Raw genomic sequence first — 57,671 nt, forward strand, 5'->3', positions numbered from 1 at the left:
TTTACGATGAATTAGTAGAGAATATACAGTTTCACTCGTAATGTATAAAATTTGTCGAAATGACCATGACACGTTATGACAAACATTCTACCGCATAGCGGTTAAAGTTAAACGTAAAGAGAGAGGTTATTAGACAGATTGAGAAGATAAGGCTAACATCAAACATTGGTGTTAGCCCCATTTTCTTCTTACGCTAACCTTAGCTCTCAATGAAGGGGGTCAAATTGTGCTAAGAGATTTATTCGTGAAAAAGAAAAAGTACGCTGCAATACCTTCAGAACAAGTACGAAAAGATGTACCAGATGGCGTTATGACAAAATGTCCGAAATGTAAAAAAATCATGTATACGAAAGAGCTTCTTAAAAATTTAAAAGTATGCGTGAATTGTGGATATCATCATCCGATGAATGCATGGGAACGCCTTGATAGTATATTGGACGAAGGTTCATTTCGTGAGTATGACAAAGAGATGGTTTCACTAAATCCACTTGAGTTTCCGGGATATGAAGAGAAACTAGAAAACGATCGTAAGAAGACTAAATTGAATGAAGCGGTTGTAACTGGTGAAGGAACAATTGATGACATGCTTGTTGTTGTTGCAGTAATGGATTCTCGTTTTCGAATGGGCAGCATGGGCTCTGTTGTAGGAGAGAAAATTGCCCGTGCGGTTGAAAAGGCATACGACTTACAAGTTCCATTTATTATCTTTACTGCTTCGGGTGGTGCTCGTATGCAAGAAGGGATATTAAGTTTAATGCAAATGGCAAAAACAAGCGTAGCTTTGAAAAAGCATAGTAATGCAGGAGGGTTATTTATTTCTGTTATGACTCACCCAACGACGGGCGGGGTTTCAGCGAGTTTCGCTTCACTTGGTGATTACAATCTTGCAGAGCCAGGTGCACTTATCGGATTTGCTGGTAGACGCGTAATTGAACAAACAGTGCGTGAGAAACTACCGGAAGATTTCCAAACGGCAGAATTTTTACTAGAGCACGGTCAATTAGATGCGGTGGTGCATCGTGATGATATGAGAGAATCACTCCGTAAGATTTTAGAAGTTCATCAAGGGGGGGAAATGGCTGTATGGCAGAGCTAGAATTTGAAAAACCAGTTGTTGAGCTAAGAAATAAGATTCGTGAACTGAAAGACTATACGAAAAACAGCCAGATGGACTTCAGTGAGGAGATTCGTATTTTGGAAGACAAGCTAGAAAAACTAGAGGAAGATATATACGGCAATATGAAAGTATGGGACCGTGTTCAAATTGCTCGTCATGCAGAACGACCGACAACGCTCGATTATATTGAGCACTTATTTACTAATTTTTTTGAATGTCATGGAGATCGCCTATTTGGCGACGATGCAGCGATTGTCGGCGGCATTGCGAAATATAAGGGGATGCCCGTAACTGTAATTGGGCACCAACGCGGAAAAGATACGAAAGAAAATATTCGTCGTAATTTTGGGATGCCTCATCCAGAAGGATATCGAAAAGCACTGCGTCTAATGAAACAAGCGGAAAAGTTTAATCGTCCCATTATTTGTTTCATCGATACGAAGGGAGCTTATCCTGGTAAAGCAGCTGAAGAACGTGGACAAAGTGAGGCAATTGCCCGTAATTTATTTGAAATGGCGGGTTTAACTGTACCTGTTATTTGTATCGTTATCGGTGAAGGTGGTAGCGGTGGTGCGTTAGGTCTTGGAGTAGGAGATTACATTCATATGCTGGAAAATTCCACTTATTCTGTTATTACACCAGAGGGTGCGGCGGCGATTCTTTGGAAAGATGCTGGTAAAGCAAAAGAAGCTGCAGAAGCGATGAAAATTACAGCATTAGATTTGAAAGAATTAGGTGTAATTGACGAAATTATTCCAGAGGCAAAAGGCGGAGCACATCGTAATGTTTTGAAACAATCAGAAAATATAGATTTAATGCTTAAGAAAACTTTTGAACAATTAAGCGGAATTTCGAAAGATGAATTAATCGAAAAACGTTATGAAAAATATATGAAAATTGGGCAAGTTTCGTTTTCAAACGCTTCCATTGGGATAAAATAAGAAAAGCGTGCGTTCCTCTTCGCGAATGCACGTTTTTATTATGAAAAGACACATCTTCTCCATTGTGTTTTTGTATTTTTTCGTGTTATTTTATTATAAGGCAAATAATCTTTATGAGGTGAGTACAAATGAAACGTATTGGTGTATTAACAAGTGGTGGAGATTCACCTGGTATGAATGCTGCCATTCGTGCAGTTGTTCGTAAAGCGATTTTCCATGATATTGAAGTATATGGTATTTACCATGGATACGCTGGTTTAATTTCTGGTCATATTGAAAAATTAGAACTTGGTTCTGTTGGCGATATTATCCACCGTGGTGGTACAAAATTATATACAGCAAGATGTCCTGAGTTTAAAGACCCAGAAGTACGACTAAAAGGAATCGAGCAATTAAAGAAACATGGTATTGAAGGACTTGTCGTTATTGGTGGAGATGGTTCGTACCAAGGCGCAAAAAAATTAACTGAGCAAGGATTCCCATGTGTAGGTGTACCAGGTACAATCGACAATGATATCCCTGGAACAGACTTCACAATTGGTTTTGATACAGCTTTAAACACTGTTATTGATGCAATTGATAAAATCCGTGATACAGCTACATCTCATGAACGTACATATGTTATCGAAGTAATGGGACGTCACGCTGGAGATATCGCATTATGGGCTGGTTTAGCTGATGGTGCAGAAACTATCTTAATTCCAGAAGAAAAGTATGACATGGAAGATGTTATCGCTCGTCTGAAACGCGGTAGTGAACGTGGTAAAAAGCACAGTATTATCGTTGTAGCTGAAGGTGTTGGAAGTGCAATTGACATCGGTAAGCACATTGAAGAAGCAACAAGCTTTGATACTCGTGTAACTGTATTAGGTCACGTACAACGTGGTGGATCACCAAGTGCACAAGACCGTGTATTAGCTAGTCGTCTTGGCGCAAGAGCAGTTGAATTATTAATTGCTGGTAATGGCGGACGTTGTGTTGGTATTCAAAATAATAAACTTGTTGATCATGACATTATCGAAGCGTTAGCTCAAAAGCATACAATCGATAAAGATATGTATCAATTATCTAAAGAATTATCTATCTAATCGGCTTAATGCCTTGTATTTGGGAACGGTTTCATAATTTTCGGAGGTGCAATATGCGTAAAACTAAAATTGTATGTACTATAGGTCCTGCTAGTGAAAGTATTGAGAAATTAGAGCAATTAATGGAAGCGGGTATGAACGTTGCTCGTTTAAACTTCTCTCATGGTAGCCATGAAGAGCATGGAGCTCGTATTAAAAATATTCGTGAAGCTTCAAAGAAAACTGGTAAAACAGTTGGTATCTTACTTGATACAAAAGGTCCAGAAATCCGTACACATGACTTCGTAGACGGACAAGCTGAGCTTGTAACAGGTGCAGAAGTAATTCTTTCTACTGAACAAGTATTAGGAACTGCAGAGAAGTTCTCTGTATCTTATGCTGGCCTTTATGATGATGTTGATCCAGGCTCTCGTATTCTAATCGATGACGGTCTTATCGAACTAGAAGTAATCGAGAAAGCTGACGGAAACATCCGTACAAAAGTATTAAACAGCGGAACTGTAAAAAATAAAAAAGGTGTTAACGTACCAAACGTAAGCATTAAGCTTCCAGGTATCACTGAAAAAGACGTGCAAGATATCGTTTTCGGTATCGAGCAAAAAGTTGATTTTATCGCAGCATCTTTCGTACGTAAAGCATCTGATGTATTAGAAATTCGTGAATTATTAGAAGGGCATAACGCTCAATACATCCAAATCGTACCAAAAATCGAAAACCAAGAAGGTATCGACAACATCGATTCAATCTTAGAAGTTTCTGACGGTTTAATGGTTGCTCGTGGTGATATGGGTGTAGAAATTCCACCAGAAGAAGTACCATTAGTACAAAAACGTCTAATCAAAAAATGTAACGTATTAGGCAAACCAGTTATTACTGCAACACAAATGTTAGATTCTATGCAACGTAACCCACGTCCAACTCGTGCGGAAGCAAGTGACGTAGCAAACGCAATCTTCGATGGAACAGATGCAATCATGCTTTCAGGTGAAACTGCTGCGGGTCAATACCCTGTAGAAGCTGTAACAATGATGGCTAACATTGCGGTACGTGTTGAAAAATCATTACAATATGAAGATATGTTCAAAAAACGTATTAAAGAGTTCACACCAACAATTACAGATGCAATTAGCCAATCTGTTGCGCACACAGCACTTGCTCTTGATGTAGCTGCAATCGTAGCTCCAACAGAAAGTGGACATACTGCGAAAATGATCTCTAAATACCGTCCGAAATCTCCAATCGTAGCTGTAACATCTGACGAGCAAGTAGGACGTCGTCTTGCACTTGTTTGGGGTGTTCAAGCATTTATGTCTGAGAAACGTGCAGCTTCTACTGACGAAATGTTAGATACAGCAATTCAAACAGGTATGGATGCGGGTCTAATCGGACTTGGAGATACTGTAGTAATCACTGCTGGTGTTCCAGTTGCTGAAACTGGTACAACAAACTTAATGAAAATCCACGTTGTTGGTGAAAAAGTTGCTAAAGGGCAAGGAATCGGTCGTAAATCTGCAAAAGGTAAAGTAGTTGTAGCGAAAACAGCTGCTGAAGCTGTAGCGAACGTAAACAAAGGTGATATCCTTGTTACAACAAGCACAGATAAAGATATGATTCCTGCAATTGAAAAAGCTGCTGCTCTAGTTGTAGAAGAAGGCGGTCTAACAAGCCATGCAGCTGTTGTAGGTGTATCAATCGGTATTCCTGTTATCGTTGGTGTAAACGGCGTAACAACAACTTTAAAAAATGGCCAAGAAGTAACAGTTGATGCAGCACGCGGAATTGTTTATAATGGACATGCGGAAGTGCTATAAGAAGTAATACGGAGAGAAGGATCGGAGTCCTTCTCTTTTTTTTTACACAAAAAAGATAGAGATAGCTTTAAATACCTGAAATCGCTTTGAAAAACGTTTATTATAATGTTTAGTGGGAGAGGGTTATTTGTCCTTTGTGAAGCTTGTATGAGCGTTTTAAGGAGCTTATAAAGGGTTTTGTAAGGGTGATACTTTCAAACCTTTTAAATGAAATATGAAGGAGTGTGAGCTATGAAGTGGTTACTGTTCTTACTTATTTTAGTGCCGGCGATTGAGATTACGGTGTTAATAGGGTCGAGTCATGTAATAGGTTTATGGTCTACGTTCGCTATGATTGTATTTACGGGTATTGTGGGTGTATATTTGGCGAAACGACAAGGGTTTAAAGTACTTAGAGAGATTCAATTTAGGCTAAATAGAGGAGAAATGCCGGGTGATGCGGTTCTAGATGGTATTTTTATATTCGTAGGAGGTATTCTTTTAGTACTGCCTGGATATGTGACGGATATAATAGGTTTTATCTTTGTTGTTCCTATAACGAGGGCTTTATTGAAGCCGGCTGTTATGAAGTGGATTGATTGGAAATTTAGAAAGAGAACTACTATTATTGTTCAGAAATAACGCGTAGATTATAGCGATCTACGCGTTATTTTTTTTATTTGCCACTTATAGTCAATTGTTAGCTTCCTGATCGGGTTGGATTTTTGTTAGTTATTAAACGATAGGATGCAGAGGGTTCTTGTGAATGAAAAGTGTTACGTTAGGATGATGTTTTTTGCTTGTAGTAAGATTCGACTAGTGAGCAGAAGTTAGACAGGAAAAGAAAAATTACTGATTAAAGGGTTCATCTGCCTTGCTTTGTATATTTATTCATTTACATAAAAAGCAATAAATGTAAGTAATAATTATAAAGTATATAGAATAAAAATGTATTTTCGTCCTAAAATATGCGTTTTTATGCAAAAAAATAAGAGGATTATCCTTTTTTAGGAAATTCTCTTATAGATGTAGGTAGTACAAAAAAGTACAGTGAATAATCAGTGGGAAATTCCCACTGATTACAGTTGATTTTTTATTGTGTATGAATTAGGAAATATTATTTTGATGGTGAACCCTTAATGAATTTCCATAAGTCGTGGAATACATGAGCTTTGTGTAATGTATTAAGTAGTACTAATATGACTGGACCGATGATTAATCCTAAAAAACCAAAGAGCTTAAAGCCGACAAATAGAGCGATGAGTGTCGCTAATGGATCTAGTCCAATATTAGATGAAAGTACTTTTGGCTCCATGATTTGTCTTTGGACAATCACGACGATGTATAGGATGAGAAGACCGATGGCGAATGCAGTATCGCCTGTGAAAAATACGTATATAACCCAAGGAACGAAGACGGCTCCAGTTCCTAAATACGGGAGTAAATCTACAACCCCTGTAATAATCGCGATAGTAATTGCGTATGGCACGCGTAATATTAAAAGGCCGATTAGTACAATGATAGTTGTCATAGATACGAGTGTAAGTTGCGCTTTAACAAAACCAAACAAAGCTTTTCTTAAATCGACAAAAATAGTTTTTCCGTATCCATGCAAACGATTAGGTAGAAGTTTTCTTACTTTATGAGCAAGACGGTGCCAATCGTAACTAATGAAGAAGGTGGCTAATAAGACGAAGACAAGGACAGTTAAAGTTGTTGGTAATGCACTAATGAAATTTGTTAACCCACTTATAATGGCGGTTAAAAGTTCTTTCATTTGTGTCGTTGCTTCGGTGCCTAAGTTTTGAATGTTTTGTGTAATAGTGTATCGCTGTGGTTCTCCGAGATGATTAAATTTAGAGATTAAATCATCATAGAGAGGCATAATATGATTAAGTGCAAATTGTTGGACGAATGCAACGATATCTGGAAACTTAACTGTAACAATTTGTAGTAAGTACGTTGTGGCAGATATTGCTTCAGTTACAAGGTATGTAACAAGTCCAACGATAGCTCCGAATACGAGAATTAAGCTAACGAGTACCGCTAATGCGCGAGGGAATTGTAGTTTTTGATTAAGGAAATTGACGACAGGATTAATCAAATAAGCGAATGCAAAAGCGATAATAAAAGGGTAGATAAGGCCTGACATGTACAGCAATGCATAGAACCCAACTACCGTTGCTACAATGACAAACATGAGTCGTAATATCATATATAGTAAGTTTCGGTTCAAAGATGTATACCTCCCATTCCAATTTGGATTATCCTAATTCGTTCAACTTATAACTAGTGAGATTCACTGATCAAAGTTTCACTTTACCCCGCTATTTGCGGGCAGTAAATCTCCTACCCGAAGTGCAGCTGGATCAAAGGAGTTAGATGGAGATAAACTGCCCGTAAATGCCCGATTGGTTCAACTAATAATCAGTGGAAAGTGCCCCACTGATCAAAGTTTCACTTTATGTTATAGTGGAATGATGGATTTTTCCTGCTTTTTCAATATATGAGTGACCGGAAAAGCTTGGTGTTGATGCTTCTACTATATGGTAAAAACTTCATTTTCTCTTCTTTTTATTTTACCTGTTTCTTAATAGAAAAGAAAGGAGAGACGACCGTTTTTAAAAATGTATACATGCTTAAATTTTTGATGGTTAGAGTTTCAGTTTGTCATTTTAAAATATGAAAAAAATGAAGTGGTTATTGTTGCATATACATCGATATAGCATGTATAACGATAGGTTTAAAGGTATTTTTGTTTGGAAGCGAGTTCATTATTTTCAGAAAGGAAGTGCAAACATGATTAGTCAGTCAACGTTATTTTTATTCATACTACTTATTATAGGACTTATTGCTAAAAACCAATCGCTTACTGTAGCTATTGGAGTGTTATTCTTATTGAAATTTACGTTTTTAGGAGATAAAGTCTTTCCTTATCTACAAACGAAAGGGATTAACCTTGGTGTAACAGTCATTACAATAGCAGTGCTCGTACCGATTGCGACAGGGGAAATAGGCTTTAAACAACTCGGAGAAGCAGCGAAATCGTATTATGCATGGATTGCTTTAGCCTCAGGTGTGGCGGTCGCTTTGTTAGCGAAAGGCGGCGTACAATTATTGACGACGGACCCACATATTACAACCGCACTTGTTTTTGGGACAATTATAGCTGTAGCTTTATTTAATGGAGTCGCTGTAGGTCCATTAATTGGGGCTGGAATTGCCTATGCAGTTATGAGTATTATACAGATGTTTAAATAAGGAATTTTATAGTAATATAAAATTTTTGAATTCTTTCTGTTCACAAAAGTCAGATAATTGTTTATAATAGGATTAGAAACTTTGAAAAGTTACATAACAGCAGAGACTTTACACCAGATAAAATAAAAACAACATAAAACAATTTTATAATGATATTGTTTTATGTTGTTTTTATCATAAACTCTTCGGAATTCATTTTCCTCACTAACTTGTTGTTCTGAGCGTGAGGATTCGGGGAGACATTCACGCTCATGCTTTCCATGTAAGCAATGGACAATAAGAGGGGAACATCGCAATAAATTTGCATGAACGTGCATTTTGCTTGCCTAAAGAGTGAACGAGCGTTCATAATTTATAAGGGGAGCAAATAGATATAAGGAGCAAGGTTGGGAGAATTTTCAGGAAAAGGAGAGAATGTCATGACTGTTATTCGAGGTTTAGAAGGGGTAGTAGCAACAACATCATCTGTGAGCTCTATTATTGATGATACATTAACTTATGTTGGGTATAATATTGATGATTTAGCTGAGAATGCTACGTTCGAAGAAGTAGTGTACTTATTATGGCACCGCAAGCTTCCTAACGAAAAAGAACTAGCGGAATTTAGTGGAACAGTATCTGAATACTATAAGGTACCAGGTGAGGTTTTAACATATTTGAAACAAGTAGATTTAAAAATCGCGCACCCGATGTCGGTTTTACGAACTGCGATTTCCATGCTATCATTATATGATGAGAGCGCTGAAATAATGGATGGAAAGTCTAATTATTTGAAAGCGGTTAAATTACAGGCTCAAGTCGGAACTTTAATTGCGGCTTATGCAAGAATTCGCAAAGGTTTAGATGTTGTTGAGCCAAGAAAAGATCTATCATTAGCTGCAAACTTCTTGTACATGTTAAATGATCGTGAGCCAAATGAAGTTGAAATTGAGGCTTTTGATAAGGCACTTGTACTTCATGCTGATCATGAGTTAAACGCTTCTACATTTACTGCACGTGTTTGCGTAGCTACACTTTCAGATGTGTATTCTGGTATTACAGCAGCAATCGGTGCATTAAAAGGTCCTCTTCACGGCGGGGCAAATGAAAATGTAATGAAGATGTTAACTGAAATTGGCGAAGAAGAAAATGTAGAATCATATATTCATAATGCTCTTCAAAATAAAGTGAAAATTATGGGATTTGGTCATCGCGTATATGAGCATGGTGATCCACGCGCGAAACACTTACGCGAAATGTCTAAGAGATTATGCGTGCTTTTAGGAGAAGACAAATGGTATAATATGTCTATCAAAATTGAAGACATTGTAACAAAAGAAAAAGGTCTTCCACCAAATGTTGATTTCTATTCAGCTTCTGTATACCATTGTTTAGGAATTGACCATGACTTATTTACACCTATCTTTGCAATTAGCCGTATGTCAGGCTGGTTAGCTCATATTCTAGAACAATATGAAAACAACCGTTTAATCCGTCCGCGTGCTGATTATGATGGACCGACACATCAAGTGTACGTTCCGCTAGCGCAACGATAAGCGAAAAACACTATTTTGATAGTGAAAATACGCTTTCAAAAGTCTGATTTTTTTGGGAAGATGTAATGATTAGAATATTTAAATTTGACTAACGGTTTGAACTGAGGGGTTATTCCCTCAGTTTCATACATATGAAATTTCAAACATGGGGGTTATCACATTGACGACAGGTGAAAAAATTACTGTAACTAATGGTGTTATGAATGTACCAAACAATCCGATTATTCCATTTATCGAAGGAGATGGAATTGGTCCTGATATTTGGGCTGCAGCATCTCGCGTAATAGAAGCAGCAGTTGAAAAAGCTTATGATGGTGAGAAGAAAATCGTTTGGAAAGAAGTGCTTGCAGGGGAAAAAGCATTCAACCAAACAGGCGAGTGGTTACCAGAAGAGACTTTAAATTTAATTCGTGAATATTTAATCGCAATTAAAGGTCCACTTACAACTCCAGTTGGTGGTGGTATTCGTTCTCTAAACGTTGCGCTTCGTCAAGAATTAGATTTATATGTATGTCTACGTCCAGTTCGTTACTTTGAAGGTGTTCCTTCACCTGTAAAACGTCCGGAAGATACTGATATGGTTATTTTCCGTGAAAATACAGAAGACATTTACGCTGGAATTGAATATGCACAAGGTTCTCCAGAAGCAGAAAAAGTTCTTGCTTTCTTAAAAGAAGCAATGGGTGTTAATAAAATCCGCTTCCCAGAAACATCAGGGATTGGTATTAAACCAATTTCAGAGGAAGGGACAAAGCGTCTTGTTCGCGCTGCAATTCAATATGCAATTAACGAAAAACGCTCTTCTGTTACATTAGTTCATAAAGGAAACATTATGAAATTTACAGAAGGTGCTTTCAAAAACTGGGGTTACGAAGTAGCTGAACAAGAATTCGGCGACAAAGTATTTACTTGGGCTGAATATGATCGCATTGTTGAAAAAGATGGAAAAGATGCAGCGAATAAAGCGATGGCAGACGCAGAAGTGGCTGGGAAAATCATCGTAAAAGATTCTATTGCAGACATCTTCTTACAACAAATTTTAACTCGTCCACGTGAGTTTGATGTTGTTGCAACAATGAACTTAAACGGAGACTACATCTCTGATGCACTTGCTGCACAAGTAGGTGGAATTGGTATTGCACCTGGTGCAAACATTAACTATGTGACTGGACATGCTATCTTTGAAGCTACACATGGTACAGCTCCAAAATATGCAGGTTTAGATAAAGTAAACCCATCTTCAGTTCTTCTTTCTGGTGTATTATTATTAGAGCACTTAGGATGGAACGAAGCTGCGAATTTAGTAACTGATTCAGTTGAGAAAACAATTGAATCAAAAGTAGTAACTTATGATTTCGCACGCTTAATGGAAGGTGCAACAGAAGTGAAATGTTCTGAGTTCGCTAATGAACTTATTAAAAACATGGATGTAGCGATAATCAAAAACGCATAATTAAAGCGGGGGGTAAATTATGACAATCAAACGCAAGAAAGTTTCAGTCATCGGTGCAGGATTTACAGGAGCAACAACAGCATTCTTATTAGCACAAAAAGAACTTGCAGATGTTGTTTTAGTGGACATTCCACAGCTGGAAAATCCAACAAAAGGGAAAGCGTTAGATATGTTAGAAGCGAGCCCAGTACAAGGTTTTGATGCTAACATTATTGGTACATCTGATTACGCAGATACTGCTGATTCTGACGTTGTCGTTATTACAGCAGGTATTGCGCGTAAGCCTGGTATGAGCCGTGATGACTTAGTAGCAACAAACTCTAAAATTATGAAAAGTATTACGCGCGACATTGCAAAACATTCACCAAATGCGATTATTCTTGTATTAACAAATCCAGTTGATGCAATGACATATTCTGTATTTAAAGAAGCAGGATTCCCGAAAGAGCGTGTTATCGGTCAATCGGGTGTATTAGATACAGCTCGTTTCCGTACATTTATTTCACAAGAGTTAAACCTTTCTGTGAAAGACATTACAGGATTTGTTCTTGGTGGACATGGTGACGATATGGTACCTCTTGTACGCTATTCCTATGCAGGTGGCATTCCGTTAGAAACATTAATTCCAAAAGAGCGTTTAGAAGCAATCGTAGAACGTACACGTAAAGGTGGCGGTGAGATTGTAGGCTTATTAGGAAACGGTAGTGCATATTACGCACCAGCAGCTTCTTTAGTTGAAATGACAGAAGCGATCTTGAAAGATCAACGCCGTGTATTACCAGCTATTGCGTACCTTGAAGGTGAATATGGTTATAGTGACCTTTACTTAGGGGTACCAGTAATTCTAGGTGGTAACGGAATTGAAAAAATTATTGAATTAGAACTTCTTGCAGATGAGAAAGAAGCGTTAGATCGCTCTGTAGAATCTGTACGTAACGTTATGAAAGTTCTTGTTTAATAATGAAATATAAGTGGAAAAAGATTCGGGGCCCCGAATCTTTTTCTACTATATATTGAAATGTTTTTTTGAAATAATATGAAAACGCTATCATTTGGTGTATCCTATAATGAAACTATAGACTTATACTATACATTTCCCTCATCACAGTAAATTTCGGATAAGGTATCGCTTTTAGTAGGATAATAAGGTGAAAAAATCGGAGGGGGTTGTAACATGTTAAAGAAAAAAGTTCAAATTGGTCGTAGAATGGATGAAATTACAGTAGGAGAGAAATTATCTATCACTGAAAAAATTGAGGATAAAGATTTGTTATTGTACTTAGGGTTAACGAATGATGCCAATCCATTATATATTCAGCATGATTACGCATCCCAAACTCCGTATGAAAAGCCGATTGTCCCAAGCATTATGCTAACGGGACTGATTACAACGGCGGTTACGAAATATTTACCAGGTCCAGGTAGTCATATTACTAGGAAGGACCTTACGTTCGTGAAACATGTTCACCATTATGAAACGTTACAAATCCACTTTGAAGTTGTGGCTGTTTCAGAGGAGGAACATACAATTGATATGCTTGTATTTGCTCATGATGAAAAAGGAGAAACTGTTGTAAAAGGTTCATTAACAGTAACACCACCTTTTAAATCTGTTTCCATTATGGAAAAAGCATTAGATAATTTTTAAAATATGAAAATATGAATAGCGCTAGCATACCTTTTATAAGGGGCTAGCGCTATTTTAGTTGAAAAATCCTTCTTTGAACCCTTCAGCAAATTCTGAACAACCTGTTTTAATCGTATCCCAGCTAGGTACGTTAAAAGTAAGGAAACATGTTACTACTAAAGTTAAAATAGGTAGTAATATTCGCATAATAGCCTCCTTTTATCGAATTTATTTATATATTTAAATTAATAATATGATTATTGGTAATTGAAGTCAATTAAGGGGGAGGTTTTTTTAGATGAAGTGGAAAAGAGAAGACGTTATCTTTGAAACGATAAGAGAAGCTGAAGTATGGGCCGATTCAATCGTAAATGAAATGTACGGGAAAGTATTTGATGGATATGAAACACCAGATTATAAAATAGCGTATGCTCTTTCGTTTTTCCTAGCGAAAAATCGAGAGTTTATAGTTCATACGGAAGAAGAGTTTAAAAAAGATAGATTCATCTATAAAGTTTGGATAGCGACCGGATAGAGGGAATGAAGTTACGATTGCTTTTATTTTCCGAAACTCTAGTACAAACGAGCTCCATGAATAGACAATTATATTGAGGGAGACCTTGTTTTCTAGTATGATGAGAATAACGGGGAAAATACTAGGATGAAGAAGGTTTCAAGTCTATAACTTGGAGGAAAAGAATGAACAATCGTATTTTAGTAGTTGATGATGAGGAATTTATCTTAACTTTAATTGAATTTAATTTACAACAAGCTGGGTTTGAAGTTATTACAGCAATGGATGGAGAAATGGCGCTTCAAAAAGCGACTACAGAACGCCCAGATTTAATTATATTAGATTTAATGCTTCCAAAAATGGATGGTATGGAAGTTTGTAAAGAATTACGATTGCAGCGTATTATGACGCCGATTTTAATGTTAACAGCAAAAGATGATGAATTTGATAAGGTGCTAGGTCTTGAGCTTGGGGCTGATGATTATATGACGAAGCCATTTAGTCCAAGGGAAGTTGTTGCTCGTGTGAAGGCGATTTTGCGCCGTACGAAATTACAGCAGGAAGAACAAGTTTCAGAATCGCCAGATGAAGAGAGCATCAAAATTGCAGAGCTTAAAATTTTACCGGAGTTTTATGAAGCGTACTTCCAAGGAAGGAAACTGGAATTAACACCGAAAGAATTTGAGTTACTTGTTTATCTTGCGAAAAATAAAAGTCGTGTATTAACTCGTGACCAATTATTAAGTGCTGTATGGAATTATGATTTTGCCGGTGATACAAGAATTGTTGATGTCCATATTAGCCATTTGCGCGATAAAATTGAACAAAATACGAAAAAACCGACGTACATTAAAACGATACGTGGTTTAGGTTATAAATTAGAGGAGCCAAAAGTGGATGAATAAGTTTCGTTCCAGGCTTCTTTTTACATTTGTTTCTCTTATCGTTTTTATTTTAGTTGGACTAGGTGTATTATTAGAAACTGTATTTGAAAACTACTATATAGATCATGCTAAAGAGAGAATGATAAAAGAGACACAGTATGTTGCGGTATTAGCAGAAGAGCAAGGGTTTGATGCTGTTTTAAAAAAGCCTTATGTATTTGAAAAGTTAGAAGAAAAAATACCAGCTTCTATTATATTTGTTGATGAAAAAAAGAAAGTTCAATATAGCGGAGGGCAACCATCTGCATTTAATCAAGAGATGATTAAAGAACTTTCTTCTGAAGCAGCAAAACAACGAAGTAAAGTGATTACGCAAGAAACAGATCAAAAGAATGAATTTTATCATGCAGTGTTCGTTCAAGATCTAGCAGGAAAACAAGGATGTATTTTGGTGAAAAGTACAATTGAGCCATTGAAAGACGTACATCAAAAAACGTGGGGATTATTAATTATAGGATTTGTTATCGCTTGTCTCGTAGTCGTATTTTTAGGTATGAAAATTACGGGGCAATATATTAGGCCGATTGAATCGGTTACGAAAGTTGCCATTGAATTAGCGAAGGGAAATTATAAAGCACGCGCTTATGAAAGTCATTCGGATGAAACAGGGATGCTGAGTAAAGCGATTAATATTTTAGCTCGTAATTTACAAGAGATGACTCTTGAGCAGGAAATGCAACAGGATCGTCTGCATACGTTAATTGAAAATATGGGAAGTGGAATGATTTTAATTGATAGCCGCGGTTATATAAACCTTGTAAACCGTTCTTATAAGGAAACTTTCCACGTAACAGATGAAGAATATTTAGATCGCTTATATTATGAATCGTTTCATCATACAGAAATTATTGAGCTTGTGGAAGAAATCTTTATGACAGAAGTGAAAGTGCGTAAACAAATGTTATTGCCGCTTGGAATTGAGCGAAAGCATTTCGAAGTATATGGAGCGCCAATTATTGGGACGAACCATGAATGGAAAGGTATTGTTCTTGTGTTCCATGACATAACAGAGTTAAAGAAATTAGAACAAATGAGAAAAGACTTTTTAGCGAATGTTTCTCATGAACTAAAGACGCCAATTACTTCTATTAAAGGTTTTTCAGAAACGCTCTTGGATGGGGCTATGGATAATAAAAAATTCTGCGAACATTTCTTACATATTATTTTAAAAGAAAGTGAACGCATGCAAGGATTAATTGAAGATTTATTAGACTTGTCAAAGATCGAGCAACAAGGGTTTAAACTAAATATGGGGACCGTTGATATGAAGGAACTTCTTGAAGATATTCATATGGTGCTTGATAATAAAGCGGGAGAAAAAGAAATCTCTTTACAAGTGAATGCATTAAAACGTGTCTCTGTCATTGGGGATCCAGGTCGCTTGAAACAAATCTTTATTAATTTAATTAATAACGCGATTGTATACACACCGGCTGGAGGCGTTGTTTCTGTTGAATTGGCAGAAGATAAATATAATGCTTATATAAAAGTATCTGATACTGGAATTGGTATTAGTAAAGAGGAAATCCCACGTATTTTTGAACGCTTTTACCGAGTGGATAAAGCAAGAAGTAGAAATACGGGTGGAACGGGTCTTGGTTTATCAATTGTAAAACATTTAGTTGAAGCGCATCAAGGTACGATTACGGTGGATAGTGAGGTTGGGGAAGGAACAACATTTACAGTTGTTTTACCAAAATCAGCTACTGAAAAATAGGATGAAGGATATTTACAATATATTAACAATGGCTTAATTAAATATTAATAAAGCTCTGTTAATATAATATATGAAAACCCCTTCATCCAAGGAGTAATTTTGGACGAGAGTAGTTATGCTATTCTCGTCACTTCCCTTTATGCCAATGTAAGTCTGTTTATATATGATAGAAAAAAACCGTTATTTTTCTTCTCTCTATTAGTCATGTTAATATAGAGAGAGGACAGGAACGGTTTTTTTCTGTGGAAAAAATCGTTTCAAATATGTATGGGGAGGTTTGTAGTTTGGAAAAAAAAGTCGTATTAGTAGATGGTAATAATATCGCGTATCGTGCTTTCTTTGCACTACCGCTTTTAAATAACGACAAAGGTATACATACGAACGCAATTTATGGTTTTACAATGATGTTAATGAGGATACTAGAGGAAGAAAAACCGACGCATATGCTTGTGGCGTTTGATGCGGGGAAAACAACATTCCGTCATAAAACGTATAGTGATTACAAGGGAGGGCGTCAAAAGACTCCACCTGAGTTATCAGAGCAATTCCCGTTTATTCGTGAGGTGCTTGATGCATTCAATGTACCGCGTTATGAGCTGGAAAATTATGAAGCGGATGACATTATGGGAACGTTAGCGAAAGAAGCGAGTGAGCAAGGGTTTCATGTTAAAGTTATTTCAGGAGATAAAGATTTACTGCAACTTGTTTCAGATAATACACTCGTATGTATTCCTCGCAAAGGGATTACGGAAGTAGATGAATATACGAAAGAAGCTTTATTTGAGAAATATAGCTTATCACCAAAGCAAATTATCGATATGAAAGGTTTAATGGGAGACCAATCGGATAACATTCCAGGTGTACCAGGTGTTGGTGAGAAGACAGCCATTAAATTATTAACGCAATTTGAAACAGTAGAAGCAGTATATGAAAACTTAGATCAAGTGAGTGGAAAGAAATTAAAAGAAAAGTTAGAAGCGAATAAAGAACAAGCTCTTATGAGTAAAGAACTTGCGACTATTATTACAGACGCACCGATTACTGTGCATGTAGATGATATGGAATATAAAGGGTATGAACCAAGCGATTTGATTCCAATGTTCGAGAATTTAGGATTTACATCCCTTTTAAATAAGTTAGGTGTTACGCCGGAGGAAACGGCTCCAGCTGAATTAGATGATATTACATTTGATATTGTAGAAGAAGTTACAGAAGAAATGCTTCAGCAAGATAGTGCGCTTATTGTTGAAGTGCAAGAAGATAATTATCATAAAGCCGATATTCAAGGTTTTGGTATTCAAAATGAAAATGGTTGTTACTTCATTCCAGCCGATGTTGCTCTTAAATCGGATGCTTTTAAAGAGTGGCTTGCAAATGGAGAAATGAGAAAACATACATTTGATGCGAAGCGTGCTATCGTTGCTCTCAAGTGGAAAGATGTAGATATTCAAGGGAGTGACTTTGATTTATTAATTGCCGCTTATTTACTTGATCCAGCCGATACAGATAAAGATTTCCGTACTGTAGCGAAAATGAAAGAAACGCATGCCGTAAAATCTGACGAAGAAGTTTACGGGAAAGGTGCGAAGCGTGCTGTTCCGGAGCTAGAGGTAGTAGCGGAGCATGTAGCTCGTAAAGTGCATGTATTATATGATGTAAAGCAAACGTTCTTAGAAGAATTAAAAAAGAACGAGCAATATGAATTATTTACGGAATTAGAATTACCACTTGCACGTGTATTAGCCGATATGGAAGTGAAAGGTGTAAAAGTTGATACGGAGCGTCTTCGTAATATGGGAGAAGAACTTGCAGGTAGATTAAAGGAAATGGAACAGGAAATTTATAAGCTTGCGGGAACAGAATTTAATATTAATTCACCGAAGCAACTTGGGGTTATTCTGTTTGAGAATTTAAACTTACCAGTTATTAAAAAGACGAAAACAGGTTATTCTACGTCGGCGGATGTGTTAGATAAACTTATGGATCGTCATGAAATTATTCCAAATATTTTACATTACCGTCAATTAGGAAAGCTAAATTCAACTTACATTGAAGGTTTATTGAAAGTTGTACATGAAGATTCATCTAAAATCCATACTCGCTTTAATCAAGTGTTAACGCAAACAGGTCGATTAAGTTCAACAGATCCGAACTTACAAAATATCCCGATTCGCTTAGAAGAAGGAAGAAAGATTCGTCAGGCATTCGTTCCATCAGAAGAAGGATGGATCATGTACGCGGCTGATTATTCACAAATCGAACTTCGTGTGCTTGCTCACATTGCAAATGATCCAGGGTTAGTTGAAGCGTTCCAACATGACATGGATATTCATACGAAAACAGCTATGGATGTATTTGGTGTTGGGAAAGATGAAGTAACATCTAACATGAGACGACAAGCAAAAGCTGTTAACTTCGGAATTGTGTATGGTATTAGTGATTATGGTCTTTCGCAAAACTTAGGAATTACAAGAAAAGCAGCAGCGGAATTTATTGAAAAGTATTTAGAAAGTTTCCCTGGTGTACAAGAATACATGGATGAAATCGTAAAAGATGCGAAACAAAAAGGATATGTGGTTACATTATTAAATCGTCGCCGTTATATTCCGGAAATTACGAGTCGTAATTTCAATTTACGTAGCTTTGCTGAGCGTACAGCTATGAATACACCAATTCAAGGTAGTGCGGCTGATATTATTAAAAAAGCGATGATTATTATGGCAGATCGTCTAGAAGAAGAAGGATTACAAGCGCGTCTTCTTCTGCAAGTACACGATGAATTGATATTTGAAGCACCAAAAGAAGAAATTGAAAAATTAGAGAAGCTTGTACCTGAAGTAATGGAGCATGCAATTGAACTAGCCGTTCCATTGAAAGTTGATTATTCTTACGGTCCAACTTGGTACGATGCGAAATAAGGACGTGATGAAATGCCGGAATTACCAGAGGTTGAAAACGTTAGACGGACGCTTGAAAATCTTGTAACAGGAAAAACGATTGAAGATGTCGTTATTACTTATCCCAAAATAGTAAAACGACCGGATGATGCAGAAATTTTTAAAGAAATGCTAAGAGGCGAGACAATTGAAAATATAAAGCGAAGAGGTAAGTTTTTGCTTTTGTATGTAACGAACTATGTAATTGTTTCACATTTGCGCATGGAAGGTAAGTTTTTACTTCATCAAGAGGATGAGCCAATTGATAAACATACGCACGTCCGTTTCTTATTTACAGATGGAACTGAATTACATTATAAAGATGTGAGAAAGTTTGGTACGATGCATCTCTTTAAGAAAGGTGAAGAGATGAATCAAATGCCTCTTGCTGACTTAGGCCCGGAGCCATTTGATGCTGAATTGACACCGCAGTATTTACAAGAAAGATTGCAAAAAACAAATCGTAAAATAAAAGTCGTATTATTAGATCAGCGTCTTTTAGTAGGGCTTGGAAATATATATGTAGATGAAGTGTTATTCCGTTCTCAAATTCACCCAGAACGAGAAGCTGCATCTTTAACAGAAGAAGAAATAGAAAGAATTTACGAGGCGATTGTTACAACGCTGGGCGAAGCTGTTAAGCGAGGCGGAAGTACAATTAGAACGTATATTAATTCACAAGGACAAATTGGTTCGTTCCAGGAACTTCTAAATGTATATGGGAAAAAAGGAGAACCGTGTGTGACTTGCGGTACGCTATTAGAAAAAACAGTTGTTGGCGGAAGGGGAACACATTACTGCCCAATTTGCCAACCTAGAATATAGAAAAGGGATAACATCGGATAGGCATTTGTCATATACATAGAGCAGAGCTATGTATAAGGGAGGAGCTTACCGATGTACCTTTATTTATCTCTTATTTTATTAGCTTTTACATTAAGCTTAGATAGCTGTAGTGTAGGGCTAACATACGGGTTAAGGAGCGTAAGAATTCCACTAAGATCAATTATAATTATCGGGATCTGTTCAGCAGCTGTAATGCTCGTTTCCATGGGGATTGGACATATGATCGCGAAAATATTTTCACCTGTTATCGCAACGCGTATCGGCGGATTTGTTCTTATTGGAATAGGTATTTGGGTATTATATCAATTTTTTCGAAGTGATAAAAAAGAAGAACCGAAGCAAGAGGAGAAGGTTTGGAAACTAGAAATTGCTTCGCTAGGGTTAGTGATTCAAATTTTGCGGAAGCCGACTGTTGCAGATTTTGATAAATCAGGAACTATCTCTGCAGGAGAAGCGCTACTTCTCGGTATCGCTCTTTCTATAGATTCGTTTGGTGCTGGAATTGGTGCATCTTTATTAGGTTATGCACCCGCGATGATGGCGGTATTAGTCGCGGTTATGAGTTCTTTATTTTTATTTATTGGAATGAAGCTCGGTACGATTTTATCAAATATGAAATGGTTACAAAAATTTACATTCCTGCCTGGGGTATTACTCATTATTATTGGAATTTGGAAAATGTAAGTATGGGCGTGGAACATTAGTTTCGCGCCTTTAATATTGTGAGGAGGATTATTATGACAGTAGTAATTGGATTAACAGGAGGCATTGCAAGCGGAAAAAGTACGGTATCAGAAATGTTTCGTGAAATGAGTATACCGGTTATTGATGCAGATATTATTGCGCGAGAAGTTGTAGAACGAGGAAAACCGGCATATAACAAAATTATAGAGGTGTTCGGAACGGAAGTGTTACAAAAAGATGGAGAGCTTGATCGACCAAAGCTTGGGAGTGTCGTTTTTTATAATGAAGAAAAACGATTGCAGTTAAACGAAATTGTTCATCCTGCAGTGCGTGAAGAAATGAATGCACAAAAGGAGATGTACATAAAAGAAAGTATGCAAGCGGTTGTGTTAGATATCCCTCTTTTGTTTGAAAGTAAATTAACAAATCTCGTTGATCGTGTTTTAGTTGTAGCAGTCACACCGAATACGCAATTGGAACGTTTAATGAAACGAAATAACTTTTCAGAAGAAGAAGCAACGGCTCGTATTCAATCTCAAATGCCATTAGAAGAAAAAGTAAAGAAGGCAGATGAAGTAATTTATAATGATGGCACAATTACTGGAACGAAAACACAATTAGCCTCTATTTTGAAAGAATGGAACATTATTGATTAAAAAATTGTGAAATTAATGAAAATGCTTAGTGACATATCTCCTTTTTGTGTTATACTATTATTGGGATTGGAGATAAATAGTATAACGCATTCAAGGGGGATAACATATTATGACTCGTGTGGCAATTAATGGATTTGGACGTATCGGGAGAATGGTATTTCGTCAAGCAATAAAAGAAAGCGCATTCAAAATTGTAGCAATAAATGCAAGCTATCCATCAGAAACGTTAGCGCATTTAATTAAATATGATACAGTTCATGGAAAGTTTGACGGAACAGTGGAAGCATTTGAAGATCACTTACTAGTTGATGGGAAAATGATTCGCCTTTTAAACAACCGCGATCCAAAGGAGTTGCCTTGGAAAGATCTAGGTGTTGAAGTTGTAATTGAAGCAACTGGTAAATTTAACTCTAAAGAAAAAGCAATTCTTCATGTTGAAGCTGGAGCGAAAAAAGTTATTTTAACAGCACCTGGTAAAAATGAAGATGTAACAATCGTAGTTGGTGTGAACGAAGACCAATTAGATATCACAAAGCATACTGTTATTTCAAATGCATCTTGTACAACAAACTGTTTAGCGCCTGTTGTAAAGGTGTTAGATGAGCAGTTCGGAATTGAAAACGGTTTAATGACAACTGTTCACGCTTATACAAATGACCAAAAAAATATTGATAACCCACATAAAGATTTAAGAAGAGCGCGTGCTTGCGGACAGTCTATCATTCCAACAACGACGGGTGCTGCAAAAGCGCTAGCAAAAGTTCTTCCACACTTAAACGGAAAACTTCATGGTATGGCCCTTCGTGTACCAACACCAAACGTGTCTCTTGTTGATTTAGTAGTAGACGTAAAACGTGATGTAACAGTTGAAGATATTAATGAAGCGTTCAAAACTGTTGCAAACGGTGCATTAAAAGGAATTGTAGAATTCTGCGAAGAGCCTTTAGTGTCTATCGATTTTAATACAAATACACACTCAGCTATTATTGATGGTTTGTCTACAATGGTAATGGGTGATCGTAAAGTGAAAGTACTTGCTTGGTATGATAACGAGTGGGGCTACTCTCGTCGTGTTGTAGATCTTGTAACGTTAGTTGTTGATGAATTAGCGAAACAAAAAAATGTGCAACATATTTAAGTGAACGAGAGAGGGCAAGTGAAAATTTGTCCTCTTTTTTATTTTTTTCTGAAAAGGAAAAAAATTATATAAGTATATTTTTAAATAGTGGACATACCACGAAACGTTGGGATTACTGTATTCGTGAATCATTAATTTTTTTTAGGGAAAAGTAAAGAGGAAAATATGACAGAAAATCGAAAAAACTGTTGTTGCAAAATGAAAATAAACAAAGTATACTAACACTCGTAAACTTAAGAGCTGAGGTACGTAGTCACTACTTAAAGGGTTAGGACCTCTCTGGACTAACTTTCCCCCGTGGTAGTGGAGCAAGCCAAATTGCAAATTAGTTTTCAATTCGAACAGTTAGAATAAATTTACAAGGGGGAACTGTAGAATGGATACTATGGATACGATGGGTCGTCACGTGATTGCTGAACTTTGGGATTGCGATTTCGACAAGCTTAATGACATGCCGTATATTGAACAATTATTTGTGGATGCAGCACTAAGAGCTGGTGCTGAAGTACGTGAGGTTGCTTTTCATAAATTTGCACCACAAGGTGTAAGTGGAGTAGTAATTATCTCGGAATCACATTTAACAATTCATAGCTTTCCGGAGCACGGTTACGCAAGTATTGATGTTTATACTTGTGGGGATCGTATTGATCCAAATGTTGCTGCAGAATATATTGCAGAAGGTTTAAACGCGAAAACGCGTGAGAGCATCGAGCTTCCTCGAGGCACTGGTAGCTTCGAAATTAAGCAGAGAGAAACAAAAGCTCTTTAAAAAAGAACATAATTGATTTAAAATGTAAAGAGGTGTATAATGCACCTCTTTTTTAGTTTATATAAAATAGGATCACGATATGTAATAACTTAGAGTGGTCATTATAGAAGAATGAGTTATATAATATTGTATATATATTTTCACATGTAGGTGAGTAGCGAAAGAATAAAGATTATAGTGTAAAGGAGTGAATGAATTGCGTTGTCCATCCTGTTTTCATAATGGAACAAGAGTGTTAGATTCGCGTCCGGTAGACGAGGGGCGCTCTATTCGAAGAAGAAGAGAGTGTGAAAGTTGTTTAAGTCGCTTTACGACATTTGAAAGAGTAGAAGAATCACCTCTTATCGTTGTTAAAAAAGAAGGAACACGAGAAGAGTTTAATAAAGAGAAAATTTTACGCGGTTTAATTAAAGCGTGTGAAAAAAGACCTGTATCTTTAAGGCAGTTAGAGGAAGTAACACAAAGTGTGGAGCGTGAACTTCGTAACTTAGGTATATCAGAAGTGAAAAGTGATATGATTGGTGAAATTGTTATGGAAGAACTTCGTGATATTGATGATGTTGCTTACGTACGTTTTGCTTCTGTGTATCGTCAATTTAAAGATTTAAATGTATTTATTGAAGAATTAAAAGATATACTGCAAAAAGAGAGAGAGTAGAAGGAATCTCTTTATATACTGTAAGTAAACGAGATAAGAGAGCTAGAAGCGGAAGCTAATAGCTCTTTTTCGCTAATAAATTATATAATAAAGATAGAACGAGTGAAATGTAGGTTAGATTGGATGAGAGAAAGGAAAAGCAAGAATGGAAAAACAGTCATGGATGGAGCTATTGCCGATTGATCGTTATAAAGTAAGTGCGAAAGGGTTGTTACATAATTACGACCGGAAAGTATTAACGATGTTGTATCAGCCGTTAATAGGTAGTAGAGCTTTTAGCTTATACATGACACTATGGGGAGAGTTAGAGCAAGATCGTGTGTTTGGAAAAGAGAATACACATCACTCCCTTATGGTGACTATGCAAATGCAACTTCCTGAAATATATGGGGAACGAGTAAAGTTAGAAGCGATTGGTCTTTTAAATGTATATATTAAGAAAGAAAAAGATATTCGAATGTTTATATATGAATTGCAACCACCTTTATCTCCGAAGCAGTTTTTTGATGATATTGTTTTAAGTATCTTTTTATATAATCGCTTGAGTCGGACAAAATACAACCAAGTAAAGCAATATTTCTTAGAAGAAGAATTCGATTTTGCTTCTTATGAAAATGTTACGCGCTCCTTCAACGATATATTTGATTCGTTTAACCCAGGTCAGTTTGAATATGCGCAAGAAGAACTGCGTATCCCGAAAACGACAATTATGCCAAGTAACGAGAATGGGGATGCTCCGAAAGTTTGGAACGATTTCTTTGATTTCTCTTTATTTGTAGACGGACTATCAGCCCTTGTTCCTAAAAAGGCGATTACAGATCAAGTGAGAGAATGTGTTATTACACTCGCTTATGTGTACGGTGTGGATGTGTTATCGATGCAAAATATCGTTCTTGGCGCAGTGACAGAAGTGCAAACAATTGATATCGAAAGGCTTCGGAAGGGAGCACGCGATTGGTATCAATTCGAAAATGGTCAAGCGTTACCTGTATTAAGTGAAAGAGTGCAACCTCATGCTGCTCGTACAATGAAAGAGAAAGAGCCATCTACGCAAGAAGAGATGCTAATGAAACAGTTAGAGGAAATCTCGCCAAAACAACTATTGAAAGAGATTTCAGGCGGTGCAGAGGCGACGAAAGCGGACTTGCAAATCGTTGAGGATGTAATGATAAATCAAAAGTTAACGCCAGGGGTTGTGAATGTACTTATTTATTACGTTATGCTACGCTCAGATATGAAGCTTGCTAAAACGTATGTCGAGAAGATTGCTGGACATTGGGCGCGAAAAAAGGTCGGTACAGTAGGCGAGGCGATGGCGCTAGCGAAAGAAGAGAATCGTCAATATCAAGAGTGGGCTGAGACGAAGAAAAAAGGTCGTACAGCGAAGAAAACAGTGCGAAAAGAAATGGTACCAGATTGGCTTAAAGAAGAGTCGAAAGAAGAAGAGAAAGAACCTGTAAAAAATGACGTAAGTGCGAAAAAAGATGCAAGTACGTTAGAAGATGAACGGAAACGATTAGAAGAAGTATTGAAAAAATATAAGCGTGATTAATAAAAGAAAATGAACGCTCTTTGAGGTGAGAAAATGGAGCATATTCAAAATTCATTTACGAAATTAATGGAAAATAAAAACTTTAAAAATAGATATGAAGTCTTAAAGGCAGAAGTGATGGCGCACCCTCGTGTGAAAGAATTTATAGACGAACATAAAGGTGAAGTAACGACTTCTATGATTGAACGAAGTCTTGTGAAGTTATATGAATATATTGGACAAAGTGTAGGGTGTGCGGATTGTCCAGATTTAGGGTCATGTAAAAATATGCTACAAGGATATGAGCCGAAGCTCGTCATTCAAGGTAAGATGATTGATATTCAATACGATCGTTGTATTAGAAAAGTAGCATATGATGAGAGAAAAAAATATGAAAAACTCGTTCAAAGTGTATATATGCCAGTTGACATTTTGCAGGCAACTATGGAAAATTTAGACCCTTCAGATTTAGATGCACGTATTGATGCAATAGGTGCAACAAATGAATTTTTAAACACATACGAACCAGGTAAAAAAGCACAAGGTTTATATTTGTACGGTAAATTTGGTGTAGGGAAAACGTATCTTTTAGGGGCAATTGCAAATGAGCTTGCGCGAAAGAAAATTAGTTCGATGCTCGTATACTTCCCTGAATTTTTACGTGAAATCAAAAGTTCGATTCAAGATAATTCGATTAGCGGAAAGATTGATGCTGTCAAACGTGTACAAGTATTAATGTTAGATGATATCGGGGCAGAAGCGATGTCAAGTTTTGTACGTGATGATGTACTCGGTGCAATCTTGCAATTCCGTATGTTGGAAAACTTACCGACGTTCTTTACATCTAACTTTGATTTCAAACAGTTGGAACATCATTTAACGTATACACAGCGCGGTGAAGCAGAAGAGATGAAAGCGGCCCGTATTATGGAACGAATTAAATATTTAGCGAAGCCAATCCCAATTGGCGGGAAGAATCGTCGTAATAAGTAAAGAGCGAGCTGAGAAGCTTGCTCTTTTTTATCCCGCTATTGGCGGGCAGTAAGATTCCCACCTCAAAATTCGGCTGTAAAGCAAAGAAGTTAGGTGGGAGCCATGCTGCCCGTAAAAGCCCGATTGGTGCGGGCTAATAATCAGTGGACGATGGACAAAACCTCCACTGATTAAAGTTTCACTTTATTTTAATCATTTTTTCAGAGTAGCTTGTATCATTTTTTTCTCCCTCCCTTAATATATATAAAATTAGCAAGCCATATCGAGTGGATGTTCTAACAATGGGAGATAGGTTTCTACTAAGAGTGAACTTCCATAGATCGGACTCTTATAGGATTTGTAACGTATAGATGCAATCCTTTAGAGCGGGGATAAAAGGGGGGACAAAAGTGATTGAAATTTGCTTCGAAGAAAAAAATGATGCTGTGTACGTATACAGACAACTAACGAAAAGAACAGAATCCTTATATAAGGAAACAAGTGTATATTTAAACGAACAAAAGGTTGTTATTCATATACCATTATGTGAATCAAATTATATTGAAAAGATTTTATTGCCAGTATTACTATATTTCATTATGAATGTGAAACAAAATGAATGGATTCATACCATTTTAAAGGAAAAGTTTTTTTATGAAGAACAAGAAGAGTGTCATCAAATATTGCATATGGCACATGAGATTTTAAAGGAAAGAAGAAAAGGAGTAGCTAGTGATTTAACACGTCAAAAATTTGAATCTTATATTGCGTCGTCTTTGAATGATTGGCTTTGTGATCCGCTCTCATTCTCGTTTTCATCATACGTTCGTTTTCGTCTTCGTACATATAGGGAAATGGTAACTAAGCTTGCTGAAGTTGCAATTGATGAGTATAAGATGGAGCAGGAATACCAAATATTCATTGAGACACTTCGCCAACAAGTAAGTAGCCGGAAATCACGTTTGTCCTGTGTACATCTTATTTTTGATGAAAGTTTTATTTTCTATGATGATAAAGGTAGGCGTTTAAAACAGGAGAAATTGGTTCAATATATAGATGAAGAATTATTAAAGAAACAGGATGTATATATCGATACGAAAGTAATTGCACCACTTCTTTCTATTTCGCCGAAAAAGATTTATTTATATACGAAAGAACAAGATCATAATATGATTATTACTTTGCGAAATGTATTTCAGGAACGAGTGCAACTACATGGATTACATGAATTTGAGCGCAATGTGAAAAATTTAAAAAATAAAGGTAACGCCCTTGATTTTCTAAGTTTTTGAGCATATAATTACCTACATAAATGAAATATATTGAAATGTTATGATGAGGACATGGGTAGTTTTCTACGATTTTCAGAGAGGGAAGCCTTAGGGTGTGAGCTTCCTAGTACGGGATAATTACTTACCACCTCTAAACTTTAGCAGTGAACGTTTTTCTAGTAATTGCTAACGGACAACACCGTTATGTTGAACTTGAGCAATTAACAATAATGTTAATTGGAACAAGGGTGGAACCACGAATTCAACACTCGTCCCTTTTTATGGGATGAGTGTTTTTTATTTTGAAAAAAAAGAGGAGTGACCAGTGATGGCAGATGTAGTTAAAATTACTTTCCCTGATGGAGCTGTGAAGGAGTTTCCAAAAGGAGTAACAACTGAAGAAATCGCAGCTTCTATTAGCCCAGGCTTAAAGAAAAAAGCTGTGGCTGGAAAATTAAACGATGAGATGATCGATCTTGTTACACCAATCGAAGAAGATGGTGCAGTTTCTATTATTACATTAGATTCTGAAGATGGCTTATATATTTTACGCCACTCAACAGCTCACCTTTTAGCACAAGCGTTAAAACGTTTATATAAAGATGTTAAGCTTGAGCTTGGCATTGGTCCAGTAATCGAAAATGGCTTCTACTACGATATTGATATGGAAGAAGCAATTACAGTTGAGGACTTCAAGAAAATCGAAAAAGAAATGCAAAAAATCGTGAACGAAAACTTAGAAATCGTTCGTCATGAAGTACCGCGTGCAGAAGCGCTTCGTCGCTTTGAAGAAATCGGCGATGAGTTAAAATTAGATTTAATTAACGATCTTCCAGAAGATGCAGTTATTTCAATTTATGAGCAAGGCGAATTCTTCGACCTATGCCGTGGTGTTCATCTTCCATCTACAGGGAAAATTAAAGTATTTAAATTATTAAGTGTTGCAGGTGCTTACTGGCGCGGCGACAGCAATAATAAAATGTTACAACGTATTTACGGTACTGCATTCGTTAAGAAAGCAGAATTAGATGAGCACTTACGTATGCTTGAAGAAGCGAAAGAGCGCGATCACCGTAAATTAGGTAAAGAGTTAAAACTATTTACTAATAGCCAAAAAGTAGGACAAGGTTTACCACTTTGGTTACCAAAAGGTGCAACAATTCGCCGTATTATCGAGCGTTACATCGTTGATAAAGAAGCAAGCTTAGGCTATGATCACGTATACACTCCAGTATTAGGAAGTAGAGAGCTTTATGAAACTTCTGGTCACTGGAACCATTACCGTGATGGCATGTTCCCATCAATGGAAATGGATAATGAAGAGTTAGTTCTTCGTCCAATGAACTGCCCTCACCATATGATGGTTTATAAAAATGATATTCACAGCTACCGTGAGTTACCAATCCGTATTGCGGAACTTGGAACAATGCACCGCTATGAAATGTCTGGAGCATTATCTGGATTACAACGTGTACGCGGAATGACTTTAAATGATGCGCACATTTTCGTTCGTCCAGATCAAATTAAAGAAGAATTAAAACGTGTTGTAAACTTAACGTTAGAAGTGTACAAAGATTTCGGTTTAGAAAACTATTCATTCCGTCTATCTTATCGTGACCCAGCAGATACTAAAAAGTATTATGCTGATGATGAGATGTGGGAAAAAGCACAAGGTATGTTAAAAGAAGCTATGGATGAAATGGGTCTTGATTACTATGAAGCTGAAGGTGAAGCGGCATTCTATGGTCCGAAACTTGACGTTCAAGTTCGTACTGCTCTTGGAAAAGACGAAACACTTTCAACTGTACAATTAGACTTCTTACTTCCAGAACGCTTTGAATTAACTTACGTTGGTGAAGACGGTAAACAACATCGTCCAGTTGTAATTCACCGTGGTGTTGTATCAACTATGGAACGTTTCGTAGCCTTCTTAATTGAAGAATACAAAGGCGCATTCCCAACTTGGTTAGCTCCAGTTCAGGCGCAAGTAATTCCAGTTTCTCCGCAAGTACATTTAGACTATGCGAAGAAAGTACAAGATGAATTACGACGTGCTGGTATCCGTGTTGAATTAGACACTCGTGAAGAGAAAATTGGTTACAAAATCCGTGAAGCACAAATGCAAAAGATTCCGTACATGCTTGTAGTAGGTGACAATGAAGTTACTGAAAATGGCGTTAACGTACGTAAATATGGTGAACAAAAATCAGAAACAATCGCATTAGATGCGTTTGTTGACATGATTAAGGTAGAAGGAAAACGATAAGAAAGAGCCGCGGTATACCGCGGCTTTTTTATGTATTATAAAAAAGAAAATCTAGAAAAAATAACCAAACAATACTTATCATAAAAAAGTATTGCAAGTATGCTGGTTGTTTGTTACAATATTTCTTGTTGTTAGTAAAACACATCGCGTCTTCTTGACAGACGTCATGTCCTATGATAAACTCATCAAGGATAATAGAATATGGTTTTGACAAGTAGAAGCACCCGCTTCTCACCTGATGGACGCATTCGCAGTTAGCAGGTAAATGTATTTCTTACTAAAGATATTACAAGTGTGGGTGCCGTGTGCCCGCACTTTTTTTGTTCGGGTTCTACAATTGCAAAACGTATTCTAAGAAAACCTTGGAGGTGGCTTACTATTAGCAAGGATATGATGATTAACGAGCAAATTCGTGCACGTGAAGTACGCTTAGTTGGCGCAAACGGCGATCAACTTGGAATCAAGTCTCGTAATGACGCTTTAGACTTAGCTGCAGGTCTTAATCTTGATTTAGTATTGGTTGCTCCAAATGCGAAACCACCAGTATGCCGCATTATGGACTACGGTAAATTCCGCTTTGAGCAACAGAAGAAAGAAAAAGAACAGCGCAAAAATCAAAAAGTAATTAGCATGAAAGAAGTTCGTTTAAGTCCAACAATTGATGAACATGACTTTAACACAAAACTTCGTAATGCTGTCAAGTTTTTAGAGAAAGGCGACAAGGTTAAAGCGTCAATTCGCTTTAAAGGACGTGCCATTACTCATAAAGAAATCGGTCAACGTGTTTTAGATCGCTTCTCAGAAGCTTGTGCTGAAGTTAGTACAATTGAATCTAAGCCTAAAATGGAAGGACGTAGTATGTTCTTAGTTTTAGCACCGAAAAACGATAAGTAATAGATAGAGGAGGAAATACCTATGCCTAAACAAAAAACTCATCGCGGCGCTGCAAAGCGTTTCAAAAAGACTGGATCTGGTAAACTGAAGCGTTCTCACGCTTACACAAGCCATTTATTCGCTAACAAATCTACAAAAGCTAAACGTAAACTACGTAAAGCTGGTGTAGTTAGCGCTGGTGACTTCAAACGCATTCGTCAAATGCTTGACAACTTAAAATAAGTTCGGCTGATATATAGAACAAACTAGGAGGTAATATTATGCCAAGAGTAAAAGGTGGTACAGTTACTCGTCAACGTCGTAAAAAAGTTATAAAATTAGCAAAAGGTTACTACGGTTCTAAGAGTACATTATTTAAGGTTGCTAACCAACAGGTTATGAAATCTCTAATGTATGCATTCCGTGACCGTCGTCAAAAGAAACGTGACTTCCGTAAATTATGGATTACACGTATCAACGCAGCAGCTCGTATGAATGGTCTTTCTTACAGCCGCTTAATGCACGGTTTAAAAAATGCTGGCATCGAAGTTAACCGCAAGATGCTTGCTGACTTAGCTGTTCATGACGAAAAAGCTTTCGCTGAATTAGCAACAGTTGCAAAAAACAACATTAACTAATTGTTTAAAACCTTAGAAGATTTTCTTCTAAGGTTTTTTTATTTACATTTATTGTAAAACCCTCCACTTATTATCGTTATTTCTTGCTCAAGTATATTAAGATGTGCTTGTAAGAAGTTTTGTAACTATAACGAGGAGGCTTTTACATGAAAGTAGGAAAGATTAACGGATGTGTCGTTATCGATATGACAAAATCAATATAAAAGCTATAGCGATATAAAAGAATATATATATAAAGTCAGGAGAATCCTCCTGACTTTTTTTATCCCTCTATTTGCGGGCAGTAAAACTCCCACCTCAAAATTCAGCTGGAGCAAAGAAGTTAGGTGGGAGATCAACTGCCCGTAAAAGTCCGATTGGTTCAACTAATAATAAGTGGGGATGAACAAAACCCCCCACTTATTAAAGTTTCACTTTATTTGAACTCATTCGTGAGAAGTGCATCTTTCCTAGCAGAAACGACACTGCTATAATGGAAAGATGATATGGAACTTTCATCAAGTGAACAATATATGAGTGATGATTGAAACGTATTTGCAAATTAAGGACAAGCTATCTTTATAAAGATGTAGGTAGCTGACTTGTTAATAAGAAACGAAAAATAATAATGAACTTTGAGATGAAACAACATTGTTGCGGAAAATGCGATGTTGGAGGAGGACAATAGAATGGACTTACTACAACTATTTAAATTACAAAAAGAATTAGATGACCGTATTGTGAAAGAACATGACTTACAACCGAAAAAATTGTTAAAAGAAAAAATGTTAGCTCTTCTTGTAGAAATTGGAGAACTTGCAAATGAAACACGTTGTTTTAAATATTGGAGCAATAAACCAGCTTCAGAACGTGAAGTAATATTAGAAGAATACGTAGATGGTTTACATTTTATTTTATCAATCGGAATCGATTTAGGAATTGATAAAAACTTCTTATTCTATAAATGTGCGCAAACGAATAAAACACAAGTGGAAATTTTCTTAGACACATATGCGAAAGTAATTCGTTTTACAGATCAACCTTCTATTACGAACTATATTGAACTATTTACAAGCTATCTTCGCCTTGGACAAGCGCTTGAATTTGAACAAGATGAAATTGAAAAAGCATATTTAGATAAAAATGAAGTAAATCATCAGCGTCAAACACAAGGATACTAATTTAATTTTTGAATATTTCAATTTCCTTTTGTATAATAAAGTGACTGAAGAAAAAGGAGGGTGTTGGCAATGATAAAATTAGACGAGACATTGACAATGCTAAAAGAATTAACAGACGCACGCGGTATTGCGGGTAACGAGCGCGAACCACGTGAAGTAATGAAGAAATATATTGAGCCGTTTGCAGATGAACTTTCTACTGACAATTTAGGAAGTTTAGTTGCGAAAAAAGTTGGGGAAGAAAACGGTCCGAAAATTATGGTTGCAGGTCATTTAGATGAAGTCGGCTTTATGATTACGCAAATTGATGACAAAGGCTTCCTTCGTTTCCAAACGGTGGGTGGCTGGTGGTCGCAAGTTATGCTTGCACAGCGCGTAACGATTGTAACGCGTAAAGGAGATGTAACAGGTGTAATTGGTTCAAAACCACCGCACATTTTACCTCCAGAAGCTCGTAAAAAGCCAGTTGAAATTAAAGACATGTTCATCGATATTGGTGCTTCTAGCCAAGAAGAAGCGATGGAGTGGGGCATCCGACCAGGAGATCAAGTTGTACCGTACTTCGAATTCCAAGTGATGAAGAATGAAAAGATGTTACTTGCAAAAGCATGGGATAACCGAATTGGTTGTGCAATTGCAATTGACGTATTAAAACAATTAAAAGATGAAAAGCATCCAAACGTTGTATACGGCGTTGGGACTGTACAAGAAGAAGTTGGTCTTCGTGGTGCGAAAACATCTGCAAACTATATTAAGCCAGATATCGCATTCGCAGTAGATGTAGGTATTGCTGGTGATACACCAGGTGTAACGGCAAAAGAAGCACAAAGTAAAATGGGCGATGGTCCGCAGATCATTCTATATGATGCTTCTGTTATTGGTCATACAGGTTTACGTGATTTCGTTGTTGATGTTGCGGATGAATTACAAATTCCATATCAGTATGATTCTGTAGCGGGCGGGGGAACGGACGCAGGAGCAATTCACATTTCTGTAAATGGTATCCCATCTATGGCAATTACGATTGCGACACGCTACATTCATTCTCATGCAGCGATGTTACATCGTGATGATTATGAAAACGCAGTGAAGTTAATTGTAGAAGTTATTAAACGTCTTGATAAAGAGGCTGTACATAACATTACATTTAATTAATAGAAAAAAGCGAAGGATAACCTCCTTCGCTTTTTCCATTTTTAAAACGGTCTTTCTAATCCTGCTGCAGTATGAGCTCCTAAAATAATTAAGCGAGTTAATTGCATTGCCATGAAATGTGGGGTATAAATCATGCCTCTTTTTAACCATGACATAATCATTCCGATATGAGCGCCTGTAACATAACTAATAAGAATATCACGAGGGACCATAAGGTCTTCATCATCTGGCTGGGAAATAGATAGGCTTAATGTTAAATGTGTTTGAATTGTTTTCATCATTTTATAAGAATAGTTTCCAGCTGCCTTATCGCCGAGCATAACGTTATAGAAATTAGTATTGTCTGCGATATGCTCAAACAAAGCTAAAAAAGTTGGATGCGGTGAATCAAAAGTGAGCTGAAAATCTTCTTTATTTCGATTTTGTGGTTTAATTACTGCAGCTAGTTTTTCTAACATTTCTTCTATGCTTTTTTCTAATAAATCATATTTATCATGGTAATGGCTATAAAATGTAGCACGATTTACAGGAGCACGTTCCGCGATATGTTGCACAGTTACATTTTCGAAGCCCTTTTCGCCTACTAAAGCGACAAAAGCATCCTGTATGAGTTGTCTCGTTCGTTTTACACGTGGATCATTTGTATTTTTAATAGACATTTTTACTTCACCTCGTTTAATTTTTTAACCTTAAACAACACATGTATAGTGTAATGTTGTTTAAACAACATATAGGTTTAAATTGTTGGTTGTAGATTCGGGATAATTATTTATAATTATAAACGATAGTCCTTTAGAAATCAGCACCGCTAGGATGCAGACAAAACATAGTTTGCTTCGTAAAAGGTGTGCTTTTTTTGTTTAAAGGTTAATATAATTAACAATTAAACAATATAAACACTAAGGATATAAATAGTTTAGAAAAAAATTATATGCGATATAAGGAGAGGAATGCAATGAATCAGTTTCGAAGAATGGTAATTATCAACATTATCACATTAATTGTATTAGTTGGCGGCGGTATTGGCGGTTATTACTATTACAATCAAGCGGAAAACTATTTAAAAACAGAAAATGCAAAGATTGACGGGAAAGTAATCCCAATTGCATCACCAGTAGCAGGTAAATTAACAGACTGGAAAGTTGAAGTCGGAAAAAATTACAATGAGAACGATAAATTAGGTGCGGTTACTGTAGCAGGAGCAAATGGTGAGCAAACAGTAGATGTAACAATTCCGCAAAATGCAACAGTTGTACAATCAAATGCAACAACTAATGCGTTCGTTGGGGCAGGTAGCCCAATTGCTTATGCATTTGATATGAGCAATTTATGGGTAACAGCAAATATTGAAGAAACAAATATTGATGATGTTCAAAAAGGCCAAACAGTAGATGTGTATGTAGACGCATACCCAGATACAACGTTAACGGGAAAAGTAGAACAAGTTGGATTAACAACAGCGAATACATTTTCGATGTTACCATCAAGTAACGCAACAGCGAACTATACGAAAGTAAAGCAAGTTGTACCAGTTAAAGTTTCTTTAGATCATAGTAAATCAGTAAATATTGTTCCTGGAATGAATGTGTCAGTTCGTATTCATAAGTAAGGGGGAGATGAGATGTCCTCAATTGCAATTGTAGGATATGCACTATTTTGTATAATCGTCTTCTTCCTTGTAAATCGTCTTTTACGAAAGAAAAAAACGAATGTGGGAGAAGAACAAGTCCCAGCCGTAGGTAAGATAGAAGTAAGTCAAGCAGAAACAGTAGAGAAAGAACTTGAACAAAAACAAGAAACAGAAGCTTCTAACGTAGTGGAATTAGAAACAGGGAAGCAAGAGCAAGTAAAACAGGAAAAAGAAATGCTGAAGAGACAATTGCCGGTAGAGAATGTGAATGTAAAAGCAGTTGTAGCTGTATTAATTCTCGGTATGTTCGTTTCTATTTTAAACCAAACGATCATTAATGTTGCACTGCCTCCATTAATGAATGAATTTAACGTATCAACTTCAACAGCACAATGGTTAATTACAGGCTTCATGCTTGTAAACGGAATTTTAGTACCAATCAGTGCATTTTTAGTTTCACGATTTACGTATCGTAAATTATTCATAGCAGCAATGTTATTCTTCACTGTAGGATCTATCATTTGTGCTACATCAGGAAACTTTACAATGATGATGACAGGCCGTGTTATTCAAGCGGTTGGTGCAGGTATTTTAATGCCAGTTGGTATGAATATCTTCATGACATTATTCCCGCCTAATAAACGCGGAGCAGCTATGGGGTTACTTGGGGTAGCGATGATTTTAGCACCAGCTATCGGACCAACTGTAACAGGTTGGGTAATTGAAAACTATAGCTGGAACTTAATGTTCTATGGGATGTTTGTTATCGGTTTAATTATTACGTTCTTATCTTTTAAATTCTTTACACTAGCTCAGCCAGTGTCTAAAACAAAGTTAGATGTATTCGGTGTTATTAGTTCAAGTATTGGACTAGGTAGCTTACTGTACGGATTTAGTGAAGCTGGAAATAATGGCTGGACTAGTGCAGAAGTTGTTATAACACTTATCATCGGTGTCATTGGTTTAGCTGTATTTATTTGGAGAGAGTTAACAACAGACAATAAAATGCTTGATTTACAAGTGTTTAAATATCCGACGTTTACTTTCACATTAGTAATTAATGCGATTGTAACGATGGCCTTATTCGGAGGTATGTTATTACTTCCAGTATACTTGCAAAACATTCGCGGTTTTACACCGATGGAATCTGGTTTATTATTACTTCCAGGATCATTAATTATGGGGATCATGGGACCAGTTGCAGGTAAACTATTTGATAAGTATGGTATTCGTCCGTTAGCAATTGTCGGATTAGCCATTACAACATATGCGACATATAAATTTACAACGTTATCGATGGATACACCGTATAGCGTTATTATGACGGATTATATTATACGCTCAATTGGTATGTCATTCATTATGATGCCAATTATGACAGCTGGTATGAATGCACTGCCGATGAAATTAATTTCTCACGGTACAGCAACGCAAAATACGTCAAGACAAGTAGCTGGTTCAATTGGAACAGCGATATTAATCACGCTTATGACGCAACAAACTACTGCTCACGTAGCGGATTACGGCAATATGTTAACAACGTCAAACCCGATTTTAGTTGATAAAGTACACGGTATGGGCCAAAGCTTAGCGGCATTAGCCGGATCAGCTCAAGCAGGAGATGCGATGAGTACACAACTATTATTCGGACAAATTTCAAAGCTATCTGCAATTAACGGTATTAACGATGCCTTCTTAATTGCAACTATATTAGCCGGTATTGCTTGGGTGTTATCGTTCTTCTTACCATCAGGCAATAAACCAAATAGAAAAGCAGGGAATTAATTTCCCTGCTTTTTTGTCTTTTAAAGAGTTAGATATAAAAAATGATAACCAGCTACGGAGCACAGCCCTGTTATAAACAAAATTGTTCCCATAGCACGAATGCTGGATATTTGTCTTCCACTTATAATAGCTAATAGTCCAGCTAAAGAGAAGAAACACCAATATAAAGTTCCTGAAATTGGAACCATCCCCTCTAAATCTATTCCAAAACCTATACAAATGATAGGAACAAAGATAAGCGATATGCTAATCAAACCAGCTATAATAGTAAGTGATTTACGATATTTAATGCCAGCAATAATTAAAAAAATGCCAACGATGAATTGGCATAACATCAAAGTAAGAGCCAAAACCATCCAAGTTAATATTCAAAACACTTCTGTATTACCTCCGATAAAATATTATATATAGAATGAATCCCCTACAGACATAAGTACCCAGAAAATAACCCCTAATATGCCAGCGATAAAAATAATGAATCCCATATTACGTATACTTTTAATCTTTGCCTGTAATCCATTTAATCCTGCCAATAATCCAGTTAAAGAAAACAGTATCCAATATAAAGTAGTTGAAATAGGGAGGATCGTATCGCTATTCACCCCCATGCCCCAAAAAACAAAAGGTAGTGTGACAAAAGATAGGCTAAGTAGCCCCATTAAACCCACAAATAATTTAAGATGTTTAATGCTAGTAATAATTAAAAAAATACCGCCGAAAAATCCGCATAAAACAAGAAGTGGCATATAAAAAATCCAAAGTAAGCTCGACATAAATAAGCTCCTTCTATGGTGATGAGTTATATTTTACTACATGAGGTTTATTTTGGATATTATTAATAAATATGTATAAATTGATAGAAATGAGAAGTGATGATACGAATTAATAAAAGAGGTATCGCGATGACACCTCTTTCTAACTCAAGAATGCCAACATATTATTCATAATATGAAATAACATAGCTGGAATAATGGATTTTGTTTTTTTACATAAAATAGCCATTAATAATCCCATGAAGAAAGTAATTACCATTACTCCAAGTGAGTATGTATGAGCGATACCGAAGAAGAAGCTTGTTAAAATGGCTGCAATCCAAAATGGAAAGCGCTCTGAGAAGAAGCGAAGTATAAAGCCACGGAAAATAAGTTCTTCAAAAATTGGTGTGAGTATAGCGAAGCCGAGAAGTAATAATATTTGATACTGCTTAAAAACGTCTAAGTTTAGTGCGGAAGATTGCTGCTTCGTTGCGTCTTGGAACACATAATTTAACAAGATGTAATTGAGTATAATGTTTATAGCGAAGAAAAGAAGTAAGTATACGTATGTACGCCATTCTTTAAGTACTTTAAAGTTAAAAGATTTTAGTAGTAATTTTTTTGCGGGTTCGAATTTAAAAATGAAGAATAACAACACGGCTAGTTGTAATACGATACTTGCAGTATTTGCAATAGATTCATACAGGGCAATTTGTTTTTTATCTGTAAGACCGGCTGTATAAATTGTTAAGGGCATTGCGAGGAACACAGTAATAAGTCCGGTTCCGAAAAAAGCGAATAAAACGGAGCTAATAAATTGTCCCCATGACATAGAGTATTTCTGCTCATTAGAAAGTTGTGTAACGGGTTGCATTTGTAAAATCACCTCTTTATATTTGTATATTTAATTATAAAGCATTTTGTTTTCGGGTGTAATATTTAAATATTACATATAAAGGTGTATTTTTCGTGAAAATAATAAAAGAGGTATCACCCTATAGTGATGCCTCTTTCTCATTGATAACTATGTTCTGCCTTGTCATTCAATTTCTTTTGCTCTATTTGTAATTCACGCTCTACCAATCGGTCTAATTGCTGAATTGCTTTCAATGCTTTTTCATAAGAAATCGTTCTATAATGGTGTGCGCCACCTGGTTCTTCATCGGATTCATCCGCCCACTTAATAACATTTTGTAGAGGTGTTCTTTCAAGTGTTTGTTCTAGTAGGAAAGAATCAGTGTGCAGAAGAATTGCAACAGAAATTTCTTTTGCTAGTTTAGGATGTTCTCCTAATCTAATAAGCAATTTATGAGATCTTTCTGCCCCTTTAATCGCATGTATATCATTCTTTTTATACAAGTCATAGTCCCATTCGCCGCCTGTGTACCACGTATGATGTCCGATATCATGAAGGAAGCCAGCCTTTGTCGCAGCATCGACTGAGGCGTGATGCTTTTTGGCTAAGTGAAACGCATGGTAAGCGACAGCAATCGCGTGGACCATTCCAGAACGGTTTACATATTTTTGTGTAATGTGATGTTTAAAAACTTGTTCAAGCGTAATACGTTGCATAAAACATTCACTCCTTTTATCTAATGATGTACATGAAGAAAAATCGATCGGTTTAAATGTATTTTGAATATTGTACTCCATCGGGGTAGCGTTAGTAAAGTAGAAATGTTTAGGAGAAGAAAAATTTTATAGCAATAAAAGGTCACCTTAGTTTTTTTTCTAAGGTGACCTTTTATTGCTTATTTTTTTAATCCTTGCTCCAGTGTTCCTAACATTTCGTGCTTTTCATTTTCATCAGCATTTTTCCAAATGACTTCGAATAAAACGCCAAGACCTGGAAGCATTTTTTCTTCACCGCTTTGAATTGCATCGACAATCGTTTCTTGTAATTGATCTTGTGAATTTCCAGATACATTCGCTAATACCGCGCCGCGTAAATTAAAATTCATTATCTTCACCTCTTCTTCAGAATTGAAACTGACGTTAGTTTTTGTTCTTTTTTATGTAAATATGTATGAAAAATAGGCTATAATGATAAGACAAGAAGAGAGGGAAATACATATTATGAAAAACATTGATTCAGTACAAAACCCGCGTGTGAAGCAGTGGAAAAAGCTGCAGACGAAAAAAGAGCGCGATAACAAAGCTTTATTTTTTGTAGAAGGATTTCATTTAGTAGAGGAAGCGTTAAAGGCAGGAGTTGTAACAGAACTTATCGTTTCAGATCAGACAGATCTTCCGAAAGATTGGACAGTTAATGATGTTGAAATGTATATTGTGCCTGAAGCAATTGTAAAAGTACTTCGCGAAACAGAAACAACGCAAGGTGTATTTGCTGTTTGTGAGAAACATGAGAAAGAAGTAGCTCTTACTGATGGGAAATTTCTTTTATTAGACGGCCTTCAAGACCCAGGTAATTTGGGAACGATTATTCGTACAGCGGATGCAGCGGGTATTCATGCCGTTGTGCTTGGAGAAGGGTGCGTTGATGTTTATAATAGTAAAGTACTACGATCTACACAAGGTTCTATTTTCCACTTACCGGTTGTGAAAGGGAACTTAGAAGAATGGGTAGACAAGTTAAAAGAAAATAACGTCCCTGTATATGGAACAGCTCTTGAAAATGGAGTTCCATTTGGTGAAGTAACCCCGGCTGGAAGTTTTGCATTAATTGTAGGGAATGAAGGAAGCGGCGTACGCCAAGAAATTCTTGCGAAAAGTGATCAAAACTTGTATATTCCGATTTACGGCGGGGCAGAATCATTAAATGTTGCGGTTGCAGCAGGGATTTTAACGTATTATTTACAAAGCCCAGTTGCGAATCGATAAAAAACTTCTTATAATAAGTTGAAGTGCATGTTCATAAAAAAGTGGTGAAATGAGTATCGAACTTTTTTGAACATATAATAAAAGTATATTAATGAAAAACGTTGATAGAGAAGAGTAGCTTACAAAATCGCCATATAGGGAGAGAGTGCCGTAGACTGAAAGCATTCTTATGGTAGATGGAAGTGAATTCACCTCTGGAGTTGGCGCCAGGACCATTTATATGTAAAGGCGTTCCGGTCAGAATTGATCGTTATAACTAATGAGTGGGCAGACTTGTTCTGTCAATTTAGGGTGGTACCGCGAATTTACCTCGTCCCTTTTTGGGAGCGGGGTTTTTTTATTTTTAAAATTAGGAGGGTTCCAAATGGAAGCACGTTTAAAAGAGCTAAAGCAAAAAGCGTTAGAGCTTATTGAAGAAGCGAAAGAGCTAAAGGGCTTAAACGACGTACGCGTAGCGTATTTAGGGAAAAAAGGTCCAATTACAGAAGTATTACGCGGCATGGGAAAATTATCAGCAGAAGAGCGTCCACGTATGGGAGCATTAGTAAATGAAGTACGTGAAGCGATTCAAACGCGTCTAGAAGACAAAATTGGTAACTTAGAAAAAGCAGTAATTGAGGCGAAATTAGCTACTGAAACAATTGATGTTACACTGCCAGGTCGTCCTGTTGAAACAGGTTGTCACCATCCGTTAACAGCAGTTGTTGAACAAATTGAAGATGTATTCATCGGTATGGGTTATGAAGTAGCTGAAGGAACAGAAGTAGAAAAAGACTACTACAACTTCGAAGCATTAAACTTACCGAAAGATCACCCAGCACGTGATATGCAAGATACATTCTACATTACAGAAGAAACGTTACTACGTACACATACATCTTCTGTGCAAGCACGTACGATGGAAAAGAATAAAGAAAAAGGACCGATTAAAATTATTTGTCCTGGTAAAGTGTATCGCCGCGATGACGATGATGCAACGCATTCACACCAATTCATGCAAATTGAAGGTCTTGTAATTGATAAAAATATTCGCATGAGTGACTTAAAAGGTACACTGCAAGTATTCGTGAAAAAGATGTTCGGTGAAGATCGTGAAATCCGTCTTCGTCCAAGTTTCTTCCCATTCACAGAGCCGTCTGTAGAGATGGATATTTCTTGTATGATGTGTCACGGTAAAGGTTGTGGCACTTGTAAAGGGACTGGCTGGATCGAAATTTTAGGAGCAGGTATGGTTCACCCGAACGTACTTGAAATGGCTGGTTATGATTCAAAAGAATATCAAGGTTTCGCATTCGGTATGGGCGCAGAGCGTATCGCAATGTTGAAATACGGCGTAGATGACATTCGTCATTTCTATACAAATGATGTACGTTTCTTACAGCAGTTCAAACGAGCGTAAGGGAAGGAGAGGATAAATATGTTCGTATCATATCGTTGGTTACAAGAGTATGTAGATATTAAAGATGTAACAGCACAAGAACTAGCAGACAAAATCACGAAAAGTGGTATTGAAGTAGAAGGTGTTGAAGTATTAAATAAAGGTGTAAAAGGTGTTGTAGTTGGTCACGTATTAGAATGTGAAAAACACCCAGAAGCTGATAAATTAAGCAAATGCTTAATCGATATCGGTGAAGAAGAACCGGTTCAAATTATTTGTGGAGCTGCTAACATTGCAAAAGGTTTAAAAGTACCAGTTGCAAAAGTTGGCGCTGTACTTCCTGGTAACTTCAAAATTAAAAAAGCAAAACTACGCGGGGAAGCTTCTCACGGTATGGTTTGTGCTCTTCAAGAGCTTGGTATTGATGGGAAATTCGTTGCGAAAGAATATGCAGACGGTATCTTCATCTTCCCAAGTGATGCTGAAGTTGGTGCAGATGCACTTGAAATTTTAAATTTACATGATGAAGTACTTGAGCTTGGTTTAACACCAAACCGTGCAGATTGCTTAAACATGTTAGGTGTTGCATATGAAGTAGCTGCTATTTACGGCCGTGAAGTAAAACTTCCAGCTATCGACTTACAAGAAACAGCAGAAAAAACTTCTGATTACATTTCTGTAAGTGTAGAAGCGAAAGAAGAAAACCCATTATATATTGCAAAAATGGTGAAGAACGTAAAGATTGGTCCATCACCAATGTGGATGCAAACTCGTCTTATGGCAGCTGGCATTCGTCCAATTAGTAATGTAGTTGATATTACAAACTACATTTTAATGGAATACGGTCAACCGTTACATGCATTCGATTACGATAAATTAGGTTCAAAAGAAATCGTTGTTCGTCTTGCAAAAGAAGGCGAAAAGATTCAAACATTAGATGCTCAAGAACGTACGTTACAAAGCCACCACCTTGTTATTACAAACGGTGAAAAGGCGTTAGCTGTTGCTGGTGTAATGGGCGGAGCGGATTCTGAAGTTGATAACGAGACAGTAAACGTTCTAATTGAGTCTGCATACTTTGCAGGTCAAACAGTGCGTCGTACATCAAAAGACTTAGGTCTTCGTAGCGAATCAAGTGCACGTTTTGAAAAAGGAATCGACCCAACACGTACATTTGAAGCAATTCAACATGCAGCTGCTTTAATGGCAAAATACGCTGGTGGGGAAGCGCTTGAAGGTGTAGTAGAAGCTGATAACTTACAAGTACAAGAACGTACAGTATCTGTTACAGCTGAAAAAGTAAACCGTGTATTAGGTACAGATATTTCTGCGAGTGAAATGGGTACAATGTTCACAAACTTAAAATTCCCATTCACAGAAGTAGAAGGAACATTCCATGTAAATGTACCAGCACGTCGTCCTGACATTACAATTTCAGAAGACTTAGTAGAAGAAGTAGGTCGTCTGTATGGTTATGATCACATTCCAGTTACATTACCATCTGGAACAATGACACGTGGTAAATTAACATCAGCACAAACGAAACGTCGTAAAGTACGCCGCTTCCTAGAAGGTGCTGGTTTATATGAAGCAATCACATATTCATTAACAAGCGCTGACAAAGCGAAACAATATATGGTTGAGCCGAACGAAAAAGCTCCTGTAAATCTTGCGCTTCCAATGAGCGAAGAGCGTAGCCAACTTCGTTTAAGCTTAGTGCCACAATTGTTAGAAGCAGTTTCATACAATGTTGCACGTAAAAACGACAGCGTTGCATTATATGAAGTAGGTTCTATCTTCTTACCAACAGAAGCAGGAGAACTTCCGAAAGAAGAACAACATCTTGCAGGTGTTATGACAGGTCTTGCTCTTCACCATGCATGGCAAGGTGAGAAGAAAGTTGTAGACTTCTTCGTTGTTAAAGGTGTATTAGAAGGATTATTCGACGTACTTGGCGTGGCAAATCAAATCACTTATGCACCAGCAAAACGTGAAGGTATGCACCCAGGCCGTACAGCTGACATCGTATTAGATGGTGAAGCAATCGGATTCATCGGTCAATTGCACCCGGAAACAGAAAAACAATTAGATGTGAAAAATACATTCGTATTCGAATTATCTCTTGCAAAAGTATTCGGTGCAGACGCTGAGGGAACTTACTACTCAGCAATTCCACGTTTCCCATCTATGACACGTGATATGGCTGTTGTAGTAACAACAGAAACAAAAGCTGGTGAAATGAAGCAAGTCATTGCTGAAGCTGGCGGAGAACTTCTGAAAGACGTAGCACTATTCGACTTATACGAAGGTGAAAAAATGGAAGAAGGCAAGAAATCACTTGCATTCTCTATGAACTACTTCGATGCAGAACGTACATTAACAGACGAAGAAGTAACAGAAGCGCATAACCGTGTATTAACAGCGGTAGAAGAGAAATTTGGTGCGGAGTTACGTAAGTAATAAAAAATTGCCGGATTAAGTCCGGCAATTTTTTTTATGGCACGATTGTCGGAAAATGTCGGTAAGTCGATATATTATAAAAATCGCCGATATATTTGGAGTTATGATCGATATATTATAAAAATCGCTGATATATTTGGAGTTACGGTCGATATATTGCGAAAATCGCTGATATATTTTCTGGCATCTTGCATCTTTCTCTCGAATGTAGTACATTAATTTTAGTTTAACAAAACGAAAGACGATGATAAGGAAAAGTAGTATATACTATAATCCAAAGCGAGTCAGGGACGGTGAGAGCCTGATGAGGCGGTATATGTGAAGAACACCTTGGAGTTGCTAACCGAAATTGAAACTTGTATTCAAGAGTAGACTTAGACGGGAATCCGGCCTGTTACAAACCGGGAAGTATGTATTACATACGAGTTAAAGTTGGTCTTTATGACAAATTGGGTGGTACCGCGAAGTTTAACCTTTCGTCCCTTTATGGATGAAAGGTTTTTTTGTATTTAAATATATGAGTAAAGGAGAATTTTACTATGGAAAACACATTAGTAAAAAGTCTGTATAGAGATACAGATAAATACGCAGATCAAACAGTACAAGTATCAGGTTGGATTCGTAACTTACGTGATTCAAAAGCATTTGGTTTCATCGAATTAAACGACGGTAGCTTCTTCAAAGGTGTTCAAATCGTTTTCGATACAGAATTAGAGAACTTCAAAGAAATTGCAAAGCTTCCACTAAGCTCTTCAGTTAAAGTAGAAGGTAAAGTAATTGCAACGCCTGGAGCGAAGCAACCATTTGAAATTAAAGCAGAAAAAATTGATATCGAGGGCTTATCAGATTCTGATTACCCACTTCAAAAGAAGCGTCATACGTTTGAATATTTACGTACAATCGCTCACTTACGTCCAAGAACAAATGCATTCTCTGCAACGTTCCGTGTGCGTTCTATCGCAGCATTTGCGATTCACCAGTTCTTCCAAGAGCGTGGATTCGTACATGTTCACACACCAATCATCACTGGTAGTGATACAGAAGGTGCAGGCGAAATGTTCCGCGTAACAACGCAAGATTTAAACAACGTACCTAAAGGTGAAGACGGACAAGTTGACGAATCAAAAGACTTCTTCGGTAAAGAAACAAACTTAACAGTAAGTGGACAGCTTAATGCTGAAGCTTATGCGTTAGCATTCCGTGATGTGTACACATTCGGTCCTACATTCCGTGCAGAAAACTCAAACACAACTCGCCACGCAGCTGAGTTCTGGATGGTTGAGCCTGAGATTGCATTCGCTGAGTTAGGCGATGTAATGGATCTTACAGAAGATATGCTGAAGTATGCAATGAAATACGTACTAGAGCATGCACCAGAAGAAATGGACTTCTTCAACAGCTTCGTTGATAAAACAGTTCTAGAGCGCATGAACAACGTAATCAACTCTGACTTCGGTCGCATCACTTATACAGAAGCAATTAAAGTACTTCAAGAATCAGGTGCTGAATTTAAATACCCAGTAGAATGGGGTATTGACTTACAAACAGAGCACGAAAGATACTTATCAGAAGAAATCTTCAAACGCCCTGTATTCGTAACTGACTATCCGAAAGACATTAAAGCATTCTACATGCGTATGAACGAAGATGGTAAAACAGTAGCTGCTACTGACCTTCTAGTTCCTGGCATCGGCGAATTAATCGGCGGAAGCCAACGTGAAGAAAGAATGGACGTTTTAGTAGACAGAATTAAAGAATTAGGTATGAACGAAGAGGACTACTGGTGGTACTTAGAACTTAGAAAATACGGCGGTACAAAACACGCTGGATTCGGTCTAGGTTTCGAACGCTTCCTAATGTACATCACTGGCATGGCTAACATCCGTGACGTAATTCCATTCCCAAGAACTCCAGGTTCTTCAGAGTTTTAAGATATAAAAAAGCGAGAGGATTTCCTCTCGCTTTTTTTATTGGAAAGGGTGTAACTACAAGCCGAATTTTATAAAGTATTTCACGATTGGAAAAGATGTTGTTCATAGTTCCCTTCCCACTTCATATATAAGTAAAACGAATGCGACATTTATAGGGAAGGGGTTTTTGTACAATGGGAGAAATTCCAAGTCATACAAAGTGGACATTGCGTGACAAGTATATAGTGATCACTGGTGCAACAAGTGGTATTGGATTAGCGGCAGCTAAGGTATTTGCAGAACGCGGTGCCAAACTAGGAATCATTGCACGTAACGAAGCAAAAGCGAATGATGTTATGACTCAAATTAAAAATGTAACGAATGGGAATGCAGTGGTAGATATATTTTTAGCTGATATGGCTTCCCAACAATCTATACGCCGGGTAGCTACTGATATTTTAGAAAGGTGTCCGAGAATAGATATATTAGTGAATAATGCTGGTGCTTTATTTCAAACAAGGCAGCTTACGAAGGACGGTTTGGAGATGACCTGGGCGGTAAACCATTTAGGTCCATTCTTACTCACTAATTTGTTGTTGGAGCGTTTAAAAGAAAGTGCTCCTGCTCGTGTCATTACCACTGCATCTCACGGTCACAAAATGGCTAAAAAGGGAATTGACTTCGGTGATCTAGATGCAGAACAACTTTATCGCGGTGTTAAGAAGTTCATGGGCGGTCCCACAATGCGTTATGCGCAAACAAAACTGGCTAACATTTTATTCACCTCTGAATTGGCACAGCGGTTGGAGGGAACGAGTGTTAGTGCCTATAGCTTTGATCCAGGGCTAGTGGATACGAATTTTAACCAGGACAATGGTCTGGTTGCTCGCTTAACTATGGCAGCAATGAAACCTTTCTCTCGTACACCCGAGGAAGGTGCTGAAACTCTAATATGGCTAGCAGAATCAACTGAATTTACTGATCATAGTGGTTATTACTATGCCGATAAGCAAATAGGGAAAATGTCTGAAGCTGCCTTGGATAAGGATGCCGCAAAACGTCTATGGGACATTAGTGAAAAACAGACAGGAGGATAAAAGAGTAGCCAGTATATGTTCAGATGGTTATGCTGAATAGTTTTTTACTCTTAAGTGAAAAGTAATCTTGGGGGTGATTGTAATGAGTAAGAAAGTGAAAACAGACCATTCTAGATCAAGCTTAGGTTCTCCGGAAGTGGAAGGACAAGGAACGACTACGCATGAAACGGGTTCTTATAAAGTACCTTCATCAAATAAGAAGCAGAAACGAAGTTAAACATAAAAAGGGAGTCATGGAGACTCTCTTTTTTTAGGTGAATAGTGAATAGATATCGTCCTAAATTTAAATATATATCGATATAACGAAGAAGTGCGACAAAAATAGGAACGTGTGAGATTCTATTTATCCATTTTTCATTCATAAAAGGCGAAAAGAATTCAATTCTTTTCGCCTTGTTTAGTTCATCCATATCCTGTCGATACTAAAAAGTAGTTATTTTTTCAATAAGCGAAACGCCTTCTCTGTATTAGCAAAATGCACTTTCACAAACTCAGGTAGTCTTTCTTTACCGACTTTTTGAATTAATTTAGCAGCGGCAATATCAACTTGTTTACCAGCACCTTTCGGAAGTTGCATACCAGCTTTTTTGCTTAGTTCGTCAAATTGTTTTACGAATGAGTAACGAGCTAAAATGGAAGCGGCGGCTACTGCTAAATGGACACTTTCACCTTTTGTAGCGAAGTAAACATTTTCACGCTGTACCTGTTTTTGTTTCGCTAAATATTTATAGTATGTATCAGGCTGTGTAAATTGGTCGATTAAGATGCCTTCTGGTTTTGTAGGCGCGATTTTTGCCAATAAGTTTGTGATGGCTTTGTTATGCAGTAAAGCTTTTAGTTTACCTTGGTTGTTTCCTTTATCAAATAGCTCGTTATATTTTTCATTATGAAGAACGAGGGAGCTGTAAGGAACAACGTGAAGGAGTTGTTTTGCAATCTCAGCAATTTGAGCATCATTTAAGTTTTTGGAGTCTTTTACACCGAGTTCTTTTAAAAGTGGAATTTGCTTCGCATCCACATATACAGCAACAACTGTCATCGGTCCAAAGAAATCTCCAGTACCTACTTCATCGGACCCTAAAATCGACATTGTACCAATAGAAGAAGGTGGTGCATATTGATGCGAATTGGCCGATTTTTTTACAGCGGATTTTGGTGTTTGAGAGACAGTTTGCCAACGAGCAGCCTCTGCTTCGGCACGGCCCCCTTGGAACATTACTTTGCCTGATTTATATGCTGTAATCGTGCAAGATGGTACCTTTGCCATGAAGACACCGCCTTGCGGAATTTTCGGGCTAAGCGCTTGTTTGTATTGTTGTTTCATGTCTTCAATTGCACTAGAACTTGTCTGTATTACGATAGAATTTGACAAAATGGTCGCTCCTTTTTTAATATTGTTATTTTTATCATATCGGATTGTTCTTTCTGTTTCCATATTATGATGGTTCATGGTATGATAAACTTTAGGATTCTGTACGTGATTGGAGGCCGGTGAGTTGTCACAACAAAAGGGAAATAAAAGTCGAATTAATGTAGAAATATATGGTCAACAATATTCAGTTGTTGGCGATGAAAGTACAAGTCATATCCGCATGGTAGCAGCGATTGTGGATGATAAAATGCGCGAACTCAATGCCAAGAATCCTTCGCTTGATACGAGTAGACTAGCGGTATTGACGGCGGTAAACGTCATACACGATTACATAAAATTAAAAGAAGAACATGAGAAATTGAAAGAAAGTATGACACAAAAAGGAATTGAATAACATGATTGATATTATTATCATTTTATTGCTTGTTATGGGATTTTTCCTCGGTTTACGCAGAGGATTTATTTTGCAACTTGTAAAGTTAACAAGCTTTATTATCGCATACCTCGTTGCATACTGGTACTGTAAAGATTTAGCGCCAGCACTTGCAAAAATTATTCCGTATCCATTTGATAAGAATGTGTCTGTTCCAGAATGGATAGATGCGAATAATATTGAGGGTGTCTTCTATCAAGCAATTGCGTTTATTGTATTATTTATTATTACAAAAATCGCACTTTCACTACTTGGTAATTTACTGAATATGTTTGCAGAAATCCCAGTTTTAAAGCAAGTCAATGCGGTTGCTGGGGCACTTCTTGGCTTTTTAGAAGTGTATATCATTCTGTTTGTCTTAATTATTGTTGGAACAATTCTTCCAATTGAACAAATACAAACACCATTACAAAAATCATCAATTAGCAAAATAATTGTAGACGATACACCGATTCTTTCTGAAAAGGTGAAGGAACTATGGCAGACAGGTAGCAGAGTGTAACTTCTCTTTTTTCGGAAAGAGAAGTTTTTTTCTATGAAAGAAAGGCGGGGCAATGATGAAAGTGAATAAAAAACAAGTTATCAAATTACTAGAGACAATCGGCCTATTTATGGAACTAAAGGGCGCGAATCCATTTAAAATATCTGCATTCCGTAAAGCGGCGGCAGCACTAGAAAGTGATGACCGTAGTCTTTCTGAAATTGAAGATTTCACAAAGATTCCAGGTATCGGAAAAGGAACGGCAGCAGTTATTCAAGAATATATAGAATCGGGAACATCTGAAGTACTACAAGAACTTGAAAAAGAAGTACCAAGCAGTTTATTACCCCTATTAAAACTACCAGGCCTTGGTGGTAAGAAGGTGGCCAAGTTATACAAAGAACTTGGTGTTGTTGATATGGAAACGTTAAAAGCTGTTTGTGAAGAAAATAAAGTACAAGCTTTAGCTGGATTCGGTAAGAAAACAGAAGAGAAAATATTAGAAGCAATTGATCAAGTAGGCTCTCGTCCAGAGCGTTTACCAATTGCGATGGTATTGCCTATTGCCGGGGAAATAGAGGAGAAATTGTCGAATGTTGCTGAAATAATTCGTTTCTCACGCGCTGGTAGTTTACGCCGTGTTCGGGAGACAGTGAAGGACTTAGATTTCATCATTGCAACGACAGAGCCAGCAGTAGTGCGTGAACATTTACTACAATTTGATAATATGATTGAAGTGATTGCAAGTGGAGATACGAAAGTATCTGTTCGTCTTCAATATGAATATGATATTTCAATTGACTTCCGCTTAGTAAAACCAGAAGAATTTATTACAACTCTTCACCATTTCACCGGATCAAAAGACCATAACGTAAAAATGCGCCAAATTGCGAAAGATAGAGGCGAGAAAATTAGTGAATACGGTGTGGAAATCTTAGAGACAGGTGAAGTGAAAACATTCGAAACAGAAGAAGCATTCTTCGCCCACTTTGGCCTTCCATTCATCCCACCAGAAGTGCGTGAAGATGGAAAAGAAATTGAATTAATTAAAGAGTATCCGAACTTAATTCAGTTCTCTGATATACAGGGTGATTTACATATGCATACAACGTGGAGTGACGGTGCTTTTTCAATTGAAGAAATGGTACAAGCGTGCCGCGCTCGTGGATATAAATTTATGGCAATTACTGATCACTCGCAATACTTGAAAGTAGCAAACGGTTTAACGAAAGAGCGTCTTCGTGAACAAGCGAAAGAAATTGAACGTATGAATGAAAATTATCCAGACATTACAATTTTGCGCGGGATTGAAATGGACATTTTACCAGATGCGACACTTGATTTTGACGATGAAGTATTAGCAGAACTAGATTATGTCATTGGAGCCATTCATTCTAGCTTCTCACAAGACCGTGAAACGATTATGAAGCGTCTTCGCACTGCACTTGAGAATAAGCATGTCACAATGATTGCCCATCCGACAGGACGTCTTCTTGGGCGCCGTGAGGGTTACGATGTAGATACAGATTTATTAATCCAGCTCGCAAAAGAAACAAATACAGTTTTAGAATTAAATGCAAATCCAAACCGTCTAGATTTAAGCGCGAAATTATTAAAACAAGCACAAGATGCTGGTGTAAAAGTAGCGATTAATACGGATGCCCATACACTTGAAATGTTAGAAGATATGGAAACAGGTGTAGCAGCAGCTCGTAAAGGTTGGATTCAAAAAGATAACGTGATTAACACATGGAATATTGAACGTTTATTAGACTATATTAAACGTAATAAGTAATACAGGGGGGACCTGCAACATGTTAGAACGAACGTTGCGTGTATTAGAATACAATAAAGTAAAAGAACAATTACTTGAACATACAGCATCTTCACTTGGTCGTGATAAAGTGAAGAATTTAGTGCCAAGCACAGATTTTGAAGAAATTGTGGAATTGCAAGAAACAACGGATGAGGCAGCGAAAGTCATCCGTTTAAAAGGACATGTACCACTTGGAGGGATTTCTGATATTCGTTCAAATATTAAGCGTGCGAAAATTGGAAGTATGTTAAGTCCTCATGAATTAATTGAAATCGCAAGTACGATGTACGGTAGTCGCCAAATGAAACGTTTCATTGACGATATGATTGACAACGGTGTTGAGCTTCCAATTTTAGAAATACATGTCGCGCAAATTGTGTCTTTATATGATTTAGAAAAGAAGATTACAAATTGTATTGGTGACGGCGGTGAAGTAGTCGATAGCGCAAGTGACAAATTGCGTGGTATTCGTAATCAAATTCGTACTGCGGAAAGCCGTATTCGTGAGAAATTAGAAAACATGACGCGTTCTTCAAACGCGCAAAAAATGTTATCAGATGCAATTGTAACGATTCGTAACGAACGCTACGTAATCCCGGTAAAACAAGAATACCGCGGCGTATATGGAGGTATTGTTCACGATCAATCTGCTTCTGGACAAACATTATTTATCGAACCGCAAGTAATCGTGGAATTAAATAACGCACTTCAAGAAGCACGTGTGAAAGAAAAACAAGAAGTAGAACGCATTTTAATGATGTTAACGGAAGAAGTAGCAGTGGAAGCTGATATTGTTTTATCAAACGTAGAAGTAGTTGCAAATCTTGATTTTATTTTTGCGAAAGCTCTTTATGCGAAGCGAATTAAAGCGACGAAGCCAATCGTAAATAATGAACGCTACATGGATTTAAAACAAGCACGCCATCCGCTTATTGATCCGGAAATTATCGTGCCAAATAACATTATGCTTGGTAAAGACTTTACAACAATCGTTATTACAGGACCGAATACAGGTGGTAAAACAGTTACACTGAAAACAGTCGGTATTTGTGTCTTAATGGCGCAATCTGGTCTTCATATTCCAGTAATGGATGAATCAGAGATATGTGTATTTAAAAACATCTTTGCTGATATCGGTGATGAGCAATCGATTGAACAAAATTTAAGTACATTCTCTTCTCATATGGTAAACATTGTAGATATTTTAGAAAAAGCTGATTTTGAAAGTTTAGTCCTATTTGATGAATTAGGTGCTGGGACAGATCCGCAAGAAGGGGCTGCACTAGCGATTTCTATTTTAGATGAAGTATGTAACCGTGGTGCTCGCGTTGTTGCAACGACGCATTACCCAGAATTAAAAGCATATGGATACAATCGTGAGCAAGTTATTAATGCGAGCGTTGAGTTCGATGTGAATACATTAAGCCCAACGTACAAATTATTAATCGGTGTACCAGGACGTAGTAACGCCTTTGAAATTTCGAAGCGTCTTGGTTTGTCTGATCGCGTTATTGATCGCGCTCGTAACCATATTAGTACAGATACGAACAAAATCGAAAATATGATTGCAAAGCTAGAAGAAAGCCAAAAAAATGCAGAGCGCGAACGAAAAGAAGCGGAAGAGCATCGTAAGCAATCTGAAAAACTTCATCGTGAATTACAACGTCAAATTATTGAATTTAACGATGAGCGCGATGAAAAATTATTAAAAGCGCAAAAAGAAGGGGAAGAAAAAGTCGAAGCTGCAAAGCAAGAAGCAGAAGGCATTATTCAAGAACTTCGTCAATTGCGTAAAGCACAGCTTATAAACGTGAAAGACCATGAGCTTATTGAAGCGAAGAGCCGTCTAGAAGGTGCGGCGCCAGAGCTTGTGAAGAAACAAAAAGTAAACGTGAAAAACACAGCGCCAAAACAACAATTACGCGCAGGTGATGAAGTAAAAGTGTTAACGTTCGGTCAAAAAGGTCAATTGCTTGAAAAAGTAAGTGATACAGAGTGGAGCGTACAAATTGGTATTCTGAAGATGAAAGTGAAAGAATCCAATATGGAATACATTAATACACCGAAGCAAACTGAGAAAAAAGCAGTCGCAAGTGTGAAGGGTAGAGATTATCACGTGTCGTTAGAGCTAGACCTTCGCGGCGAACGTTATGAAGATGCAATGATGCGCGTTGAAAAATATTTAGATGATGCACAGCTTGCAAGCTATCCTCGTGTATCAATTATTCACGGTAAAGGAACAGGAGCGCTTCGCCAAGGTGTACAAGATTACTTGAAGAAACATCGCGGTGTGAAAACCTACCGCTACGGTGACATGGGCGAGGGAGGCCTAGGCGTAACAGTTGTCGAATTAAAATAGCAAACAACCAAACAAAAGGGGAAACCATTATATGTTTATGGACAAACTTGCAAAAGTATTGTTAGCTTGTTGCGGAATATTTTTGGTAATTGGGGTTATTTATTTAGTTGTTTTTGCGAAGTAAAGGAGCGTCAATCTTGGCATAATGATATTGCCATGGATTGACGCTTTTAATCTATAAGAAAAGGAAAAAAACATGAAAATCAACCAATACATAAGCGAAGCAAAATCCTGCTCAAGACGTGAAACAGACCGTCTCATTAAAGCAGGACGTGCCTGTATTAACGGTGAAGTATGTACGCACGGTGCACTCGTTAATGAAGGTGATATTGTAACGATTGATGGGCAAGTTATTGCAAAAGAAGAGAAAGAAAAGGTGTATATTGCCTTCCATAAACCAGTCGGAATTACTTGTACAGCAGCCGAACATATTGAAGGAAACATTATTGATTATATCGATTATCCAGAACGAATCTTTCCTGTTGGACGATTAGATAAAGCATCGGAAGGACTCATCTTATTAACGAATGACGGTGCGATTGCGAATCAAATTTTGCACGGTGATTATGAGCATGAGAAAGAATATGTTGTCACTGTTGATAAGCCGTTTACAGATTGGTTTATTGATGAGATGTCTGGTGGAGTGAAAATTAAAGATGGAATGACGAAGCCGTGTAAAGTAACGAGAGTCGATCAATCTACATTTCGCATCGTTTTAACGCAAGGAATGAACAGGCAAATTCGTAGAACGAGTCGTGCTTTCGGATTTACTGTAACAAAGCTAAAGCGAGTGCGCATTATGAATATAGAGCTAAATGAGCTTGAAGCTGGAAAATGGCGAGACATTACAGCTAAGGAATTAGAAATATTAATAGGGCAGTTATAGGGAGGAAAGTTTTCTCCCTATATTTTTTTGTCAGAAAAAATAAAACTATTGATTTTTTAAAAAATAGCCCATATAATAAAAAACAACAAGTTTCGACAAGATATTTTATAAAAGTAATGATGAGGACATGAGTTGTTTTTGACGATTCTCAGAGAGGGAAGCCTTAGGCTGTGAGCTTCCTAATACGGAAAGACAAACTTACCACCTCTAAACTTCAAGAGTGAACTGCAGATGCATTGTAATTCTTGGCGGATAAAACCGTTATCAATTTACACGAGCTATAAAATGAGCTTATTTCGTTATAAATTCATTTTATTAGAATAAGGGTGGAACCACGATTTCAACACTCGTCCCTTTGTTAGGGACGGGTGTTTTTTGCGTTCTTTTACGGGGAAGTATGCTTGAAAGAGGATATGTGACGGATTTTAATTCAGAATATTTTGTCAATAAAATAATTAGGAGGTAGTAGAAATGAAATCATCTTTAAAGTTTTCTGAGATGTTTGCAATAAGCTTAATGTTATTTGCACTGTTTTTCGGTGCCGGTAATATGATTTTTCCACCAGCGTTAGGGCAAGGTGCTGGAACAGATGTATGGATCGCGTTATTTGGCTTTATCGTAACAGGTGTAGGACTGCCTTTATTAGGAGTTATTGTTATAGCTCTAAAGGGAGATATTAATGAATTAGCAGGACGTGTACATCCTGTATTCGCGCTAATTTTCATTACTGCAATTTATTTATGTTTAGGCGTATTTGTTAGTGTACCACGTACAGGGACTGTTGCTTATGAAATGAGTGTTGCACCGTTTTTATCAAGTGAGATAGCTGGTCAATCCTATCCACTTGTTATCTTTACATTTATTTTCTTTGCAGTAACTTTCTATTTAGCATTAAACCCATCGAAATTAGTGGGGCGCATTGGTAAAGTGTTAACTCCAATTTTATTAGCTGTTATTGCAATTATTGTAGCGAAAGCAATTATGACTCCAATGGGAGAGTTTGGTGCCCCTACAGAAGCGTATAGTGCCCCGCTCTTTAAAGGTTTTATTGATGGATATTTAACTTTAGATGGATTAGCAGCACTTGTTTTCGGAAATGTTGTGATCAATGCTTTAAAAGCAAAAGGCATTACAAATAAGAACAGTATTGCGAAAGTAACAATCTTTGCAGGATTTATTGCAGCACTTGGCTTACTTCTTGTTTATTTAGCACTTGCTTACCTTGGAGCTTCAAGTGTTTCACTTGGAATGGGAGCAAACGGTGGAATTATTTTAACAAACGTCGTGAATCATTTATTTGGTAGCTACGGAACATTATTACTAGGTATCGCAATTACAGCAGCATGCTTAACAACTTCTGTCGGTATTGTAGCAGCTTGTGGAGAATATTTTTCTTCGTTATTACCAAAGCTTTCTTATCAAAAAGTCATTTTCATTTTCTCTGTATTAGCATTTATGGTAGCAAATCTTGGTTTAACTCAGTTAAACGCATTAGCATTGCCGATTTTAATTGCAATTTACCCAATTGGTATTGTACTGATCGTATTATCGCTTGTTGAAAACTATATTCGTCTTCCATTAGCTATGTATGTAGGCGGTATTGTAGGCGCATTTGCAATTAGCTTCTTTGATGGATTGCATAATGCAAATCTTCAAGTAGCGGCCCTTGCTCCTATTTTAGATAAAATTCCATTATATAGTGTAGGGATTGGTTGGCTAGTTCCCGGTATCATTGGAATTGCAATTGGATATGTAGTTTCTTTATTTCAAAAGCAAGAAATTGCTGTAGAAAAATAAGGGAAAGAGGCTTTCTTTAAAAGAAAGCCTCTTTTTTTGTAGAAAAATTATATATAGAAGAATTCAGATATTAAAAATTTTATACGTAATATAGTTGACAAAAAAATTACCAGTAGGCTAAGATTGACTTAGTTGTGGAAATATTGGAAGGGAAGAGGTTTTCTATGACTATATCATTTTTGTAAGAAGAGGTGATAGAACGATAGAATTAGGCGGTTTATTTTTTTTTGAAATTCGTTGAGAATGATAATCAATAAAATGATGAAAGAGTTTTATGTTTATTCTTATAGGAAAAATTGGTGGGATTATTTTTTTGTCTATCAATGAGAATGATAATCAATATATTTCTAACTACATAGTGTTACTCGTTATAAAATAGAGATAGAGAGATTATTTTTTTTCTTATATATTGAGAATAATTATCATTTTCAAAAAAGAAAAACAAGGAGGCAGTAAGGTAAATGAGAAAGTTTTCGGTATTACCCGCTTTTATTATGACATTCGTATGTATGCTAGCTTTTCTCGTAGTGCCATTCGGACAAGTTTCGGCAAATGTAGCTGACGGTACTTACGATATTAACTATGTCATACAAAAAGCAGAAAATGATTCAGCTTCAATGGCAAATGATTATTTTGAAAAACCAGCTAAGTTAATTGTAAAAAATGGTGAGATGAGAGTACAAATTCCTATGAATCATAGTGCTTGGATTACAGAATTTAAAGCACCAGAGAACGGGAACTTTGTTGATGCAAAAGTTGTTAGTAAAGATGAATCTGCAGATAAAAGAACTGTAGAGTTTAAAATAGACGACTTATCTAAACCAGCAGCTGTAAAAATTCATGTTGTTGTACCGAACGTAAATTATGACCATAACTACACAATTCGCTTTGCGTTTGATGCAAATGTAAAAGCAGTAGGTGGAGAGAATAAGGCAACTGCTGCAACAAAAAATGAAGATCAAACTCAAAAAAATACACAAGTAAAAGAAGAAGTGAAGAAAGAAGAGAGCAAAGAAACAAACAAAGATGTAAATAAAGGAACAAATGAAAGTGGGAAAGCTGAAAAAACAGATAACCCAAAAACAAGTGATGAAGCACGTATCGGATTATTTGCAGCATTACTTCTTATTT

Annotated in this window: 54 protein-coding genes and 5 other annotated features (2 of these 59 cut by a window edge); of the genes, 45 read left to right on the forward strand and 9 right to left on the reverse strand. The window is 37.0% G+C overall.

Features of this window, described 5'->3' with window-relative positions; genetic code table 11:
* The 6 genes from B5P42_RS09705 to B5P42_RS09730 all read left to right on the forward strand — a co-directional run.
* Positions 1 to 41, forward strand: the final stretch of a protein-coding gene (locus B5P42_RS09705) for a FadR/GntR family transcriptional regulator (protein WP_113734121.1). 604 nt of this gene lie to the left of the window's left edge; only the last 41 of its 645 coding nucleotides appear in the window; its start codon lies beyond the left edge, outside the window; it ends in the stop codon at positions 39 to 41.
* 185 nt (positions 42 to 226) lie between these two features.
* The gene (gene accD / locus B5P42_RS09710) at positions 227 to 1,096 is read left to right on the forward strand and encodes an acetyl-CoA carboxylase, carboxyltransferase subunit beta (protein WP_002015500.1); all 870 of its coding nucleotides are present in this window, start codon (positions 227 to 229) and stop codon (positions 1,094 to 1,096) included.
* Positions 1,084 to 2,058 (forward strand): acetyl-CoA carboxylase carboxyl transferase subunit alpha, encoded by a 975-nt coding sequence (gene accA, locus B5P42_RS09715; RefSeq protein ID WP_000818787.1) that lies wholly within the window; start codon positions 1,084 to 1,086, stop codon positions 2,056 to 2,058. Before accD ends, accA begins: the two co-directional genes overlap by 13 nt.
* Before the next feature lie 128 nt (positions 2,059 to 2,186).
* Complete coding sequence (gene pfkA, locus B5P42_RS09720) at positions 2,187 to 3,146, forward strand: 6-phosphofructokinase (RefSeq protein WP_002034288.1); 960 nt, start codon at positions 2,187 to 2,189, stop codon at positions 3,144 to 3,146.
* A gap of 53 nt (positions 3,147 to 3,199) precedes the next feature.
* Positions 3,200 to 4,957, forward strand: coding sequence for a pyruvate kinase (pyk, locus tag B5P42_RS09725; RefSeq protein ID WP_002015497.1), 1,758 nt, complete (start codon positions 3,200 to 3,202; stop codon positions 4,955 to 4,957).
* A gap of 231 nt (positions 4,958 to 5,188) precedes the next feature.
* Positions 5,189 to 5,578 carry an FxsA family protein gene (locus B5P42_RS09730; protein ID WP_002088939.1) on the forward strand — a complete coding sequence of 130 codons (390 nt, stop codon included), beginning with the start codon at positions 5,189 to 5,191 and terminating at the stop codon, positions 5,576 to 5,578.
* Positions 5,579 to 6,053: 475 nt separating this feature from the next.
* Here the strand turns inward: B5P42_RS09730 and ytvI are convergent, their stop codons facing one another.
* Positions 6,054 to 7,172: a sporulation integral membrane protein YtvI gene (gene ytvI, locus B5P42_RS09735; RefSeq protein ID WP_113734122.1), complete on the reverse strand. Its 1,119-nt coding sequence runs from the start codon at positions 7,170 to 7,172 to the stop codon at positions 6,054 to 6,056.
* Between the two features lie 563 nt (positions 7,173 to 7,735).
* Here ytvI and B5P42_RS09740 point away from each other — a divergent pair.
* The 5 genes from B5P42_RS09740 to B5P42_RS09765 all read left to right on the forward strand — a co-directional run bounded on the left by B5P42_RS09740 (position 7,736) and on the right by B5P42_RS09765 (position 12,833).
* Positions 7,736 to 8,197 (forward strand): DUF441 domain-containing protein, encoded by a 462-nt coding sequence (locus tag B5P42_RS09740; RefSeq protein ID WP_000625507.1) that lies wholly within the window; start codon positions 7,736 to 7,738, stop codon positions 8,195 to 8,197.
* Between the two features lie 419 nt (positions 8,198 to 8,616).
* Complete coding sequence (citZ, locus tag B5P42_RS09750; protein ID WP_012261808.1) at positions 8,617 to 9,732, forward strand: citrate synthase; 1,116 nt, start codon at positions 8,617 to 8,619, stop codon at positions 9,730 to 9,732.
* Positions 9,733 to 9,892: 160 nt separating this feature from the next.
* The gene (gene icd / locus B5P42_RS09755; RefSeq protein WP_002088934.1) at positions 9,893 to 11,185 is read left to right on the forward strand and encodes an NADP-dependent isocitrate dehydrogenase; all 1,293 of its coding nucleotides are present in this window, start codon (positions 9,893 to 9,895) and stop codon (positions 11,183 to 11,185) included.
* 19 nt (positions 11,186 to 11,204) lie between these two features.
* The gene (mdh, locus tag B5P42_RS09760; protein WP_002034284.1) at positions 11,205 to 12,143 is read left to right on the forward strand and encodes a malate dehydrogenase; all 939 of its coding nucleotides are present in this window, start codon (positions 11,205 to 11,207) and stop codon (positions 12,141 to 12,143) included.
* A gap of 216 nt (positions 12,144 to 12,359) precedes the next feature.
* Positions 12,360 to 12,833, forward strand: coding sequence for a MaoC/PaaZ C-terminal domain-containing protein (locus B5P42_RS09765; protein WP_002015489.1), 474 nt, complete (start codon positions 12,360 to 12,362; stop codon positions 12,831 to 12,833).
* A 54-nt stretch (positions 12,834 to 12,887) separates the two neighbouring features.
* Here the strand turns inward: B5P42_RS09765 and B5P42_RS32565 are convergent, their stop codons facing one another.
* Positions 12,888 to 13,019, reverse strand: coding sequence for a hypothetical protein (locus B5P42_RS32565; protein ID WP_002015487.1), 132 nt, complete (start codon positions 13,017 to 13,019; stop codon positions 12,888 to 12,890).
* Between the two features lie 91 nt (positions 13,020 to 13,110).
* Between B5P42_RS32565 and B5P42_RS09770 the strand changes: the two genes are divergently transcribed.
* The 19 genes from B5P42_RS09770 to B5P42_RS09860 all read left to right on the forward strand — a co-directional run bounded on the left by B5P42_RS09770 (position 13,111) and on the right by B5P42_RS09860 (position 33,540).
* Entirely contained in the window at positions 13,111 to 13,347 is a 237-nt protein-coding gene (locus B5P42_RS09770) for a hypothetical protein (RefSeq protein WP_113734123.1), read from the forward strand.
* A 164-nt stretch (positions 13,348 to 13,511) separates the two neighbouring features.
* Positions 13,512 to 14,231 (forward strand): two-component system response regulator PhoP, encoded by a 720-nt coding sequence (phoP, locus tag B5P42_RS09775; protein WP_002015484.1) that lies wholly within the window; start codon positions 13,512 to 13,514, stop codon positions 14,229 to 14,231.
* A complete protein-coding gene (gene phoR, locus B5P42_RS09780) occupies positions 14,224 to 15,987 on the forward strand; it encodes a sensory box histidine kinase PhoR (protein ID WP_113734124.1) in 1,764 nt (587 codons plus the stop codon). The genes phoP and phoR overlap by 8 nt, the downstream gene beginning before the upstream one ends.
* A gap of 284 nt (positions 15,988 to 16,271) precedes the next feature.
* Positions 16,272 to 18,905 (forward strand): DNA polymerase I, encoded by a 2,634-nt coding sequence (gene polA, locus B5P42_RS09785; protein ID WP_113734125.1) that lies wholly within the window; start codon positions 16,272 to 16,274, stop codon positions 18,903 to 18,905.
* A 12-nt stretch (positions 18,906 to 18,917) separates the two neighbouring features.
* A complete protein-coding gene (gene mutM, locus B5P42_RS09790; protein ID WP_088293478.1) occupies positions 18,918 to 19,748 on the forward strand; it encodes a DNA-formamidopyrimidine glycosylase in 831 nt (276 codons plus the stop codon).
* Positions 19,749 to 19,820: 72 nt separating this feature from the next.
* Entirely contained in the window at positions 19,821 to 20,453 is a 633-nt protein-coding gene (ytaF, locus tag B5P42_RS09795) for a sporulation membrane protein YtaF (RefSeq protein WP_002129352.1), read from the forward strand.
* Positions 20,454 to 20,506: 53 nt separating this feature from the next.
* A complete protein-coding gene (coaE, locus tag B5P42_RS09800) occupies positions 20,507 to 21,109 on the forward strand; it encodes a dephospho-CoA kinase (protein WP_113734126.1) in 603 nt (200 codons plus the stop codon).
* Between the two features lie 109 nt (positions 21,110 to 21,218).
* Positions 21,219 to 22,247, forward strand: coding sequence for a glyceraldehyde-3-phosphate dehydrogenase (locus B5P42_RS09805; protein WP_016102975.1), 1,029 nt, complete (start codon positions 21,219 to 21,221; stop codon positions 22,245 to 22,247).
* Between the two features lie 385 nt (positions 22,248 to 22,632).
* Entirely contained in the window at positions 22,633 to 23,016 is a 384-nt protein-coding gene (speD, locus tag B5P42_RS09810; protein ID WP_002003660.1) for an adenosylmethionine decarboxylase, read from the forward strand.
* Positions 23,017 to 23,212: 196 nt separating this feature from the next.
* Entirely contained in the window at positions 23,213 to 23,674 is a 462-nt protein-coding gene (gene nrdR, locus B5P42_RS09815) for a transcriptional regulator NrdR (RefSeq protein ID WP_001203686.1), read from the forward strand.
* Positions 23,675 to 23,819: 145 nt separating this feature from the next.
* On the forward strand, positions 23,820 to 25,226 hold the full coding sequence (locus B5P42_RS09820; protein WP_002015474.1) for a replication initiation and membrane attachment family protein: 1,407 nt from the start codon (positions 23,820 to 23,822) through the stop codon (positions 25,224 to 25,226).
* 33 nt (positions 25,227 to 25,259) lie between these two features.
* Positions 25,260 to 26,198: a primosomal protein DnaI gene (gene dnaI / locus B5P42_RS09825; protein WP_002015473.1), complete on the forward strand. Its 939-nt coding sequence runs from the start codon at positions 25,260 to 25,262 to the stop codon at positions 26,196 to 26,198.
* Between the two features lie 389 nt (positions 26,199 to 26,587).
* The gene (ytxC, locus tag B5P42_RS09830) at positions 26,588 to 27,469 is read left to right on the forward strand and encodes a putative sporulation protein YtxC (protein WP_002088921.1); all 882 of its coding nucleotides are present in this window, start codon (positions 26,588 to 26,590) and stop codon (positions 27,467 to 27,469) included.
* 31 nt (positions 27,470 to 27,500) lie between these two features.
* Positions 27,501 to 27,728: a binding site (T-box leader), on the forward strand.
* Between the two features lie 48 nt (positions 27,729 to 27,776).
* Positions 27,777 to 29,714, forward strand: a complete 1,938-nt coding sequence (thrS, locus tag B5P42_RS09835) for a threonine--tRNA ligase (RefSeq protein ID WP_002190845.1) — start codon at positions 27,777 to 27,779, stop codon at positions 29,712 to 29,714.
* Between the two features lie 206 nt (positions 29,715 to 29,920).
* Positions 29,921 to 30,041, forward strand: a sequence feature (ribosomal protein L20 leader region).
* 63 nt (positions 30,042 to 30,104) lie between these two features.
* On the forward strand, positions 30,105 to 30,608 hold the full coding sequence (gene infC, locus B5P42_RS09840; RefSeq protein ID WP_002015470.1) for a translation initiation factor IF-3: 504 nt from the start codon (positions 30,105 to 30,107) through the stop codon (positions 30,606 to 30,608).
* A gap of 21 nt (positions 30,609 to 30,629) precedes the next feature.
* Positions 30,630 to 30,830: a 50S ribosomal protein L35 gene (rpmI, locus tag B5P42_RS09845; RefSeq protein ID WP_001125945.1), complete on the forward strand. Its 201-nt coding sequence runs from the start codon at positions 30,630 to 30,632 to the stop codon at positions 30,828 to 30,830.
* A gap of 38 nt (positions 30,831 to 30,868) precedes the next feature.
* The gene (gene rplT, locus B5P42_RS09850) at positions 30,869 to 31,225 is read left to right on the forward strand and encodes a 50S ribosomal protein L20 (protein ID WP_001138364.1); all 357 of its coding nucleotides are present in this window, start codon (positions 30,869 to 30,871) and stop codon (positions 31,223 to 31,225) included.
* A 668-nt stretch (positions 31,226 to 31,893) separates the two neighbouring features.
* Positions 31,894 to 32,385, forward strand: coding sequence for a dUTP diphosphatase (locus tag B5P42_RS09855; protein ID WP_002015469.1), 492 nt, complete (start codon positions 31,894 to 31,896; stop codon positions 32,383 to 32,385).
* Between the two features lie 69 nt (positions 32,386 to 32,454).
* Positions 32,455 to 33,540 (forward strand): M42 family metallopeptidase, encoded by a 1,086-nt coding sequence (locus B5P42_RS09860; RefSeq protein ID WP_002088917.1) that lies wholly within the window; start codon positions 32,455 to 32,457, stop codon positions 33,538 to 33,540.
* Positions 33,541 to 33,581: 41 nt separating this feature from the next.
* On the opposite strand, the gene B5P42_RS09865 is transcribed toward B5P42_RS09860, so the two are convergent.
* Positions 33,582 to 34,199 (reverse strand): TetR/AcrR family transcriptional regulator, encoded by a 618-nt coding sequence (locus B5P42_RS09865; protein ID WP_002015467.1) that lies wholly within the window; start codon positions 34,197 to 34,199, stop codon positions 33,582 to 33,584.
* A gap of 296 nt (positions 34,200 to 34,495) precedes the next feature.
* Between B5P42_RS09865 and B5P42_RS09870 the strand changes: the two genes are divergently transcribed.
* Both B5P42_RS09870 and B5P42_RS09875 read left to right on the forward strand, forming a co-directional pair.
* Entirely contained in the window at positions 34,496 to 35,149 is a 654-nt protein-coding gene (locus B5P42_RS09870) for an HlyD family secretion protein (RefSeq protein WP_060751310.1), read from the forward strand.
* A 12-nt stretch (positions 35,150 to 35,161) separates the two neighbouring features.
* Entirely contained in the window at positions 35,162 to 36,955 is a 1,794-nt protein-coding gene (locus B5P42_RS09875) for a DHA2 family efflux MFS transporter permease subunit (protein ID WP_113734127.1), read from the forward strand.
* A 20-nt stretch (positions 36,956 to 36,975) separates the two neighbouring features.
* Here B5P42_RS09875 and B5P42_RS09880 read toward each other — a convergent pair whose 3' ends face one another.
* From B5P42_RS09880 to sspI, 5 genes are all read right to left on the reverse strand, one after another.
* A complete protein-coding gene (locus B5P42_RS09880) occupies positions 36,976 to 37,311 on the reverse strand; it encodes an ammonia permease (RefSeq protein WP_113734128.1) in 336 nt (111 codons plus the stop codon).
* 45 nt (positions 37,312 to 37,356) lie between these two features.
* On the reverse strand, positions 37,357 to 37,728 hold the full coding sequence (locus B5P42_RS09885; RefSeq protein WP_002165001.1) for a hypothetical protein: 372 nt from the start codon (positions 37,726 to 37,728) through the stop codon (positions 37,357 to 37,359).
* Between the two features lie 142 nt (positions 37,729 to 37,870).
* Positions 37,871 to 38,584 carry a CPBP family intramembrane glutamic endopeptidase gene (locus B5P42_RS09890; protein ID WP_113734129.1) on the reverse strand — a complete coding sequence of 238 codons (714 nt, stop codon included), beginning with the start codon at positions 38,582 to 38,584 and terminating at the stop codon, positions 37,871 to 37,873.
* A gap of 140 nt (positions 38,585 to 38,724) precedes the next feature.
* A complete protein-coding gene (locus B5P42_RS09895; RefSeq protein WP_113734130.1) occupies positions 38,725 to 39,282 on the reverse strand; it encodes an HD domain-containing protein in 558 nt (185 codons plus the stop codon).
* Between the two features lie 179 nt (positions 39,283 to 39,461).
* Positions 39,462 to 39,671 carry a small acid-soluble spore protein SspI gene (sspI, locus tag B5P42_RS09900; protein ID WP_088034070.1) on the reverse strand — a complete coding sequence of 70 codons (210 nt, stop codon included), beginning with the start codon at positions 39,669 to 39,671 and terminating at the stop codon, positions 39,462 to 39,464.
* An 82-nt stretch (positions 39,672 to 39,753) separates the two neighbouring features.
* Between sspI and B5P42_RS09905 the strand changes: the two genes are divergently transcribed.
* From B5P42_RS09905 to B5P42_RS09930, 6 genes are all read left to right on the forward strand, one after another.
* Complete coding sequence (locus tag B5P42_RS09905) at positions 39,754 to 40,551, forward strand: TrmH family RNA methyltransferase (protein WP_002015458.1); 798 nt, start codon at positions 39,754 to 39,756, stop codon at positions 40,549 to 40,551.
* 92 nt (positions 40,552 to 40,643) lie between these two features.
* Positions 40,644 to 40,872 (forward strand) — a binding site (T-box leader).
* 43 nt (positions 40,873 to 40,915) lie between these two features.
* Positions 40,916 to 41,950, forward strand: a complete 1,035-nt coding sequence (pheS, locus tag B5P42_RS09910) for a phenylalanine--tRNA ligase subunit alpha (protein WP_002015457.1) — start codon at positions 40,916 to 40,918, stop codon at positions 41,948 to 41,950.
* A gap of 18 nt (positions 41,951 to 41,968) precedes the next feature.
* On the forward strand, positions 41,969 to 44,389 hold the full coding sequence (gene pheT, locus B5P42_RS09915; RefSeq protein ID WP_113734131.1) for a phenylalanine--tRNA ligase subunit beta: 2,421 nt from the start codon (positions 41,969 to 41,971) through the stop codon (positions 44,387 to 44,389).
* A gap of 235 nt (positions 44,390 to 44,624) precedes the next feature.
* Positions 44,625 to 44,876: a binding site (T-box leader), on the forward strand.
* A 52-nt stretch (positions 44,877 to 44,928) separates the two neighbouring features.
* Complete coding sequence (asnS, locus tag B5P42_RS09920) at positions 44,929 to 46,320, forward strand: asparagine--tRNA ligase (protein WP_002034242.1); 1,392 nt, start codon at positions 44,929 to 44,931, stop codon at positions 46,318 to 46,320.
* A gap of 173 nt (positions 46,321 to 46,493) precedes the next feature.
* Complete coding sequence (locus B5P42_RS09925) at positions 46,494 to 47,396, forward strand: SDR family oxidoreductase (protein WP_113734132.1); 903 nt, start codon at positions 46,494 to 46,496, stop codon at positions 47,394 to 47,396.
* An 82-nt stretch (positions 47,397 to 47,478) separates the two neighbouring features.
* Positions 47,479 to 47,613, forward strand: coding sequence for a YuzL family protein (locus tag B5P42_RS09930; protein ID WP_002112167.1), 135 nt, complete (start codon positions 47,479 to 47,481; stop codon positions 47,611 to 47,613).
* Positions 47,614 to 47,829: 216 nt separating this feature from the next.
* On the opposite strand, the gene rnhC is transcribed toward B5P42_RS09930, so the two are convergent.
* A complete protein-coding gene (rnhC, locus tag B5P42_RS09935; protein ID WP_044442280.1) occupies positions 47,830 to 48,768 on the reverse strand; it encodes a ribonuclease HIII in 939 nt (312 codons plus the stop codon).
* A gap of 124 nt (positions 48,769 to 48,892) precedes the next feature.
* On the opposite strand from rnhC, the gene zapA reads away from it, so the two are divergent.
* The 7 genes from zapA to isdC all read left to right on the forward strand — a co-directional run.
* Positions 48,893 to 49,162, forward strand: a complete 270-nt coding sequence (zapA, locus tag B5P42_RS09940; RefSeq protein WP_002112165.1) for a cell division protein ZapA — start codon at positions 48,893 to 48,895, stop codon at positions 49,160 to 49,162.
* Between the two features lies 1 nt (position 49,163).
* Positions 49,164 to 49,703: a CvpA family protein gene (locus tag B5P42_RS09945; protein ID WP_002129333.1), complete on the forward strand. Its 540-nt coding sequence runs from the start codon at positions 49,164 to 49,166 to the stop codon at positions 49,701 to 49,703.
* Positions 49,704 to 49,758: 55 nt separating this feature from the next.
* Positions 49,759 to 51,477, forward strand: coding sequence for a DNA polymerase/3'-5' exonuclease PolX (gene polX / locus B5P42_RS09950; protein ID WP_113734133.1), 1,719 nt, complete (start codon positions 49,759 to 49,761; stop codon positions 51,475 to 51,477).
* 19 nt (positions 51,478 to 51,496) lie between these two features.
* Positions 51,497 to 53,857, forward strand: coding sequence for an endonuclease MutS2 (locus B5P42_RS09955; protein ID WP_113734134.1), 2,361 nt, complete (start codon positions 51,497 to 51,499; stop codon positions 53,855 to 53,857).
* Positions 53,858 to 54,053: 196 nt separating this feature from the next.
* A complete protein-coding gene (locus B5P42_RS09960) occupies positions 54,054 to 54,743 on the forward strand; it encodes a 23S rRNA pseudouridine(2604) synthase RluF (protein WP_113734135.1) in 690 nt (229 codons plus the stop codon).
* Positions 54,744 to 54,850: 107 nt separating this feature from the next.
* Positions 54,851 to 55,101 (forward strand) — a binding site (T-box leader).
* A 113-nt stretch (positions 55,102 to 55,214) separates the two neighbouring features.
* The gene (brnQ6, locus tag B5P42_RS09965; RefSeq protein ID WP_044442284.1) at positions 55,215 to 56,540 is read left to right on the forward strand and encodes a branched-chain amino acid transport system II carrier protein BrnQ6; all 1,326 of its coding nucleotides are present in this window, start codon (positions 55,215 to 55,217) and stop codon (positions 56,538 to 56,540) included.
* A 461-nt stretch (positions 56,541 to 57,001) separates the two neighbouring features.
* A protein-coding gene (isdC, locus tag B5P42_RS09970) for a heme uptake protein IsdC (RefSeq protein ID WP_044442286.1) crosses the window boundary here: on the forward strand, positions 57,002 to 57,671 show its 5' portion. Its footprint extends 38 nt past the window's final position; 670 of the gene's 708 nt are visible here — the first part of the coding sequence; its start codon is at positions 57,002 to 57,004; its stop codon lies off the right edge, out of view.

The organism is Bacillus sp. SRB_331, assembly GCF_003264175.1.
Taxonomy (GTDB): domain Bacteria; phylum Bacillota; class Bacilli; order Bacillales; family Bacillaceae_G; genus Bacillus_A; species Bacillus_A mycoides.

Coding starts and splice junctions, on each gene's coding strand:
- accA (WP_000818787.1), top strand. CDS start 1,084: ATGGCAGAGCTAGAATTTGAAAAACCAGTTGTTGAGCTAAGAAATAAG.
- pfkA (WP_002034288.1), top strand. CDS start 2,187: ATGAAACGTATTGGTGTATTAACAAGTGGTGGAGATTCACCTGGTATG.
- pyk (WP_002015497.1), top strand. CDS start 3,200: ATGCGTAAAACTAAAATTGTATGTACTATAGGTCCTGCTAGTGAAAGT.
- B5P42_RS09730 (WP_002088939.1), top strand. CDS start 5,189: ATGAAGTGGTTACTGTTCTTACTTATTTTAGTGCCGGCGATTGAGATT.
- B5P42_RS09740 (WP_000625507.1), top strand. CDS start 7,736: ATGATTAGTCAGTCAACGTTATTTTTATTCATACTACTTATTATAGGA.
- citZ (WP_012261808.1), top strand. CDS start 8,617: ATGACTGTTATTCGAGGTTTAGAAGGGGTAGTAGCAACAACATCATCT.
- mdh (WP_002034284.1), top strand. CDS start 11,205: ATGACAATCAAACGCAAGAAAGTTTCAGTCATCGGTGCAGGATTTACA.
- B5P42_RS09765 (WP_002015489.1), top strand. CDS start 12,360: ATGTTAAAGAAAAAAGTTCAAATTGGTCGTAGAATGGATGAAATTACA.
- B5P42_RS32565 (WP_002015487.1), bottom strand. CDS start 13,019: ATGCGAATATTACTACCTATTTTAACTTTAGTAGTAACATGTTTCCTT.
- B5P42_RS09770 (WP_113734123.1), top strand. CDS start 13,111: ATGAAGTGGAAAAGAGAAGACGTTATCTTTGAAACGATAAGAGAAGCT.
- phoP (WP_002015484.1), top strand. CDS start 13,512: ATGAACAATCGTATTTTAGTAGTTGATGATGAGGAATTTATCTTAACT.
- phoR (WP_113734124.1), top strand. CDS start 14,224: ATGAATAAGTTTCGTTCCAGGCTTCTTTTTACATTTGTTTCTCTTATC.
- mutM (WP_088293478.1), top strand. CDS start 18,918: ATGCCGGAATTACCAGAGGTTGAAAACGTTAGACGGACGCTTGAAAAT.
- ytaF (WP_002129352.1), top strand. CDS start 19,821: ATGTACCTTTATTTATCTCTTATTTTATTAGCTTTTACATTAAGCTTA.
- coaE (WP_113734126.1), top strand. CDS start 20,507: ATGACAGTAGTAATTGGATTAACAGGAGGCATTGCAAGCGGAAAAAGT.
- B5P42_RS09805 (WP_016102975.1), top strand. CDS start 21,219: ATGACTCGTGTGGCAATTAATGGATTTGGACGTATCGGGAGAATGGTA.
- speD (WP_002003660.1), top strand. CDS start 22,633: ATGGATACGATGGGTCGTCACGTGATTGCTGAACTTTGGGATTGCGAT.
- B5P42_RS09820 (WP_002015474.1), top strand. CDS start 23,820: ATGGAAAAACAGTCATGGATGGAGCTATTGCCGATTGATCGTTATAAA.
- dnaI (WP_002015473.1), top strand. CDS start 25,260: ATGGAGCATATTCAAAATTCATTTACGAAATTAATGGAAAATAAAAAC.
- thrS (WP_002190845.1), top strand. CDS start 27,777: ATGGCAGATGTAGTTAAAATTACTTTCCCTGATGGAGCTGTGAAGGAG.
- infC (WP_002015470.1), top strand. CDS start 30,105: ATGATGATTAACGAGCAAATTCGTGCACGTGAAGTACGCTTAGTTGGC.
- rpmI (WP_001125945.1), top strand. CDS start 30,630: ATGCCTAAACAAAAAACTCATCGCGGCGCTGCAAAGCGTTTCAAAAAG.
- rplT (WP_001138364.1), top strand. CDS start 30,869: ATGCCAAGAGTAAAAGGTGGTACAGTTACTCGTCAACGTCGTAAAAAA.
- B5P42_RS09855 (WP_002015469.1), top strand. CDS start 31,894: ATGGACTTACTACAACTATTTAAATTACAAAAAGAATTAGATGACCGT.
- B5P42_RS09860 (WP_002088917.1), top strand. CDS start 32,455: ATGATAAAATTAGACGAGACATTGACAATGCTAAAAGAATTAACAGAC.
- B5P42_RS09865 (WP_002015467.1), bottom strand. CDS start 34,199: ATGTCTATTAAAAATACAAATGATCCACGTGTAAAACGAACGAGACAA.
- B5P42_RS09870 (WP_060751310.1), top strand. CDS start 34,496: ATGAATCAGTTTCGAAGAATGGTAATTATCAACATTATCACATTAATT.
- B5P42_RS09875 (WP_113734127.1), top strand. CDS start 35,162: ATGTCCTCAATTGCAATTGTAGGATATGCACTATTTTGTATAATCGTC.
- B5P42_RS09880 (WP_113734128.1), bottom strand. CDS start 37,311: ATGGTTTTGGCTCTTACTTTGATGTTATGCCAATTCATCGTTGGCATT.
- B5P42_RS09885 (WP_002165001.1), bottom strand. CDS start 37,728: ATGTCGAGCTTACTTTGGATTTTTTATATGCCACTTCTTGTTTTATGC.
- B5P42_RS09890 (WP_113734129.1), bottom strand. CDS start 38,584: ATGCAACCCGTTACACAACTTTCTAATGAGCAGAAATACTCTATGTCA.
- B5P42_RS09895 (WP_113734130.1), bottom strand. CDS start 39,282: ATGCAACGTATTACGCTTGAACAAGTTTTTAAACATCACATTACACAA.
- sspI (WP_088034070.1), bottom strand. CDS start 39,671: ATGAATTTTAATTTACGCGGCGCGGTATTAGCGAATGTATCTGGAAAT.
- B5P42_RS09905 (WP_002015458.1), top strand. CDS start 39,754: ATGATAAGACAAGAAGAGAGGGAAATACATATTATGAAAAACATTGAT.
- pheS (WP_002015457.1), top strand. CDS start 40,916: ATGGAAGCACGTTTAAAAGAGCTAAAGCAAAAAGCGTTAGAGCTTATT.
- pheT (WP_113734131.1), top strand. CDS start 41,969: ATGTTCGTATCATATCGTTGGTTACAAGAGTATGTAGATATTAAAGAT.
- asnS (WP_002034242.1), top strand. CDS start 44,929: ATGGAAAACACATTAGTAAAAAGTCTGTATAGAGATACAGATAAATAC.
- B5P42_RS09925 (WP_113734132.1), top strand. CDS start 46,494: ATGGGAGAAATTCCAAGTCATACAAAGTGGACATTGCGTGACAAGTAT.
- B5P42_RS09930 (WP_002112167.1), top strand. CDS start 47,479: ATGAGTAAGAAAGTGAAAACAGACCATTCTAGATCAAGCTTAGGTTCT.
- B5P42_RS09945 (WP_002129333.1), top strand. CDS start 49,164: ATGATTGATATTATTATCATTTTATTGCTTGTTATGGGATTTTTCCTC.
- polX (WP_113734133.1), top strand. CDS start 49,759: ATGAAAGTGAATAAAAAACAAGTTATCAAATTACTAGAGACAATCGGC.
- B5P42_RS09955 (WP_113734134.1), top strand. CDS start 51,497: ATGTTAGAACGAACGTTGCGTGTATTAGAATACAATAAAGTAAAAGAA.
- B5P42_RS09960 (WP_113734135.1), top strand. CDS start 54,054: ATGAAAATCAACCAATACATAAGCGAAGCAAAATCCTGCTCAAGACGT.
- brnQ6 (WP_044442284.1), top strand. CDS start 55,215: ATGAAATCATCTTTAAAGTTTTCTGAGATGTTTGCAATAAGCTTAATG.